The 56,362-nt window shown below is 40.9% G+C and carries 57 protein-coding genes and 7 tRNA genes (2 of these 64 running past the window's edge); 19 read left to right on the forward strand and 45 right to left on the reverse strand.

Annotated elements, in window-relative coordinates; all coding sequences use genetic code 11:
• The 3 genes from murB to rpoH form a co-directional block, all read left to right on the forward strand.
• Positions 1-454 carry the 3' end of a UDP-N-acetylmuramate dehydrogenase gene (murB, locus tag ELZ61_RS01130; protein WP_126370852.1) on the forward strand. 581 nt of this gene lie to the left of the window's left edge, so the window shows 454 of its 1,035 coding nt (coding positions 582-1,035); its start codon lies beyond the left edge, outside the window; it ends in the stop codon at positions 452-454.
• A gap of 31 nt (positions 455-485) precedes the next feature.
• Positions 486-800, forward strand: coding sequence for a DUF2322 family protein (locus tag ELZ61_RS01135; protein ID WP_126370853.1), 315 nt, complete (start codon positions 486-488; stop codon positions 798-800).
• Positions 801-1,010: 210 nt separating this feature from the next.
• On the forward strand, positions 1,011-1,856 hold the full coding sequence (gene rpoH / locus ELZ61_RS01140) for an RNA polymerase sigma factor RpoH (RefSeq protein ID WP_126373530.1): 846 nt from the start codon (positions 1,011-1,013) through the stop codon (positions 1,854-1,856).
• 169 nt (positions 1,857-2,025) lie between these two features.
• Here rpoH and asnA read toward each other — a convergent pair whose 3' ends face one another.
• Entirely contained in the window at positions 2,026-3,018 is a 993-nt protein-coding gene (asnA, locus tag ELZ61_RS01145; protein ID WP_103853522.1) for an aspartate--ammonia ligase, read from the reverse strand.
• 160 nt (positions 3,019-3,178) lie between these two features.
• Here asnA and asnC point away from each other — a divergent pair, with 160 nt between their 5' ends.
• From asnC to ELZ61_RS01170, 5 genes are all read left to right on the forward strand, one after another.
• Positions 3,179-3,631 (forward strand): transcriptional regulator AsnC, encoded by a 453-nt coding sequence (asnC, locus tag ELZ61_RS01150; protein ID WP_126370855.1) that lies wholly within the window; start codon positions 3,179-3,181, stop codon positions 3,629-3,631.
• 35 nt (positions 3,632-3,666) lie between these two features.
• Positions 3,667-4,425 carry a uridine phosphorylase gene (gene udp / locus ELZ61_RS01155; protein ID WP_126370856.1) on the forward strand — a complete coding sequence of 253 codons (759 nt, stop codon included), beginning with the start codon at positions 3,667-3,669 and terminating at the stop codon, positions 4,423-4,425.
• A 425-nt stretch (positions 4,426-4,850) separates the two neighbouring features.
• Entirely contained in the window at positions 4,851-5,969 is a 1,119-nt protein-coding gene (locus ELZ61_RS01160; protein WP_126370858.1) for a transglutaminase-like domain-containing protein, read from the forward strand.
• Entirely contained in the window at positions 5,944-6,321 is a 378-nt protein-coding gene (locus ELZ61_RS01165; protein ID WP_126370859.1) for a mercuric transporter MerT family protein, read from the forward strand. The genes ELZ61_RS01160 and ELZ61_RS01165 overlap by 26 nt, the downstream gene beginning before the upstream one ends.
• A complete protein-coding gene (locus ELZ61_RS01170; RefSeq protein WP_126370861.1) occupies positions 6,318-6,590 on the forward strand; it encodes a heavy-metal-associated domain-containing protein in 273 nt (90 codons plus the stop codon). Before ELZ61_RS01165 ends, ELZ61_RS01170 begins: the two co-directional genes overlap by 4 nt.
• Positions 6,591-6,677: 87 nt before the next feature.
• Here ELZ61_RS01170 and ELZ61_RS01175 read toward each other — a convergent pair whose 3' ends face one another.
• Entirely contained in the window at positions 6,678-8,177 is a 1,500-nt protein-coding gene (locus ELZ61_RS01175; protein ID WP_126370862.1) for a helicase HerA-like C-terminal domain-containing protein, read from the reverse strand.
• Positions 8,178-8,232: 55 nt separating this feature from the next.
• A complete protein-coding gene (locus ELZ61_RS01180; RefSeq protein ID WP_126370864.1) occupies positions 8,233-9,732 on the reverse strand; it encodes a helicase HerA-like C-terminal domain-containing protein in 1,500 nt (499 codons plus the stop codon).
• A gap of 174 nt (positions 9,733-9,906) precedes the next feature.
• On the opposite strand from ELZ61_RS01180, the gene ELZ61_RS01185 reads away from it, so the two are divergent.
• The 3 genes from ELZ61_RS01185 to dtd are packed head-to-tail and all read left to right on the forward strand — an operon-like array spanning position 9,907 to position 11,677.
• Positions 9,907-10,404, forward strand: coding sequence for a YchJ family protein (locus ELZ61_RS01185; RefSeq protein WP_126370866.1), 498 nt, complete (start codon positions 9,907-9,909; stop codon positions 10,402-10,404).
• Entirely contained in the window at positions 10,380-11,243 is an 864-nt protein-coding gene (locus ELZ61_RS01190) for a virulence factor BrkB family protein (protein ID WP_126370868.1), read from the forward strand. The genes ELZ61_RS01185 and ELZ61_RS01190 overlap by 25 nt, the downstream gene beginning before the upstream one ends.
• The gene (gene dtd / locus ELZ61_RS01195; protein WP_126370870.1) at positions 11,243-11,677 is read left to right on the forward strand and encodes a D-aminoacyl-tRNA deacylase; all 435 of its coding nucleotides are present in this window, start codon (positions 11,243-11,245) and stop codon (positions 11,675-11,677) included. Before ELZ61_RS01190 ends, dtd begins: the two co-directional genes overlap by 1 nt.
• A 340-nt stretch (positions 11,678-12,017) precedes the next feature.
• Here the strand turns inward: dtd and tuf are convergent, their stop codons facing one another.
• The 5 genes from tuf to ELZ61_RS01220 form a co-directional block, all read right to left on the reverse strand.
• Positions 12,018-13,202, reverse strand: coding sequence for an elongation factor Tu (gene tuf / locus ELZ61_RS01200; RefSeq protein ID WP_115248696.1), 1,185 nt, complete (start codon positions 13,200-13,202; stop codon positions 12,018-12,020).
• Between the two features lie 103 nt (positions 13,203-13,305).
• A tRNA-Thr gene (locus ELZ61_RS01205) sits at positions 13,306-13,381 on the reverse strand.
• Between the two features lie 4 nt (positions 13,382-13,385).
• Positions 13,386-13,460: transfer RNA gene (locus ELZ61_RS01210), tRNA-Gly, on the reverse strand.
• A 41-nt stretch (positions 13,461-13,501) separates the two neighbouring features.
• A tRNA-Tyr gene (locus ELZ61_RS01215) sits at positions 13,502-13,586 on the reverse strand.
• 34 nt (positions 13,587-13,620) lie between these two features.
• Positions 13,621-13,696 (reverse strand) — tRNA-Thr (locus ELZ61_RS01220).
• Positions 13,697-13,910: 214 nt separating this feature from the next.
• Between ELZ61_RS01220 and coaA the strand changes: the two genes are divergently transcribed.
• Positions 13,911-14,864, forward strand: a complete 954-nt coding sequence (gene coaA, locus ELZ61_RS01225; protein ID WP_126370872.1) for a type I pantothenate kinase — start codon at positions 13,911-13,913, stop codon at positions 14,862-14,864.
• Between the two features lie 65 nt (positions 14,865-14,929).
• On the opposite strand, the gene gltS is transcribed toward coaA, so the two are convergent.
• Positions 14,930-16,138: a sodium/glutamate symporter gene (gltS, locus tag ELZ61_RS01230; RefSeq protein WP_103854405.1), complete on the reverse strand. Its 1,209-nt coding sequence runs from the start codon at positions 16,136-16,138 to the stop codon at positions 14,930-14,932.
• 274 nt (positions 16,139-16,412) lie between these two features.
• Between gltS and ELZ61_RS01235 the strand changes: the two genes are divergently transcribed.
• Positions 16,413-19,439, forward strand: a complete 3,027-nt coding sequence (locus ELZ61_RS01235; protein ID WP_126370874.1) for a glycoside hydrolase family 2 TIM barrel-domain containing protein — start codon at positions 16,413-16,415, stop codon at positions 19,437-19,439.
• Between the two features lie 62 nt (positions 19,440-19,501).
• On the opposite strand, the gene coaD is transcribed toward ELZ61_RS01235, so the two are convergent.
• The 12 genes from coaD to ELZ61_RS01295 all read right to left on the reverse strand — a co-directional run bounded on the left by coaD (position 19,502) and on the right by ELZ61_RS01295 (position 30,508).
• Complete coding sequence (gene coaD / locus ELZ61_RS01240; RefSeq protein ID WP_126370876.1) at positions 19,502-19,996, reverse strand: pantetheine-phosphate adenylyltransferase; 495 nt, start codon at positions 19,994-19,996, stop codon at positions 19,502-19,504.
• 47 nt (positions 19,997-20,043) lie between these two features.
• Positions 20,044-21,327, reverse strand: coding sequence for a lipid IV(A) 3-deoxy-D-manno-octulosonic acid transferase (gene waaA, locus ELZ61_RS01245; protein ID WP_126370878.1), 1,284 nt, complete (start codon positions 21,325-21,327; stop codon positions 20,044-20,046).
• A gap of 99 nt (positions 21,328-21,426) precedes the next feature.
• Positions 21,427-22,578, reverse strand: coding sequence for a tRNA 2-thiouridine(34) synthase MnmA (mnmA, locus tag ELZ61_RS01250; protein ID WP_115250133.1), 1,152 nt, complete (start codon positions 22,576-22,578; stop codon positions 21,427-21,429).
• A 44-nt stretch (positions 22,579-22,622) separates the two neighbouring features.
• The gene (gene nqrM, locus ELZ61_RS01255) at positions 22,623-22,871 is read right to left on the reverse strand and encodes a (Na+)-NQR maturation NqrM (protein WP_103854402.1); all 249 of its coding nucleotides are present in this window, start codon (positions 22,869-22,871) and stop codon (positions 22,623-22,625) included.
• Positions 22,872-22,881: 10 nt separating this feature from the next.
• Positions 22,882-23,925, reverse strand: a complete 1,044-nt coding sequence (locus tag ELZ61_RS01260) for an FAD:protein FMN transferase (protein WP_126370880.1) — start codon at positions 23,923-23,925, stop codon at positions 22,882-22,884.
• Between the two features lie 85 nt (positions 23,926-24,010).
• Positions 24,011-25,234, reverse strand: coding sequence for an NADH:ubiquinone reductase (Na(+)-transporting) subunit F (gene nqrF / locus ELZ61_RS01265; RefSeq protein ID WP_126370881.1), 1,224 nt, complete (start codon positions 25,232-25,234; stop codon positions 24,011-24,013).
• A 14-nt stretch (positions 25,235-25,248) separates the two neighbouring features.
• Complete coding sequence (gene nqrE / locus ELZ61_RS01270; protein ID WP_126370883.1) at positions 25,249-25,845, reverse strand: NADH:ubiquinone reductase (Na(+)-transporting) subunit E; 597 nt, start codon at positions 25,843-25,845, stop codon at positions 25,249-25,251.
• Between the two features lies 1 nt (position 25,846).
• Positions 25,847-26,470, reverse strand: coding sequence for an NADH:ubiquinone reductase (Na(+)-transporting) subunit D (locus ELZ61_RS01275; RefSeq protein ID WP_103854399.1), 624 nt, complete (start codon positions 26,468-26,470; stop codon positions 25,847-25,849).
• On the reverse strand, positions 26,470-27,246 hold the full coding sequence (locus tag ELZ61_RS01280) for a Na(+)-translocating NADH-quinone reductase subunit C (protein ID WP_103854398.1): 777 nt from the start codon (positions 27,244-27,246) through the stop codon (positions 26,470-26,472). Before ELZ61_RS01280 ends, ELZ61_RS01275 begins: the two co-directional genes overlap by 1 nt.
• On the reverse strand, positions 27,239-28,477 hold the full coding sequence (locus ELZ61_RS01285; protein ID WP_126370885.1) for an NADH:ubiquinone reductase (Na(+)-transporting) subunit B: 1,239 nt from the start codon (positions 28,475-28,477) through the stop codon (positions 27,239-27,241). Before ELZ61_RS01285 ends, ELZ61_RS01280 begins: the two co-directional genes overlap by 8 nt.
• Positions 28,478-28,479: 2 nt before the next feature.
• A complete protein-coding gene (locus tag ELZ61_RS01290; protein WP_126370887.1) occupies positions 28,480-29,820 on the reverse strand; it encodes a Na(+)-translocating NADH-quinone reductase subunit A in 1,341 nt (446 codons plus the stop codon).
• Between the two features lie 376 nt (positions 29,821-30,196).
• Complete coding sequence (locus ELZ61_RS01295) at positions 30,197-30,508, reverse strand: BolA family protein (protein WP_126370889.1); 312 nt, start codon at positions 30,506-30,508, stop codon at positions 30,197-30,199.
• A gap of 112 nt (positions 30,509-30,620) precedes the next feature.
• On the opposite strand from ELZ61_RS01295, the gene ELZ61_RS01300 reads away from it, so the two are divergent.
• Complete coding sequence (locus tag ELZ61_RS01300; protein ID WP_422386249.1) at positions 30,621-31,223, forward strand: YajG family lipoprotein; 603 nt, start codon at positions 30,621-30,623, stop codon at positions 31,221-31,223.
• A 712-nt stretch (positions 31,224-31,935) separates the two neighbouring features.
• Here ELZ61_RS01300 and ELZ61_RS01305 read toward each other — a convergent pair.
• From ELZ61_RS01305 to ELZ61_RS01360, 12 genes are all read right to left on the reverse strand, one after another.
• A complete protein-coding gene (locus tag ELZ61_RS01305) occupies positions 31,936-34,125 on the reverse strand; it encodes a DUF927 domain-containing protein (protein ID WP_126370893.1) in 2,190 nt (729 codons plus the stop codon).
• Positions 34,122-34,373: a hypothetical protein gene (locus tag ELZ61_RS01310; RefSeq protein WP_126370895.1), complete on the reverse strand. Its 252-nt coding sequence runs from the start codon at positions 34,371-34,373 to the stop codon at positions 34,122-34,124. The genes ELZ61_RS01305 and ELZ61_RS01310 overlap by 4 nt, the downstream gene beginning before the upstream one ends.
• Complete coding sequence (locus ELZ61_RS01315; RefSeq protein ID WP_126370897.1) at positions 34,370-34,726, reverse strand: hypothetical protein; 357 nt, start codon at positions 34,724-34,726, stop codon at positions 34,370-34,372. Before ELZ61_RS01315 ends, ELZ61_RS01310 begins: the two co-directional genes overlap by 4 nt.
• Positions 34,719-35,270 carry an ash family protein gene (locus tag ELZ61_RS01320; protein WP_126370899.1) on the reverse strand — a complete coding sequence of 184 codons (552 nt, stop codon included), beginning with the start codon at positions 35,268-35,270 and terminating at the stop codon, positions 34,719-34,721. The genes ELZ61_RS01315 and ELZ61_RS01320 overlap by 8 nt, the downstream gene beginning before the upstream one ends.
• Before the next feature lie 92 nt (positions 35,271-35,362).
• Positions 35,363-35,572 carry a transposase gene (locus tag ELZ61_RS01325; protein WP_103854391.1) on the reverse strand — a complete coding sequence of 70 codons (210 nt, stop codon included), beginning with the start codon at positions 35,570-35,572 and terminating at the stop codon, positions 35,363-35,365.
• Entirely contained in the window at positions 35,569-35,793 is a 225-nt protein-coding gene (locus ELZ61_RS01330; RefSeq protein WP_103854390.1) for a hypothetical protein, read from the reverse strand. Before ELZ61_RS01330 ends, ELZ61_RS01325 begins: the two co-directional genes overlap by 4 nt.
• Positions 35,790-35,975 (reverse strand): helix-turn-helix transcriptional regulator, encoded by a 186-nt coding sequence (locus tag ELZ61_RS01335; RefSeq protein WP_103854389.1) that lies wholly within the window; start codon positions 35,973-35,975, stop codon positions 35,790-35,792. The genes ELZ61_RS01330 and ELZ61_RS01335 overlap by 4 nt, the downstream gene beginning before the upstream one ends.
• 52 nt (positions 35,976-36,027) lie before the next feature.
• Positions 36,028-37,017: a phage major capsid protein, P2 family gene (locus ELZ61_RS01340; protein ID WP_126370901.1), complete on the reverse strand. Its 990-nt coding sequence runs from the start codon at positions 37,015-37,017 to the stop codon at positions 36,028-36,030.
• A 178-nt stretch (positions 37,018-37,195) separates the two neighbouring features.
• Positions 37,196-38,374 (reverse strand): hypothetical protein, encoded by a 1,179-nt coding sequence (locus tag ELZ61_RS01345; protein WP_126370904.1) that lies wholly within the window; start codon positions 38,372-38,374, stop codon positions 37,196-37,198.
• Between the two features lie 142 nt (positions 38,375-38,516).
• Positions 38,517-39,197 carry a hypothetical protein gene (locus ELZ61_RS01350; protein WP_126370907.1) on the reverse strand — a complete coding sequence of 227 codons (681 nt, stop codon included), beginning with the start codon at positions 39,195-39,197 and terminating at the stop codon, positions 38,517-38,519.
• Between the two features lie 18 nt (positions 39,198-39,215).
• Positions 39,216-39,881: a baseplate complex protein gene (locus ELZ61_RS01355; RefSeq protein WP_126370910.1), complete on the reverse strand. Its 666-nt coding sequence runs from the start codon at positions 39,879-39,881 to the stop codon at positions 39,216-39,218.
• A gap of 172 nt (positions 39,882-40,053) precedes the next feature.
• Positions 40,054-40,251 carry a helix-turn-helix transcriptional regulator gene (locus ELZ61_RS01360; protein ID WP_126370912.1) on the reverse strand — a complete coding sequence of 66 codons (198 nt, stop codon included), beginning with the start codon at positions 40,249-40,251 and terminating at the stop codon, positions 40,054-40,056.
• A 475-nt stretch (positions 40,252-40,726) separates the two neighbouring features.
• Here ELZ61_RS01360 and ELZ61_RS01365 point away from each other — a divergent pair, with 475 nt between their 5' ends.
• Positions 40,727-41,005 carry an ogr/Delta-like zinc finger family protein gene (locus ELZ61_RS01365; protein ID WP_126370914.1) on the forward strand — a complete coding sequence of 93 codons (279 nt, stop codon included), beginning with the start codon at positions 40,727-40,729 and terminating at the stop codon, positions 41,003-41,005.
• Positions 41,006-41,015: 10 nt separating this feature from the next.
• Here the strand turns inward: ELZ61_RS01365 and ELZ61_RS01370 are convergent, their stop codons facing one another.
• The 12 genes from ELZ61_RS01370 to ELZ61_RS01425 all read right to left on the reverse strand — a co-directional run bounded on the left by ELZ61_RS01370 (position 41,016) and on the right by ELZ61_RS01425 (position 51,264).
• Positions 41,016-42,224 carry a tyrosine-type recombinase/integrase gene (locus ELZ61_RS01370; protein ID WP_103854383.1) on the reverse strand — a complete coding sequence of 403 codons (1,209 nt, stop codon included), beginning with the start codon at positions 42,222-42,224 and terminating at the stop codon, positions 41,016-41,018.
• A gap of 212 nt (positions 42,225-42,436) precedes the next feature.
• Positions 42,437-42,513, reverse strand: a tRNA-Arg gene (locus ELZ61_RS01375).
• Between the two features lie 164 nt (positions 42,514-42,677).
• A tRNA-Asn gene (locus ELZ61_RS01380) sits at positions 42,678-42,753 on the reverse strand.
• 4 nt (positions 42,754-42,757) lie between these two features.
• A tRNA-Phe gene (locus ELZ61_RS01385) sits at positions 42,758-42,833 on the reverse strand.
• Between the two features lie 156 nt (positions 42,834-42,989).
• On the reverse strand, positions 42,990-44,063 hold the full coding sequence (gene mltC / locus ELZ61_RS01390) for a membrane-bound lytic murein transglycosylase MltC (protein WP_126373532.1): 1,074 nt from the start codon (positions 44,061-44,063) through the stop codon (positions 42,990-42,992).
• Positions 44,063-44,341 carry an oxidative damage protection protein gene (locus ELZ61_RS01395; RefSeq protein ID WP_126370916.1) on the reverse strand — a complete coding sequence of 93 codons (279 nt, stop codon included), beginning with the start codon at positions 44,339-44,341 and terminating at the stop codon, positions 44,063-44,065. The genes mltC and ELZ61_RS01395 overlap by 1 nt, the downstream gene beginning before the upstream one ends.
• Positions 44,341-45,459, reverse strand: coding sequence for an A/G-specific adenine glycosylase (mutY, locus tag ELZ61_RS01400; RefSeq protein WP_126370918.1), 1,119 nt, complete (start codon positions 45,457-45,459; stop codon positions 44,341-44,343). Before mutY ends, ELZ61_RS01395 begins: the two co-directional genes overlap by 1 nt.
• Before the next feature lie 148 nt (positions 45,460-45,607).
• A complete protein-coding gene (gene purB, locus ELZ61_RS01405; RefSeq protein WP_126370920.1) occupies positions 45,608-46,975 on the reverse strand; it encodes an adenylosuccinate lyase in 1,368 nt (455 codons plus the stop codon).
• A 12-nt stretch (positions 46,976-46,987) separates the two neighbouring features.
• Positions 46,988-47,599, reverse strand: a complete 612-nt coding sequence (gene hflD, locus ELZ61_RS01410) for a high frequency lysogenization protein HflD (protein ID WP_126370923.1) — start codon at positions 47,597-47,599, stop codon at positions 46,988-46,990.
• 150 nt (positions 47,600-47,749) lie between these two features.
• Positions 47,750-48,595: a DUF817 domain-containing protein gene (locus ELZ61_RS01415; protein ID WP_126370925.1), complete on the reverse strand. Its 846-nt coding sequence runs from the start codon at positions 48,593-48,595 to the stop codon at positions 47,750-47,752.
• A 54-nt stretch (positions 48,596-48,649) separates the two neighbouring features.
• Complete coding sequence (locus ELZ61_RS01420) at positions 48,650-49,303, reverse strand: IS1595 family transposase (protein ID WP_039153406.1); 654 nt, start codon at positions 49,301-49,303, stop codon at positions 48,650-48,652.
• Between the two features lie 89 nt (positions 49,304-49,392).
• A complete protein-coding gene (locus ELZ61_RS01425) occupies positions 49,393-51,264 on the reverse strand; it encodes a monovalent cation:proton antiporter-2 (CPA2) family protein (RefSeq protein ID WP_126370928.1) in 1,872 nt (623 codons plus the stop codon).
• Between the two features lie 276 nt (positions 51,265-51,540).
• Between ELZ61_RS01425 and cpdB the strand changes: the two genes are divergently transcribed.
• From cpdB to ELZ61_RS10650, 4 genes are all read left to right on the forward strand, one after another.
• On the forward strand, positions 51,541-53,514 hold the full coding sequence (cpdB, locus tag ELZ61_RS01430; protein ID WP_126370930.1) for a 2',3'-cyclic-nucleotide 2'-phosphodiesterase: 1,974 nt from the start codon (positions 51,541-51,543) through the stop codon (positions 53,512-53,514).
• Between the two features lie 77 nt (positions 53,515-53,591).
• Entirely contained in the window at positions 53,592-54,680 is a 1,089-nt protein-coding gene (locus tag ELZ61_RS01435) for a 5-methyltetrahydropteroyltriglutamate--homocysteine S-methyltransferase (protein WP_126370932.1), read from the forward strand.
• A 181-nt stretch (positions 54,681-54,861) separates the two neighbouring features.
• Positions 54,862-56,325: a sodium:solute symporter family protein gene (locus ELZ61_RS01440; protein ID WP_126370934.1), complete on the forward strand. Its 1,464-nt coding sequence runs from the start codon at positions 54,862-54,864 to the stop codon at positions 56,323-56,325.
• 9 nt (positions 56,326-56,334) lie between these two features.
• Positions 56,335-56,362, forward strand: the beginning of a protein-coding gene (locus ELZ61_RS10650) for a hypothetical protein (RefSeq protein ID WP_017806322.1). It continues 116 nt past the right edge of the window; only the first 28 of its 144 coding nucleotides appear in the window; it begins with the start codon at positions 56,335-56,337; its stop codon lies beyond the right edge, outside the window.

The following is a 56,362-nucleotide window of genomic DNA, read 5'->3' on the forward strand; positions in this document are numbered from 1 at the left end:
TTTTGATCCTGCCACGGTAACAGCGGAGGAAATTTTCGCTGAAGTTTGTGCAGTACGCAGCGCAAAATTGCCAAATCCACAAGAATTGGGCAACGCGGGGAGCTTTTTCAAAAATCCTGTGATTTCCACCGCACTTTTTGAACAATTAAAAAGCCAATATCCAGAAATGCCAAGCTATCTGCAGCCAGATGGCACCGTGAAGCTAGCCGCAGGTTGGTTGATTGATCAATGTGGCCTAAAAGGCCATCAACTTGGTGGTGCGGCGGTGCATCAAAACCAAGCCTTAGTGCTAGTGAATAAAGCAAACGCGAGCGGTAAAGAGGTGGCGAATCTTGCCCATCATATTCGCCAAAAGGTAGCGGAAAAATTTGCTGTGTATTTGCATCCAGAAGTGCGTTTTATCGGCGCGCAAGGCGAAATTGACAGCGAACAATTTATTTCATCACAACATTAATCATTATTCTTACTTAAACAAAGGAAGCAAAATGGATTTCAAAACAATTTTAGAAACCTTACCAACTATCGATCACCTTGCAGGCTTAAGCGTATTTGACGGTGAAACGCAAATTCATCACATTCCTGCCATTGCAGGCAAACTTGGCTCATTACGTCTGTATAACGCTCTTGCACAAGAATTTAACGGAAAATTAGACCGCACTTGCGCAGAAAAAGGCTTGCAACTTTTTGCTGAACACACGCAAGATGCCAAACAGTTCCCTGGCAAGCACCCGAATATTGACCTGTTATTTACGGTGATTGAACAGGGCAAGGACTATCGCTTAGTACCAGAAGAAAAATAAGCGTTAAGTCTTGTAGAACAGGGGCTGAGCGAGATTTTTTGAAGATTTATTTTATTTAGTAAAAAATTTATCAACAGTAACGAACTTTCTTAAAAGTCCATAGTCTAAACCTAAAAGAAAAGGATAGATTAATCGTTATAATCGATTGACCTTATTATAGATTATGTTATAAATAGCCCTAGAGTTGGGCGTAAAATAAGAAGGAATATGATGAACAAAGATACACAAACCCTAATGTTAGTTCCTCAAGGCAGCTTAGAAGGCTATATCCGTGCTGCGAACGAATATCCTATGCTAAGCGCAGAGGAAGAAAAGGAATTAGCGGAACGTTTGTATTATAAAGAAGATCTTGAGGCAGCGAAAAAACTGATTTTGTCCCATCTTCGCTTTGTGATCCACGTTGCGCGTGGCTATTCCGGTTATGGATTACCACAGGCTGATTTGATTCAAGAAGGCAATATCGGCTTAATGAAAGCGGTAAAACGCTTTAATCCCGAAGTGGGCGTACGCCTTGTTTCCTTTGCAGTGCATTGGATCAAAGCAGAAATTCACGAATATGTGCTACGCAACTGGCGTATCGTAAAAGTGGCAACCACAAAAGCACAACGTAAATTATTCTTCAACCTACGCAAAACCAAACAACGCCTAGGTTGGTTCAATGATAATGAAGTAGATATGGTGGCACAAGAGCTTGGCGTATCTAAACAAGATGTGATTGAAATGGAAAGCCGTATGACTGGAGCAGATGTTGGCTTTGATCTTTCTAATGAAGATGATGACGAAAGCTTTGCACCAGCGCTTTATCTTGAAGATAAAAGCTCAAACTTTGCCGCAGAACTTGAAAATGAAAATTATGAAACTCAAGCGGCAGATCAAGTTGCCACCGCGCTTGAAGGCTTAGACGAACGTAGCCAAGACATTATCAAAGCACGTTGGTTAGATGAAAACAAAGCCACCTTGCAAGATTTAGCAGCGAAATATAATATTTCCGCTGAGCGTGTTCGCCAACTTGAAACTAACGCATTGAAAAAACTTAAAAGTGCGGTAACGTTCTAAAGGAAAATAACAAAAAGAAGCACTGATTAATTCAGTGCTTTTTTATTAGCCAAATTTAGACTTATCCACACGATAACGTTGTAAAAATAAAGTGCGGTGCAAATTTTCTAAATTTTATTGCAATAAAAAAGTCTAGGTATTTTCCTAGGCTTTTATGCTTCTAAGGAAATTAAAGAATGTTGGCAAACTCTTCCATCACAGATTTAGGCCATACGCTTGATTGCACTTCACCGATATGCTTTTTGTGCAACAATAACATCGCTAAACGTGATTGACCGATACCACCGCCGATAGAAAGGGGTAAGCGACCGTTTACTAAATCTTGGTGCCAGTCAAATTGTAAACGATCTTCATCACCCGTGATGGCAAGCTGTTTGCGTAAAGCGGTTTCATCAACACGAATACCCATTGAAGAAAGCTCAAATGCACGTTCTAAGGTTGGGTTCCAAACTAAAATATCACCGTTTAAGCCTTTGTATTCGCCCTCAGAAACGGTTGTCCAGTCATCATAATCTGGCGCACGTTTGTCGTGTGGTTTACCGTCTGATAATTCGCCACCGATACCAATTAAGAACACTGCACCATATTCTTTACAAATGGCGTTTTCACGTTCTTTGTCGTTCATTCCTGGGTAGCGTTTCACTAAATCTTCACTGTGAATGAAAGTGATTTCTTGCGGTAAGAAACGTGTTAAACCAAATTTTTCACTCACTGCCGCTTCTGTTTCCAAAATCGCTTGATAAATTTCACGCACGGTTTCTTTTAAATAATCTAGGTTACGGCGACCTGCGGGGATCACTTTTTCCCAATCCCATTGATCCACATAAACAGAGTGGGTTTGATCTAGGCTGTCTTCATCTGGACGCAAGGCTTTCATATGCACAAATAAGCCTTCACCTTCCGCAAAACCGAAGCGTGCAAGGGTGTGGCGTTTCCATTTGGCTAAAGAATGAACCACTTCAAAGGTGGCATCTGTGATCTGTTTCACATTTACTTGCACTGCCTTCTCTGTTCCTGAAAGATTATCTTGAATACCATTGCCTACTTGGCTTAGGATAGGGCCCTGAACTTCTACAAGACCTAAATGTTCCAAAAGTTTTTGGGTAAAGGTGTTTTTAGCAAAGCTAATTTCTTGTTGTTGTAAAATAAATGATTTTTCCATTGTATGAACCTTGTTTATTACTGGTTTTGATTTTCGTTGCATATTATTTAATGATATGAGAGCAAAATTCAACACCCACAAACAAAAATAAGATCGAAAATGGTTTTTCCATAAAAAAGTGGCTATAATTTTAAATCAAATTTAATTTTGGAAAGAGAAAATGCACAATATTGATAACTTAGATAAACAAATCCTGCGTGTGTTGATTAAAGATGCACGCACCCCTTACGCAGAAATGGCGAAAAATTTTGGCGTAAGCCCTGGGACAATTCACGTTCGTGTAGAAAAAATGCGTCAAGCGGGTATTATTCAAGGCACAAAGATCCGCATCGATCAGCGTAAACTAGGCTATGATGTCTGTTGTTTCATTGGCATTATTCTCAAAAGCGCGAAAGATTACGATAAGGTGATCGCGAAATTAGAAAAATTTGATGAAGTGGTTGAGGCGTATTACACTACGGGAAATTATTCTATTTTTATTAAGGTGATGACCCACACTATTGCGGAGCTTCACGCGGTGTTAGCCACCAAAATTCAGTTGATTGATGAAATTCAATCTACCGAAACCTTGATTTCAATGCAAAATCCTATTTTGCGTGATATTACTCCCTAATCTTTTCATTTATAACAACAAAAATAGGAGTCGTTATGTCTGATGTTTTTCATTTAGGTTTAACTAAATCGATGTTAGAAGGGGCTGAACTTGCTATTGTGCCGGGCGCACCAGAGCGTGTTGAGCGTATTGCTCGTTTATTGGACAATCCAAAATTTTTAGCCGCGACCAGAGAATTTACTTCTTGGCTTGGCTATCTTAATGGCAAGGCTGTAGTGGTTTGTTCCACAGGGATTGGTGGGCCTTCGGTTTCCATTGCTGTAGAAGAATTGGCGCAATTAGGAGTGCGCACTTTCCTACGCATTGGTACAACAGGGGCAATTCAGCCGCATATTAATGTGGGCGATATTTTGATCACTACAGGAGCAGTGCGTTTAGATGGGGCAAGCCGTCATTTCGCGCCATTAGAATATCCAGCGGTAGCGGACTTTACTTGTACTTCAATGCTTCACAAAGCAGCATTAGAAAATGATAAAGCGAAAGTGCATATTGGTATCACCGCATCATCAGATACGTTCTACCCAGGGCAAGAGCGCTACGACACTTACACTGGCAAAATTTACCGCCACTATCAAGGTTCATTAAAACAATGGCAAGAGCTAAATGTAATGAACTACGAAATGGAAAGTGCCACCTTATTTACAATGTGTTCAGCTCTAGGCTTGCGTGCTGGTATGGTGGCTGGTGCGATTGTAAACCGCACACAGCAAGAAATCCCAAATGAAGAAACCATTCATCAAACCGAGCAAAACGCCATTGATATTGTGGTGAAAGCGGCGGCATTATTGGTTTAATGTTAGAAAAATAGTTAGAAAAAGAAAGTGCGGTGGAATTTTTACGAATTTTTTACCGCACTTTTACTTAACGCTCTAAAATCAAACATAACAATCATTATGGATTTTATGCCTTTTTATCCGATTATTTCACCCCGCCAATCAACAAAAGATTGCAATTTCACCCATAAATCGTAAAATCCCTTTGTTCGTTGAACAGCTATATCGCAAGTATTGTGTATAGGAAATGATCAAACTGTTTTCAATTCTGGTTTTCATCGTTATACCATTCTTGCCGTTTTCAATTTCTCTTAAGGATTTAAGGAAGGTTAGAAATTTGGCAATTATTGACGCAACGCGTTTTCTCTCGCCTGATTCCTATAAGGTAGCCCATTTTTTACTGAATGGCATAACCTTGCAATCCCTTTTGTAAACAGGAGTTTTCTATGAAAAAAACGATTTTTACCACCACACTTTTTACCAGCTCACTTTTCGCTGCGGCAACGTTAGCCAATGCGCAAACGGTGGCGAATCCTAACACCACTACGCACACTTACGAATTTACACAAACCTATGATTTACAAGTGCCAAAAGGCTCATCAGGAACGACAAATTTGTGGGTGCCATTGCCTTTTAGTAACGATTATCAAACGGTGAAATCCATCACATTTGACGGCAATTATCAACAGGCTTACATCACAGAAAATAATCAATATAGTGCCAGTACATTATTTGCCACTTGGACACCAGAAGCACAAAAACGCAATTTAACCGTTACGCTGGTTGTGGAAACCCAAGATCGCGAACCGAAGAAACAAGGCTTATTGAAAGATTATCAAGCGCCAGAAAAAATAGAATATGGCGTTGATGTACAACCTTATTTACAGCCAACAGCACATATTAAAATTGACGGAATCGTGAAAGAATACGCCGATAAAATTGTAGGCAATGAAACAAATCCGCTCAAAAAAGCAGAACGTATTCATCAATGGATTGTGGCAAATATGGAGCGTGATAATTCCGTATTAGGCTGTGGCGATGGTGATGTGGAAAAAATCCTAACAACAGGCGTGTTAAAAGGAAAATGCACGGATATTAATTCTGTATTTGTTGCTTTAGCGCGTGCTTCTGGTATTCCCGCTCGTGAAGTGTTCGGCATTCGTTTAGGGGAAGCGGTGAAAATGGGCAAATATTCTAAATCCGCGTTTGGTAGCGCCAAAAACAAAATCGCCAATGAAAATGGCGGACAACATTGTCGTGCAGAATTTTATCTGGCAGGTTTTGGCTGGGTTCCCGTGGATTCCGCGGACGTGGCAAAATATCGCCTAACAGAGAAAAAAGCAGTGGCAGATAGCGATACCCAAGCGGTTTCAGATTATTTATTCGGAAATTGGGAGGGTAACTGGATTGGCTTTAATCACGCACGCGATTTCACCCTTTACCCAACGCCTGAACGCGCGCCAATCAATAATTTTGGTTATCCTTATGCAGAAGTGGGTGGCGATCCATTAAATTCCTTTGATGCAAAAGAATTTGGTTATGAATTTATCTCGCAGCAACGCTAATCCGAAAGGCGGAAATGCCAAATTTTGGGCGATATGTACCACCGCAGTGAGTGCTGCGGTGGCATCGACACTTTGCTGTATTGCGCCATTGTTATATCTGTTATTTGGCATTTCTAGCACTTGGCTAGTGAGCTTAAATCAGCTGGCCTTTTTGCAAATTCCAATGCTCGTGATTTCCCTCATCGCATTTGGTTATGGCTTTTGGCTGCTGAATTTCTCAGGAAAAGTGATTTGTAGCCAATATCTCTCACGCCGTACATTGCAAATTTTATATTGGCTAATGGCGCTGATTATTCTCTTTTTCTTAACTTATCCCTATGTTTTACCTTATGTTTTGGATTATTTAGAATGAAAAAAATTTTACTTTTTTTGACCGCACTTAGCTTTTCATTGCCAAGCCTTGCCGCAGAACGCAAGGTTACGTTGCATATTGAAGAAATGAATTGCCAGCTTTGCGTTTATTTAGTCAATAAAGAATTGCGCAACATTGACGGCGTGCAATCGACTAAAGCGAATTTTAATTCACGTTTGGTCAATGTGGTGGCAGATGAGAAAGTGAGTGATGAAATGCTCATTCAAGCTATTGATAAGTTGCATTATCACGCAGTGGTACAACAATAAATATAACTCCCGCAATTCTCACAATATAGAAAAAAGGCTTAAAACCTTATCACGGGTTTTAAGCCTTTTACTATGTAAGTTAAAATCTTATTTCTTCAACGCTCCTAAAATCCCGCGCATAATTTGCTTGGTGATTTGGTTGCGAATGTTGCGTCCGACTGATTTCGCCACGCTGCTCACCACTTGTTCGGTAACGCTCAGTTGTTCGCCGCGTTTTTTCTTGCCAAACAACATTCGGCTAAGGCTTCCCATAAAGCCGTTTTCTTCTTCCTCTTGGGCTTGTTCCGCTTGTTTTTGTGCGACAGCAGCCAGATCTGCCTGCTCTTGTAACATTTCAAAGGCGGAAACATTATCCACATAATTATTGTAATAAGGGTAAAGATCATCATCTTTCACCCATTGGTTGCGCTGTTCAGCAGAAATCGGTTTAAGCTGACTTTTTGGTGGATAAATATAAGCAATTTCCACTGGCATTGGCATACCTTTTTCATCAAGGAAAGACACCAAAGCCTGTCCCACCCCCAAGGTTGAAATGGTTTCCACCACATTCACTTTTGGATTGGTACGGAATGTTTCGGCGGCAGATTTCACGGCTTTTTGATCGCGTGGCGTAAAGGCGCGCAAAGCGTGTTGCACGCGGTTTCCTAGCTGCCCTAACACTGTATCAGGCAAATCTAATGGGTTTTGTGTAACGAAATAAATCCCCACCCCTTTAGAACGAATCAAGCGCACCACTTGCTCCACTTTATCCACCAACGCGGCTGGCGCGCCGTCAAATAATAAGTGCGCTTCATCAAAGAACATCACAAATTTTGGTTTATCAGGATCACCCACTTCAGGCAGTTGCTCAAATAATTCCGCCATTAACCAAAGCAAAAATGCACTATACATTTTTGGCGAATTAATTAATTTTTCTGAATTTAATACGTTGATCACGCCACGTCCATCACGGGTTTGTAACCAATCATCAAGGTTTAAAGCAGGTTCGCCAAACAATTTGCTTGCGCCCTCGTTTTCTAAGGCAAGCAAGGCACGCTGAATTGCGCCCACACTAGCGGCGGACACATTGCCATATTCCAATTGGAACGTTTTGGCATTTTCTGCCACATATTTCAGCATTGCACGCAGATCTTTCAGATCGATCAGCAACAAGCCTTTATCGTCCGCTACGCGGAATACCAAATTGAGCAAGCCCTCTTGCGTGGCGTTGAGATTCAATAAGCGAGAAAGCAACAATGGCCCCATTTCAGAAATGGTGGTACGCAATGGAATACCGGTTTCACCAAACACGTCCCAGAAAGAAACAGGATAACCTTGCAAATAGCTTTCGCCGCCTAGGTGAAATTGTTCGATGCGCTCTGCCACTTTGCCTTGGAATTCCCCAGCTTTTATCAAGCCCGACAAATCCCCTTTCACGTCCACCAAAAACACTGGCACACCATCATCGCTGAACGCTTCCGCCATTTTGCGTAAAGTAACGGTTTTCCCTGTCCCTGTTGCCCCTGCGATTAAACCGTGGCGGTTTGCCATTTTAGCGGTTAATCCTAAAACTTCGCCTTGTTCTGTTTGTGCTAATGAATATTGCATATAAGCCTCTGAAATCGATCAAAATGTGGGTGCATAATAAGAAAAAATAGTGTCGTTATTTCTTCAACGCCCCTAAAATCCCGCGCATAATTTGCTTGGTGATTTGGTTGCGAATGTTGCGTCCGACCGATTTCGCTACGCTGCTCACCACTTGTTCGGTAACGCTCAGTTGTTCGCCGCGTTTTTTCTTGCCAAACAACATTCGGCTTAAGCTTCCCATAAAGCCGTTTTCTTCTTCCTCTTGGGCTTGTTCCGCTTGTTTTTGTGCGACGGCAGCCAGATCCGCCTGCTCTTGTAACATTTCAAAGGCAGAAACGTTATCCACATAATTATTGTAATAAGGGTAAAGATCGTCATCTTTCACCCATTGGTTGCGCTGCTCAATAGAAATCGGTTTAAGCTGACTTTTTGGTGGGTAAATATAAGCAATTTCCACTGGTGCTGGCATACCTTTTTCGTCAAGGAAAGACACCAAAGCCTGCCCCACACCCAAGGTCGAAATGGTTTCAACCACATTCACTTTTGGATTGGTGCGGAACGTTTCAGCCGCCGATTTCACGGCTTTTTGATCGCGTGGCGTAAAAGCGCGCAAAGCGTGTTGCACACGGTTTCCTAGCTGCCCTAACACCGTATCGGGCAAATCTAGTGGGTTTTGTGTAACGAAATAAATCCCAACGCCTTTAGAACGAATCAAGCGCACCACTTGTTCCACTTTATCCACCAACGCGGCTGGTGCGCCATCAAATAATAAGTGCGCTTCATCAAAGAACATCACAAATTTTGGTTTATCAGGATCACCCACTTCAGGCAGTTGTTCAAATAATTCTGCCATTAACCAAAGCAAAAACGCACTATACATTTTTGGTGAATTAATTAATTTTTCTGAATTTAATACGTTGATCACGCCACGTCCATCACGGGTTTGTAGCCAATCATCAAGATTTAAAGCAGGCTCGCCAAACAATTTGCTTGCCCCTTCATTTTCTAAGGCAAGTAAGGCACGCTGAATTGCGCCCACACTAGCGGCGGACACATTGCCATATTCCAATTGGAAGGTTTTGGCATTTTCTGCCACATATTTCAGCATTGCACGCAGATCTTTCAGATCGATGAGCAATAAGCCTTTATCGTCCGCCACGCGGAATACCAAATTGAGCAAGCCCTCTTGCGTGGCGTTGAGATTCAATAAACGAGAAAGCAACAATGGCCCCATTTCAGAAATGGTGGTACGCAATGGAATCCCTGTTTCGCCAAACACGTCCCAGAAAGAAACGGGATAACCTTGTAAATAGCTTTCGCCGCCTAGGTGAAATTGTTCAATGCGCTCTGCCACTTTACCTTGGAATTCCCCAGCTTTTACCAAGCCCGACAAATCCCCTTTCACGTCCACCAAAAACACTGGCACCCCATCATCGCTGAACGCTTCCGCCATTTTGCGTAAAGTAACGGTTTTTCCTGTCCCTGTTGCTCCTGCGATTAAACCGTGGCGATTTGCCATTTTGGCGGTTAATCCTAAAACTTCGCCCTGTTCTGTTTGTGCTAATGAATATTGCATATAAGCCTCTGAAATCGATCAAAATGTGGGTGCATAATAAGAAAAAAATAAAGTGCGGTCAAAAATTATCACAAATTCTGCACGCCCTATTTTCTTTTTGGCAAATGAAATCATCAACTTGATGTGATATGCTTAGGCGAATTTACCAACTACTTGAAGGATCATTGTTGAAAAATGGACGAAAAAACCACCGCACTTTGTCCTTGCCAATCGGGTAACGCATATCAAGATTGTTGCCAGCCCTTACATCAAAAGCAAAAAATTGCCCAAAACGCCGAACAATTAATGCGTTCGCGCTACGCTGCGTTTGTATTGCAAGATATTGATTATATTGTAGAAACCACCGTACCAAGCCAGCAAACACTGTTGGATTATGACGCCTTAAAACAATGGGCGGCGCAAACCCAGTGGCTGGGCTTAGAGGTGCTAAAACACGATGCTAAATTAGATAAAACCCATAGTGCGGTGGAATTTAAGGCGAAATTTTTAAGCGCTGAGGGCGAGCAGATTCATCACGAAAAATCTTTATTTGTAAACGTGGGGGAACGCTGGTATTTTGCCGATCCCACTGTTACCCTGCCTGCAATGAAGCAGCCTTGTATTTGCGGCTCAGGGAAGAAATTTAAACATTGTTGTGGAGTAATGCTATGTCAGTTTTATGGCGAAAACTAAGCCTCTTTCTCAAAGTGTTTTGGTTGCGTTTCAATCAAAATAAACTCACCCAAGCAGCGGGCTATCTCACTTACAGCACAATGCTGGCGCTTGTGCCGCTGATTATGGTGATTTTTTCCATTTTCTCCGCCTTTCCTGTTTTTAATGAAGTAACAGGCGAGCTCAAACAATTCATCTTTGACAATTTCGCCCCAAACGCCAGCAATATGGTGGGAGAATATATTGATCAGTTTGTGAATAATTCCAAACAGATGAGTGCGGTTGGGATCATCAGTTTAATTGTGGTTGCTTTAATGCTCATCAATACCATTGACCGTACGCTCAACTCCATTTGGCAGGACAGTAGCATTCGCCCAACCCTTTTTTCTTTTGCCATTTACTGGCTGATTTTAACCCTTGGGCCGATTATTATCGCCACCAGCATTGGGGTTAGCACCTATGTTACTAGCCTTGCTGGTGATTTGTTGCAATCGGATCTGAGTTTGCCTTTTGGCTTAAAATTACTTCGCTTTATCCCCTTTATGCTCACTTGGTTTATTTTCACTTTAATTTATAAAATTGTGCCGAATAAACCTGTCAGCATTAAACATTCTGCCGCTGGGGCATTGGTCGCTGCGGTGTTCTTCACCTTAGGCAAACAGGCCTTTGCCTGGTACATCACCAATTTTCCCTCTTATCAGCTGATTTATGGCGCAATGGCAACATTGCCAATTATGTTACTGTGGATTCAGCTCAGCTGGATTGCCATTTTGCTCGGCGCGCAACTGGCTGCGGTGCTGGGCGATATGCGTTTATTAAAAAATGGTGAGATTGAATTACAACAAATTGAGGAACAATAATGATCGCATTAATTCAACGAGTTACCCAAGCTAAAGTGGAAGTCGATGGCAACATCACAGGGCAAATTCAGCAAGGTTTATTAGTGTTGCTTGGCGTGCAAAAAGAAGATGATGAAAGCAAAGCGGATCGTTTACTGGAAAAAGTGCTGCACTACCGCGTTTTCAGCGATGAACAAGGCAAAATGAATTTAAACGTCCAACAAGTAAAGGGTGAATTGCTGGTAGTTTCCCAATTCACCCTCGCCGCCGACACTCAAAAAGGCCTACGCCCTAGCTTTTCCAACGGTGCAGCGCCACAAAAAGCCGAACAGCTTTACGATTACTTCGTACAAAAAAGCCAACAATGCGTTACCACCGCCACCGGCAAATTCGCCTCTGATATGCAAGTGAGTTTAACCAATGACGGGCCAGTTACGTTTTGGTTGGAGGTGTAAGGATTACAAACAGAAAATAGATAAAACTAAAGTGCGGTGCTTTTTCGCTAAGTTTTTTATTATCTGTTTAATGTATTTTGTGTATCTAACCCAATTCTCTTTATTGAAACACTAAACTAATAGAAGGTAATTCATTGTCAAATGAAAATAGATTTGACGTGAGAGAATAAAATATAGAAAAGAAAAAATCCCTAAAATTTACACCGCACTTTATTTATTCTTTTACAACAAAAGTGCGGGCATTTTTTCCAGATTTTTCATCGCAAAATCCAAGCAAAAGGGCATCTTTCGATGCCCTCTCTTAGCTTTTAGCTTTTCTAGTGTTACCTAGCAATCATCATTATTTGATGATTTTTGCTACCACACCCGCACCTACTGTACGTCCACCTTCACGAATCGCAAAGCGTAAACCTTGGTCCATCGCGATTGGGTGAATTAAGCTTACTGTCATTTTGATGTTATCGCCTGGCATTACCATTTCCACGCCTTCTGGTAACTCAATTGTACCTGTTACGTCAGTTGTACGGAAATAGAATTGTGGACGGTAACCTTTGAAGAATGGAGTATGACGACCACCTTCTTCTTTTGATAATACGTAAACTTCTGATTCGAAGTCTGTGTGTGGCGTAATTGAACCTGGTTTCGCTAATACTTGACCACGTTCGATTTCTTCACGTTTTGTACCACGTAATAATGCACCGATGTTTTCACCCGCACGACCTTCATCAAGTAATTTACGGAACATTTCTACACCTGTTACGGTAGTTTTCGCAGTTTCTTTGATACCTACGATTTCTACTTCATCACCAGTGCGGATAATACCACGCTCTACACGGCCTGTTACTACGGTACCACGACCTGAGATTGAGAATACGTCTTCGATTGGTAATAAGAATGGTTGGTCAATCGCACGCTCTGGCTCTGGAATGTATGTGTCTAAGTGGTTTGCTAACTCAAGGATTTTTTCTTCCCATGCCGCATCGCCTTCTAACGCTTTTAACGCTGAACCACGTACGATTGGTGTGTCATCACCTGGGAAATCATATTGAGAAAGAAGCTCACGCACTTCCATTTCTACTAATTCTAATAACTCTTCGTCATCTACCATATCGCATTTGTTTAAGAATACGATGATGTATGGTACACCTACTTGGCGTCCTAATAAGATGTGCTCACGAGTTTGTGGCATTGGGCCGTCTGTCGCTGCTACTACTAAGATTGCACCGTCCATTTGCGCCGCACCAGTAATCATGTTTTTAACATAGTCCGCGTGTCCCGGGCAGTCAACGTGTGCGTAGTGACGAGTTGGGGTATCGTATTCAACGTGTGAAGTGTTGATGGTGATACCACGCGCTTTTTCTTCTGGCGCGTTATCGATTTGGTCAAATGCACGTGCCGCACCACCGTAGTGTTTCGCTAATACGCTGGTGATTGCTGCTGTTAAAGTTGTTTTACCATGGTCAACGTGGCCGATTGTACCCACGTTTACGTGCGGTTTTGTACGTTCAAATTTTTCTTTAGACATTAAGAGTCCCTCTAGATAAACACGGTTATCGATGGTTCAAAATACCACATTAACCAATTGAATTAAGTTTAAACTATTAATAAGAGAAAGGTGAAGTTAAGGCTGGTGCTGATAGGCGGATTTGAACCGCCGACCTCACCCTTACCAAGGGTGCGCTCTACCAACTGAGCTATATCAGCGCTTTGGAGCGGGCAGCGGGAATCGAACCCGCATCATCAGCTTGGAAGGCTGAGGTAATAGCCATTATACGATGCCCGCAGTCCTAAATTCATCTGTCCCATCAGAATTCATCTAAAAAATGGTGGAGGGAGAAGGATTCGAACCTTCGAAGGCTGAGCCGGCAGATTTACAGTCTGCTCCCTTTGGCCGCTCGGGAATCCCTCCGCACTAAATGAATGAACTTGACTACGATTGGTTATGGTGCCGACTACCGGAATCGAACTGGTGACCTACTGATTACAAGTCAGTTGCTCTACCTACTGAGCTAAGTCGGCATCGTAAGCAAGTGAGGCGTATTATAGGGAAATTTTTATCACTGACAAGCGTTTTTTTGAAAAAAAATAGATTTTTTTTATTGTTCGGCTATTTCTCAGTCAAAATGCACAAAATTTATAAAAAAAGTGCCAATTTATTCTAAATTTCACTAATCATAAGCAAATTTATAGGGTATATTTCTATTCATCATTCTATAAATATGAAGACAACATTGTGGCATTTTCTGATTCAACTTTATTAAATGAGCAATTAACGCCCTTTCTTTCTTTTGATCGCCAGCAATGGGCAGAATTACGCAAATCCGTTCCATTAAAACTCACCGAGCAAGATCTCAAGCCTTTGCTAGGAATTAACGAAGATCTGTCATTAGATGAAGTTAGCACCATTTATCTACCGTTGGCGCGTTTAATTAACTACTATATTGAAGAAAATCTGCGCCGTCAGACCGTTTTAACCCGTTTTCTTGGTGGGGATAAGCAGAAAACTCCTTATATTATCAGCATTGCAGGCAGTGTTGCGGTAGGGAAAAGCACTTCCGCGCGGATTTTACAATCACTCTTATCTAACTGGCCACAAGTGCGTAAAGTGGATCTCATCACCACCGATGGCTTTTTATATCCTTTAGAAAAACTCAAAAAAGACAATCTGTTACAAAAGAAAGGCTTTCCCGTTTCTTATGATACGCAACGCCTGATCCATTTCTTGGCTGATATAAAATCAGGCAAACGCAATGTGAGTGCGCCGATTTATTCTCATTTAACTTACGACATTGTGCCTGATCAGTTTGATTATGTTGATCAGCCCGATATTCTTATTTTAGAAGGATTGAATGTGCTACAACGTGGAAATAGCAATACAAATCAAGTTTTTGTTTCTGATTTTGTCGATTTTTCTATTTATGTTGATGCGGAAGAAAGTCTATTAAAAGAATGGTACATTCGCCGTTTCCTTAAGTTTCGCCAAAGTGCCTTTAATAATCCTGATTCTTACTTTAAGCACTATGCCAGCCTTTCTGAGCAAGAGGCCGTTGCCACAGCGAGCAAAATTTGGGAAGACATCAACGGCAAAAACCTACGAGAAAATATTCTACCGACCCGTGAGCGCGCCAATTTAATTTTAACCAAGGGCGCAAATCACGCAGTGGAAAAAGTTAAATTAAAAAGATAGTGATAAAAAAATCGTTGTTAAGTTTCATTAACAACGATTTTTTATTTATACCTAATTTTCCTTGCTTAATGGAATATCGCCACTACTTCCACGAAGAGTTTCAACAAACTCGCATTAAGAATATCAATGAAGAATGCCCCAACCATTGGCACAATCAAGAAGGCTTTATGGGAAGGCCCATAGTGGGAAGTTACGGCTTGCATATTCGCGACCGCTGTTGGTGTTGCCCCTAAACCAAAGCCGCAATGACCCGCACTTAACACCACGGCATCATAGTCTTTCCCCATCACACGGAAAGTAACAAAAATCGCATATAACGCCATTACCGCCACTTGAATGAGCAAAATCACCAAAATTGGCAAGGCTAAGCCGACTAATTCCCACAATTTTAGCGACATCAACGCGATCGCCAAGAAAATGGAAAGCCCGACACTACCCAAAATATCAATGGCTTCTTCCGCCACTTTAAATTTAAAGATATGAGATAAAGAATTGCGCACAATCACCCCAGTAAATAAGCACCACACGAAGGTCGGAAGTTGGAATGCCGTGCCTTTCGCCAATAAATCTAACTGCTGCCCAATGAATAAACAAATAGACAACATCGTGATTGTTTCAATAATTGAGCGAGTATTTACTTTACGGCGATACACCGGTTTTTCAAAAGCTTCTTCCACATCATCTAAATTTTCATCTTCTGGAATTTCTTTACGATGTAAGCGTTTAAGCAAAAAGCTCGCCACAGGCCCACCGATGACACCACCAAAAATCAAGCCAAAGGTGGCGCAAGCCATCGCTAATTCTGTGGCACTTTGAATACCAAAACGTGCCGCCAACGCATCAGCCCAAGCCGCGCCTGTGCCGTGTCCTCCTGTTAGAGTAACGGAGCTTGCTAACAATCCATAAGCGGGATCTAACCCTAATGCCATAGCACTGAAAATGCCCACGGTGTTTTGTAACGCAATCAATCCAGCTGCAACAAAAAGGAAAATCACCAATGGCATTCCGCCTTTAATTAAACGAGAAAAATTTGCACTCAAGCCGATAGAGGTAAAGAATGTCAGCATCATTGTACGTTGTAAATCCGTATCAAAGCTGAAACTTAATCCCCAAAACTGATGAACCACCGTCAAAATGATTGCGACAACAAAACCGCCCACCACAGGCTCAGGAATATTATAGTGATTTAATAAACGAACACGCTTTACTAAAAAATACCCCAATAATAAAACTAAACAGGCTAACGCCAATGTTTCATAAGTATCAAAAACCATATACTCCTCTTTTTATTTCTTTTGTATCCTACTCCTTTAGGAGTAAACGAATATGATATGGAAAATCAAAGTGGCTTAATATAGCAAAAAAACCCTTTTTATTGTAGGCTTACGCCGATCTTTCCCTGCTTTTCTGATTTTATCCACTTGTAATAGATTGATTTTAAAGCATTAATTTTATTCCGTGATCGTTCTCACAAATTTTCTCTTTCGTCCACACTTTCGCTAAGAATTGGCGTATATTTTTTGCATCACAACTTATTTAGGCTGCCTTATGTTTTTACCTAATTACTTTCAAGATCCAAAGGTGCTACACCTAAACACCACGCCCCATCACGCCTATTTTATTCCACACCCTAATATGCAAAGTGCGGTGCAAAATTCGCGAGAATTTTCTCCCTATTTCATTGATCTCAATGGAAATTGGGATTTTCATTATTTTAAGAGTTATTGGGATTTGCCGGAAAACTTCCTCCATTTCAACTTTCAACAGCACATTCCCGTGCCCTCCACTTGGCAAACTCAAGGCTACGATCAACATCAATACACCAATGTGAATTATCCTTTTCCTTTTGATCCGCCTTATGTTCCACAGGAAAATCCTTGCGGACTTTATCACCGCACTTTCAATTTTCAACCCAACGCCAACAAACGCTACTTGATTAACTTTGAAGGGGTGGACAGCTGCCTTTTCCTTTATGTGAATCAACAATTTATAGGCTATAGCCAAGTCAGCCACTGCACTGCAGAATTTGATCTCACCGATTATTTACAGCAAGGGGAAAATCACCTTACTGCCTTAGTATTAAAGTGGTGTGATGGCAGTTATTTAGAAGATCAAGATAAATTCCGAATGTCCGGCATTTTCCGAGATGTGTATATATTGGAACGCGAGCAAAATTATCTGCAAGATTTTTTCATCAAGACCACCCTTTCTGAGGATTTAAAAAGTGCGGTGGTAAATTTGAATATTTTTTTCCGCCAGCCTGAAAATGCCCCAACAATTACTTATCATCTTTTTGATCCACAAGGAAAAAAACTTTTCCATACCGAACAGAACCAATTCTGCGTAGAAAACATTCAATTATGGAATGCCGAAACGCCGCAGTGTTACGATTTATTGATTTGCTATGGCGAAGAAGTGATTTGCCAAAAAATTGGCTTTCGCCAGATTGAAGTAAAAAATGGCGTTTTATTACTCAACCAGCAGCCCATAAAATTTAAAGGGGTAAACCGCCACGACAGCGATCCACAAAGCGGCTACACGATCAGTGAAAAGCAGGCAATGGCAGATTTACGCCTAATGAAGCAACACAATTTCAACGCCATTCGTACCGCTCATTATCCTAACGCTCCGTGGTTTGCTGAATTGTGCGATCGCTACGGTTTTTATTTGATCGCCGAGGCAGATATTGAAAGCCACGGCACCAATGCCGTCTATGTGCCAAGCCCCGAAAAAAGCATTTTACTTGGCGTAGAAACGGTGTCTGATCAGGCTGCCATTCGCCAGCAAGTTATTGATAATTATTGTTATATGGCACGAAGCCCAGATTTCACACAAGCGATTTTAGATCGTGTACAAGCCAATGTGCAGCGAGATAAAAATCGCCCTAGTGTGCTGATTTGGTCGCTCGGCAATGAAAGTGGCTACGGTGAAAATTTCGAGCTTGCTGCTCGCTGGGTGAAGGCTTTTGATCCCGCTCGTTTAGTGCATTATGAAAATGCGATTTTCCAACATTCCGATCACCAAAATGATACCACGCACTTAGATTTACACAGCGAAATGTATCGCAGCACAGAAGATATAGAAGCCTATTTCGCCACTGAGCGTAACACGAAACCTTATTTACTCTGTGAGTACCTACACGCAATGGGTAACTCTTGCGGCGATGCGGAAGATTATTTCCAAGCGATAGAACAGCACGCAGGTGCTTGCGGTGGTTTTGTGTGGGAATGGTGCGATCACAGCCCTTATTTGCCACAATCTAAAAAAATGGGCTACGGTGGCGATTTTGGTGATTTCCCTAACGATAGCAATTTCTGTGCAGACGGTTTAGTGCGAGCAGATCGCCACATTCAAAGCAATTTGCTTGAACTCAAAAACGTGCAACGTCCTTTACGCGCCAAATACCACAATGGACAGATTGAACTGACCAATTATCTTGATTTTACCCACGCAGAAGATGCCGTGAGCATTCACTATCAACTATTAGAAAATGCGGTTCTCGTGCAGCAAGGACAAATTGCCACGCCAAAAATCCCACCAAAACACACCGCACTTTTACCTTTCACCTTGCCACCAAATAATGGCAGTTTATGGCTGTTAAATTTAGAATATCGCACCAAACACGCCACGCCTTTAGTGGAAAAAAATCATTTACTCGGCGCGGATCAGCTTTGTTTATTTGGCGACAAACAGCTGTCTAGTTTTTACTCCCCACGTCTGCCAGAGCAAGCCCATATCCAGCACAGCTCACGGGAAATCCACATTACCTTTGGCAACACGAAATATGTTTTTGATAAACAAAAAGGCATTCTCTCTCAACTGCTTTCTGCACAACATCCGATTATTCACCGTCCGCTGGATTTTAATATTTGGCGCGCGCCATTGGATAACGATAGCTTAATCAAAGCACATTGGTTTGCAGCAGGCTATCATCAGGCTTATAGCCGAGCCTACACAATGCAAGTGGAACAACGGCAAGATCGCGTAGTCGTACAAGCTCACTGCGCTTTGCTAGCGGTTTCGCAAAGCAAAATTCTAGATCTTAATGTGGAATATCATTTGTTTGATCACGCCTATTTTGAGATCAAAATTCACGCCAAAAAAGCACCGCACTTACCTTTTTTGCCACGCTTTGGACTACGTTTTTACTTAGCTAAACAACAATGGCAAGCCCGTTATTTTGCCTATGGCAACGGCGAAAGCTATATTGATAAACACCACGCCACTCAGCTTGGGCTTTATCAAACAACCCCACGGCAAAATCACGTTGATTATTTAAAACCGCAGGAAAATGGCAGCCACTACCATTGCTCTTTTGTTAAATTAACCGGTGCGGAAGGTGGTTTGTACATCACTGCCCAGCAACCCTTCAGCTTTAACCTTTCTCCTTATAGCCAAGAAGAATTGGCAAGCAAAAAGCATCATTATGATTTACAAGAAAGCCCTTACTGCGTGCTGTGTGTGGATTATAAAATGAGTGGCATTGGCTCAAACTCTTGTGGGCCAGTGCTCAAGGAGGCTTATCGTTTGAACGAAACCCAATGGGATTGCACCTTTAAAGTGAGTTTGCTGTAAGGTGTATGGGGAAAATAATAGGTAAAACTTGGGGCGAAAGTTCGCCCCATTTTTATATCCTGTTATTTTTCAATAGGATCTTTCATTGCTTGCAACACGGCTTGCGGCACAAGTTCACTGACATCTCCGCCGTGTAGATGAATTTCTCGCACGATGGTGGAAGAAACAAAGGCCCATTTTTCGCTAGGTGGGAAAAATAAACTTTCCACGCCTTGCCCATTTTCATTTTTGGTTAATAAGCGATTTAGGCTGGCGAGCTGTAGTTCGTATTCAAAATCGGTGGTGGTTCGCACGCCGCGGATAATAGCGTGAATATGTTTTTCTTGCACCACCTTAGCCAGCAAATCAGCAAAGCCAAACACTTCCACATTGGGTAAGTGAGCGACCGCTTGCTGTGCAATTTTCACTCTGGTATCTAAATCGAATAAGGGCTTTTTGCTTGGGCTGGCAGCAATGGCAACAAAAACTTTGGAAAAAAGCACCGCACTTCGTTCAATAATATCTAAATGCCCGTTGGTGATGGGATCAAAGGTGCCGGGGTAAATTACGGTTGTCATTTTTTCTCCTTTAAGTTCTGCTATGGTGTTCAGGCAAAATTCTGTGTTTATGGGGCTTCTAAATAAGGTTGAAGTAAATCAAGCAAGCGTTGTAAAGCACCGCGATTTTCTAATAATACGCCATAGCCCGCTTTCCCTGTGCGCTCACGCAAGGCTGATGAATTTAGCAAAATTTCCACCGCTCTTGCGATGGCTGCAGCATTATTATTCACTTCAACAAAGCCCTGAACTTCCATTAAATTGCGGTAAACTTCGGGGAAATTGAAGGTATATTTACCACTCACCACAGGAATTTGGAAAGCGAGCGGTTCAAGGGGATTATGTCCGCCTCGTTTCACTAAACTGCCCCCTACAAAGGCGACATCAGCCAAGGCGTACATCAACATTAACTCGCCCATTGTATCACCTAGCACCACTTGGGTATTGGCTTGTGGCGCACGATTTTCACTGCGGCGCACAAAGGTGAAATGCTGTTTTTCAATTTGCTCCGCCACTTCGTTAAAACGTTCTGGGTGGCGTGGCACGAGAATCAGCAATAAATCGGGAAAGGTTTGCAATAATAAACGGTGGCTTTCTAAAATCAGGCTTTCTTCGCCTTCGTGGGTGCTGGCGGCAACCCACACTGGGCGTTGTTGTTTCCATTGGGCTTTTAGCTTTTCGGCTTCAGTGAGTAAGCTCTCACTTAGCACTAAATCATATTTAATATTTCCTGTGAGCTTGAGCTTTTCTGGATCGTAGCCCAGTTTGAGATAACGCTGTCCGCTGATGTTATCCTGCGGCGCAATCAGGCTGATTTTGCTTAAAATGGCTTGGATATAGCTTTCCAGCCAGCCATAACGTTTTGCTGATCGGGCAGATAAACGGGCGTTGGCGATAATAAACGGAATGTGCTGTTTGTGTAGCTGATAAATTAAATTTGGCCAAATCTCAGTTTCGATCACAATACAGACTTTCGGTTGAATGAAACGAACAAAACGTTTAATCGCCCCTGGTAAGTCGTAAGGCAAATAAAAATGGCTGACTTGATCACCAAAAGCAGCTTTAACACGCTCAGAGCCTGTTGGCGTAACAGTGGTCAAGGTAATGGATAATTCAGGGTAATGGCGTTGAATCGCTTTGACCAACGGGGTGGCTGCAATCACTTCCCCAACGGACGCCGCGTGGATTAGCACACCATTCGGCTTTGGCGGAGTTTGTGTGGCGCGATAAATGCCATAACGCTCCAAAATCCGCTGACGATAAGCTGGCGCTTTTAGGCTACGCAACAAAATAAAGAGCCAAATCAGCGGTTGAACAAGATACATTATGCAAGTGTAAATTCTGTGCCACATAGCCGTTTCTTCACTAAGCCGAAAAAAATTGAGAAATTTGCCCCGCACTTTATTCATACAACTTGGCAAGATAAAGTGCGGTGGAATTTCGCGAAATTTTTATTTGATTGATTGTTCAATAATGCCGCCGCCAAGGCAAATTTCCCCTTGGTAGAACACGGCAGATTGCCCTGGGGTTACTGCAATTTGCGGTTCATCAAAACGCACTTCAATGCTGTCATCATTAAGGGGAATGATTTGGCAAGGAATATCTGTTTGACGGTAACGAGTTTTCACCGTGCAACGCAGGGGTTCGCGAATCGGTTGGCGATCCACCCAGTGCAGCTGTTGCGCGATTAATCCACTGGAAAGCAAGGCAGAATTATCCAAGCCCTGAGCGACCACTAACACATTGTTAGTGAGATCTTTTTCCACTACATACCACGCATTTTCCGCTTTACCTTTCACGCCACCAATGCCTAAGCCTTTGCGTTGCCCTAAGGTGTGATACATCAAACCTTGGTGGCGACCGATGACTTCGCCCTCAGTGGTTTTGATGTCCCCTGGTTGAGCTGGCAAATAACGCGCCAAGAAATCTTTGAATTTACGTTCGCCGATAAAACAAATGCCGGTGGAATCTTTTTTCTTCGCGGTAACCAAGCCTAAATCTTCTGCGATGGCACGCACCACGGGCTTTTCAATATCGCCCACAGGAAACAGACTTTGCGCCACTTGGCTTTCGCTTAAGGTGTAAAGGAAATAGCTTTGGTCTTTGTTAGGATCTAAACCACGCAATAATTGCGCTTTGCCATTGTGATCTCGGCGGCGCACATAATGCCCTGTAGCGATATAATCCGCCCCCAGATCTTCCGCGGCATATTCCAAAAAGGCTTTAAACTTGATTTCTTTGTTGCACAGAATATCAGGGTTTGGCGTGCGGCCAGCTTTGTATTCCGCTAAAAAATGTTCAAAAACATTGTCCCAATATTCAGCAGCAAAATTAATTTTGTGTAATTTGATGCCGAGCTTATCGCATACCGCTTGTGCGTCCGCTAAATCTGCGGCTGCGGTGCAGTAATCGGTGTCATCGTCTTCTTCCCAGTTTTTCATAAACAAGCCTTCCACTTGGTAGCCTTGTTGCTGAAGAATAAAGGCGGAAACGGAAGAATCCACGCCGCCAGACATTCCACAAATCACTTTAATTTTGCTGTTTTCTGCACGTTGGCTTTCGCTTAATGCAGGGAAATATTGTTCATAAGTTTTTGATTTCATCATAATTTTTTCAAATTTTTGACCGCACTTTGTTTATTCGGAAATTATTTTACTTCGTAGAAATTCGTTTCGCTTTTGTTGAAGCGATCTAATTCTGATGCGTCCACTTCGCCTTTTTCCACTTTGGCTTTTAAGTTATCGCAAGGCTCATCGCAATCGCATACTTTCTTTAAGCCAAGGGAAGAAATCCCCCCGCAGCTGCCTGCAATGGATTTGCGTTTGATGATATAGCCGATGGACATCGCTAAAATCACCGCAAGGAAAAAGCCGAAAGTAATAAAAAACAGTTCCATTTTTTCACCTTTATGGATTGATTAATTGTTTAAATGCGGAAGACATTTTTACCTCAAAACCACTTTCTGTTTTGATGATTAAATATACCGCTAATTGTTGCTGCTCCGCTACTTTGAGGGCTTCATCTTCACCAAGCACAAACAAGCCTGTGGATAAGCCATCTGCCGTCATTGATGAGGGATCAAGCACGGTGATTGACGCCAAATGATGCTGAATTGGACGCCCTGTTTGCGGATTAATTTCGTGGGAATAACGCACGCCGTTTTCTTCAAAATAAATGCGATAATCGCCAGAAGTGGCCATCGCCAAATTATGTAAGCCGACCACTTGTTCCACGCTTCTAGAACCGTCCGTAGTAGGTTTTTCAATAGCAATTTGCCAAGGCTTGTTTTCGCTGTTGTTGCCCTTGGCTCGGATTTCGCCGCCAATTTCCACCATATAGTTGCCAACGTGCAAACTTTCAAGATAGTCCGCTACTTGATCAACACCAAAGCCTTTGGCGATGGACGATAAATCTACATAAAGTTCTGGTACGGCTTTTTCTAAGTAAAATTTACCCGCACTTTCGCTCAGTTTTAATTTTTCAATGCCTACCCACGCACGGCGTTCATCAAGCTGTTGTTGAGTTGGGGCTTTTTCTACGCGTTTTTCTGGGCCGAATCCCCATAGGTTCACCAATGGGCCTACGGTAACATCTAATGCGCCTTGTGTAACCTTATTTAAGCGAATGGCTTCACCTATCACTTTGGCTAGATCCGCTGAAATTTCAATCGGAGTATTCACCGCGCGGTTTTGGTTAAAACGGCTTAATTCAGAGGTAGGAATATAGGTGGACATTTTGTCATTCACGTCTTTTAAGATTTTTTCCACCCCTTCGTGGGTATCCGCTGCCGATTGGCTTGCTTCTGCGGTGATGTATTTAATGTGGTAAGTAGTCCCCATTGTTTTACCGCTTAAGGTAACAATTTCGGGATCTTTTTGGCAGGCAGTTAGGCTACTCACCAAGAGTAAGGCGATGCCCCAGCCGTAAACCGTTTTGACTTTTCTTAACATAAATCTATCGCTAATTTTTCTGTGGCTAAAAATGGCTAAAGCGGTCAGAAATCTGACCGCTCTTTTTCTTTATTTAACAGCGTTATCAACCGCCAAAGTCATCTAATAAGATGTTTTCGTCTTCAACACCTAAGTCTTTGAGCATTTTGATTACTGCTGCGTTCATCACTGGAGGCCCACACATATAGTATTCACAGTCTTCTGGTGCTTCGTGATTTTTCAGATAGTTTTCATAAAGCACATTGTGGATAAAGCCTGTGTAGCCGTCCCAATTATCTTCTGGCAATGGATCAGAAAGTGCCACGTGCCATTGGAAGTTGTCGTTTTCTGCTTGTAGGGTATCGAAATCTTCTACATAGAACATTTCACGTTTTGAACGCGCCCCGTACCAGAATGACATTTTACGTTTTGATTTCAAACGTTTTAGTTGGTCAAAGATATGTGAACGCATTGGTGCCATACCTGCACCCCCACCGATAAATACCATTTCTGCATCAGTATCTTTCGCGAAGAATTCACCGAATGGACCAGAAATTGTCACTTTATCACCCGGTTTTAATGACCAAATATAAGAAGACATTTGTCCTGGTGGAGCATCAGGCATACGTGGTGGTGGTGTAGCAATACGCACGTTTAGCATAATGATGCCTTTCTCTTCTGGGTATGAAGCCATTGAGTAAGCACGCACAATTGGCTCGTCCACTTTTGACACATAACGCCATAAATCAAATTTATCCCAATCTTCGTGATATTCTTTTGGAATATCGAAGTCTTTGTAATAAACCGTATGTGGATCTGCTTCAATTTGGATATAACCACCCGCACGGAATGGTACTTCTTCCCCTTCAGGAATTTGTAATTTAAGCTCTTTGATGAAGGTTGCTTTGTTATCGTTAGAAATAACGGTACATTCCCATTTTTTCACACCGAATACTTCTTCAGGTAATTCAATTTGCATATTGGTTTTAACATTTACCTGACAAGCTAGACGATAACCTTCTTTCGCTTCACGTTTTGAAATGTGAGAAAGTTCTGTTGGTAGAATATCACCACCGCCCTCAGTTACTTTCACCACACATTGACCACAAGAGCCACCGCCCCCACAAGCTGAAGAAACGAAAATCCCTTTGCTTGCTAATGCGCCTAATAATTTTCCACCTGCTGGCAAGTGAATGGCTTTGCTTGGATCGTGATTGATTTCAATAGTAATGTCCCCTGAGTTTACGAGTTTAGATTTAGCAAACAAGATAATTGCTGCTAACGCTAAAACCACCACAGTGAACATTGCAATACCTAAAATAATTTCCATTTAGTATCCCCTTCTTATAACTGAATACCTGAAAATGACATAAAGCCAAGCGCCATTAGACCTACGGTGATAAAGGTGATCCCTAAACCACGCAAGCCTGCTGGAATATCAGCATATTTCATTTTTTCAGTTAAACCGGCAAGTGCTACGATAGCAAGCATCCAACCTGTTCCTGCACCGATACCATAAACTACCGATTCAGCAAGGTTGTATTCACGTTGCACCATAAAAGATACCCCACCGAAAATCGCACAGTTTACGGTGATTAACGGTAAGAAGATCCCTAATGCGTTATAAAGTGCGGGGAAAAATTTATCCAAAACCATTTCTAGGATTTGTGCTAATGCCGCAATCACACCGATGAAGGTGATAAAGCGTAAGAAACTTAAATCTACGCCTTCTACTAACGCACCATCTTTTAAGATGTGAGTATAAACAATTTGGTTTGCTGGCACGGCGATACCTAATACCACGATTACCGCGATCCCTAAACCAAAGGCTGTTGAAACTTTCTTTGAAACCGCAAGGAATGTACACATACCAAGGAAGAAAGAAAGTGCCATATTTTCAATAAAAATGGACTTAACAAATAGACTTAAATAGTGTTCCATCTTATTTCTCCACTTGCTCTGGTTTCCAAGTTCTTAAGCCCCAAATCAAGAAGCCGATGATAAAGAACGCACTTGGCGCAAGTAAGGCTAAACCATTTGCTTGATACCAACCACCGTCTTGGATAGTTTGTAACACGGTAATGCCAAATACTTTACCTGAACCAATTAATTCGCGTAAAAATGCGACAATGATTAGGATCACACCATAACCGATACCGTTACCTAAACCATCAACAAAACTTGCCAATGGTGGCTCTTTCATTGCAAATGCTTCTGCGCGACCCATTACGATACAGTTGGTAATGATTAAGCCAACGAATACCGAAAGCTGTTTAGATAACTCATAAGCATAGGCTTGCAACACTTGGTCCACAAGGGTTACTAATGATGCAATGATCGCCATTTGCACGATAATACGGATACTATTTGGAATATAGTTACGGATACAAGAAATAAAGAAACTTGAAAATGCCGTTACTAAACTTACTGCGATTGCCATTACCACCGCAGTTTCTAATTTTGTCGTTACCGCAAGTGCTGAACAGATCCCCAAAATTTGCAATGCAATTGGGTTGTTGTTCACGATTGGAGATAACAATAATTTTTTCATATTTGCATTAGCCATTAGTTAGCCTCCGCTCTAAGTTTGTCTAAATACGGGCCAAAACCATCGCGACCAAACCAGTAATCAAAAGAACCTTGTACCCCTTTTGTGGTTAAGGTTGCACCAGATAAACCATCGATACCGTGTTCTTTATCTGCTGAAGCACCTTTGCCAATTTTAATCGCTACTTGATCTTGAGCATTAAAGAGTTTTTTACCCACAAAGTATTTCTGCCAGTTTGGATTAGCGATTTCGCCCCCTAAACCTGCGGTTTCACCTTGTTCATAGTAAGTAATCCCTTTAATGGTATTTGCATCTGGCGCAACAGACACAAAGCCATACATCACAGACCACAATCCTGTACCATAAATTGGTAACACGATTTGTGAAGTTTTGCCTTGTGCATCTTTCACTAAATAAACCTCAGCATATTTCGCCCGCACTTTAATGCCAGCTTTATCTTCTTCAGGTTTAATTGCTACGCTTTCTGCAGGATCTTTTACCGCAACACGCGCATCAAAGTTTTTGATGTCGCTTACATAATCACCCGTTGCAAGATCCACAATTTTCGGCTCAATGTTTTCTGCATAAAGGGCTTTAATTTCCGCACCTTTTGCTTTAGCGGGTAATAATCCTGCTACACTGAGAATGTTTTTCTGTTTATCTAATAATTTTTGCTCATTTTGCGTCGGTTTTAAACCTACTGCCGCACTTGCTACGATAATTGAGCAAACTAAGCTGACTAAAACAACAACAAGGATTGTTCCGCCAACACTATCTTTATTAAACTTAGCCATTGCGCGCTCTCCGACGTTTGATATTTGCTTGAACAACCAGATAGTCAAAAATTGGGGCAAATAAGTTAGCTAATAAGATGGCTAACATCATTCCTTCTGGATAAGCTGGATTAACCACACGAATAATCACCGCCATTGCACCAATTAATGCACCGTACCACCATTTACCTTTGTTGGTGAATGAGGCTGATACTGGGTCAGTTGCCATAAATAACATACCTAAAGCAAAACCACCCAATACTAAGTGCCAATGCCAAGGCATTGAGAATAATGGGTTAGTGTCTGAACCAATCACATTAAATAGGGTAGAAGTGGCAATCATACCGATCATCACACCGGCGATAATACGCCAAGAAGCAATACGTGCGAACACAATTACCGCTGCACCAATTAATAATGCAAGGGTAGAAACTTCACCGATTGAACCTGGAATATTTCCTAAGAATGCGTCCATCCATTGAATTGGCTGACCTGTGGTTACTTGTTTTAATGCACCTTGACCGCCTGTTGCCCATTGTGAAAGTGCGGTTGCGCCAGAGAAACCATCAGCCGCGATCCATACAGAATCCCCTGAAATTTGTGCTGGATAAGCAAAGAATAAAAACGCACGCCCTGCTAATGCTGGGTTCATAAAGTTTTTACCTACACCACCAAACACTTCTTTGGCCACCACAACCCCAAACGTTGTCGCTAACGCCGCTTGCCATAATGGCAATGTTGGCGGAACGATAAGGGCTAATAAAATAGAGGTTACGAAGAAACCTTCGTTGATTTCGTGTTTACGCACTGTGGCAAATAACACTTCCCAGAAACCGCCCACAAGGAATACGGTTAAATAAATTGGAAGGAAGAAAATTGCACCTAATGCCATTTTTGCTAGCACGCCAGCATCGGGTGAAACCAACCCCAATGCATTGGCTAAAGCAAAATGCCAGTCATTCGCCACATTTTGTGCCAAGTTCTGTGCAAAATCGCCCACTTTTAATGCAAGAATAGATTGCTCACCCACATTAAACATACCGTAGAACATTGCTGGGAATAATGCCAACCACACTAATACCATCATACGTTTAGAATCTAACGCATCACGGACGTGAGAAGCTTTCGCCGTTACCGTACCTGGCGTGTATAAGAAAGTTGCCGTTGCTTCATAAAGGGCATACCATTTCTCATATTTACCACCCGGTAAAAAAGCAGGTTCCATTTTCTCTAAAAGATGTTTTAAACCCATTTTTAACCTTCCTTCTCGATCTTATCTAAGGCTGCACGCAGCATTGGACCGTAATCATTTTTACCTGGGCAAACGAACGTACAAAGTGCTAAATCTTCTTCGTCTAACTCTAAACAACCTAATGCTTGAGCGCTGTCCGTATCGCCTGCACTTAAATCACGCAATAATAACGTCGGGATAATATCTAATGGCATTACACGCTCATAAGCGCCAATTGGCACCATTGCACGGTGTCCACCATTAAGTGCGGTGGTAAAATTGAATAATTTGTGTCCGAAATGACCTAACACAGTACGGGTGATAGAATATTTGTTCGCCCCTGGCATAATCCAACCTAGGAACTCTTTCTCACGACCTTCTGCAATCACAGAAACCTGTAACGCATAACGTCCTAAATAATCTACCGCACCTTCCGCTTTATGACCGCTTAACACGGAACCTGAGATAATACGGTTTTCACCTTCTTTTAACTCGTCTTTAGTTAATTGGGCTAAGTTAGCACCAAGTTGGGTGCGAATTAAACGCGGATTTTTCACCTGTGGGCCAGCCAATGAGATCACACGGTCATTATAAAGTTCACCCGTGGTAAATAAGCGACCAAATGCGATCACATCTTGATAATTCAAATACCAAACCGTTTTCGTTGCACTAACCGGATCGATAAAGTGAATATGCGTACCGCTTAAGCCCGCTGGGTGTGGGCCGCCAAAATCGTGTACGGCTAAATTTGGTAAATCCACCGTTGGGATATTGCTATCGCCCGCTTTACATAAATGCAATTTGCCTTCGTGTAAACGGCTTAACACGGTTAAACCATTGGTAAAATCGTCCCAATGTGCTTTTAATACCACTTCAGGATCAGCGGCTAATGGATTGGTATCCATTGCATTAACAAAAATAGAAGATGGCACAGCATCAACAGCAGGCACTTTACTGAATGGACGAGTACGAAGTGCTGTCCAAAGCCCTGACGCTTGTAGGTTTTGACGAACTTGCTCGGAAGTTAAACTTTTAAGCTCATCGGCGGAATATTTGTTAAAGGTAACCTGATCATCACCTTCGATTTGAATCACTACTGATTGCAACACACGCTTAGCACCGCGATTAATCGCAGTTACAGTACCACTTGCAGGGGCAGTGAATAATACGCCGGGGTTCTTTTTATCTTCAAAAAGCACCTGACCTTTTTTCACCACATCACCTTCACGTACCTTCATTGAAGGACGCATTCCCACATACTCTTCGCCAAGCAAGGCAACTTCAGTAACGGCATTGCCGTTATGGATTACTTGTTCTGGCTTCCCAGCGATAGGAAGATCCAAGCCTTTTTTAATCGTAATCATATTGTATGCACCACTTTTCGTTAGATTAAAAATATAGCTATCGCAAGATAAAACTCAATGCGATAACCTCGTCTTGAGTAATGATTTTTGCTTAATTATCAACGATGAATGCAAACACATCGCAACAATGTCCACTCCAACCACATAAATTTAAAACTCAAATTCTGTTTAGATTTTATACCGTTTACTAAACCCAATAAGCGATATAAGTTAAAATTTTGATACAAGTCAGCTAGTTATTTTAACCAATTAATAACGTTCGTGCTACTTTGAAGGGCGGTTTTTCCAATATTTTAGAAAAAAAGACCGCTGTTTTTGTGGAAAATCAATTTTTGCTGAATATTATGAATTTATACTACCTTTTATTAGGTATAAATTATTGTCCAACCCCTAAACAATTTGGTGATTTCGGAAACTGCTGCTCCAACGCTTGCCATTCATCTAAGGTATAAGTATGCAACGCCAAGGCGTGAATGCCATTTTTCAATTCTTCCGCCAATAATTGATACAGCATTTGATGACGCGCAACCTTTCTCACCCCATTAAACGCATCACTCACTAGCACCACTTTAAAATGCGAATCTACACCACGCCCTGAGCTGTGCATATGGCTTTCATTTTCAATATGCAAAAAGTGCGGTGCAAATTTTTGCGAAATTTTTTGTTCTAAAACTTGTTGAACACCCATTATCCTTTCCTTTTTTTTTATAAACTAACACAATAAAAATTTGCTTTTGCAAAGACTATACATTCATACTGAAGTTTGCAAGAATAGCCGTATCTTTTTTGTTAGCGAGGAAATGACTATGCGTTTTGCTAAACTCTCTCTTATCACCTTATTTTCAAGTGCCGTATTATTATCCGCGTGCCAATCTCAGCCAAGTAACACAATCACTTTTACGCCACCTAGCCCAAGCGTGCAATTCAATGCGGCAAATCAACACGCGATACTCAATATCCTCACGCGTGATGCGCGCCAACAGCCTGAAGTATCAAGCTATGTGTATGACGAAAAAATCTTTAAACTTTTTGCCGAACCAAAACCAGCTCAGATTTTCGATCAAGTGATCAAACAAGATCTAAATGGCAAAGGATTTCGCATTGCCGCAACGCCAGCTCAATCTAACACCAATGTGATTGTGAATATCAACAAATTCTATGCCGATGTAGAACAAGGCAATTTACGCTATAAAATCACCGCGAATGTACAAATCAACGTTCAAGTACAGGGTGCGAAAGGGCAATTCAACAAAAATATCGGCTCAACACGTAGCCAAGAGGGCGCACTGCGTGCCAATAATGCCAATATTCAAAAAGTGCTAGGACAGGCATTAAACGAAACGGTTCAGAATATCTATAAAGATCAAGAAATCGCCAATGCGATTAATCAATATTCCAACTAATTTCTAGATAAAACAAAACCTTGCGCGCTTGCAAGGTTTTTTATTATCCGAAAAATGGCGAACGTGGGCAACTCCATTTTTTAACGCCAATTCTTTGAATTTTATATCTATTTTATTTTTTCTTGTTTGCTGCAGGGATCTAAAATCCCTGCTTGAGTATAAAGCAGGAATCGAAAAGGCGGCAAGGCTGGGGATTTTTACAGCGGTGAAAATGTTTTTTAGGTAAATTGGTAGAATACTTTTTCTAGCAGCGTAAAAAAAATTTTTTTTGTCTGAGTGTAGAAAACAATTGGGAAAGTGGGAAATTGGGAAAAATCGCCGTTTTTCTGTGATTATTCAATGAGTTATAGCAAAAATCAATTTGGGATTTTCAAGGGAAATTTTGGGATTTTTTGCCCAAAAATTTGGGATTTTGATAAAATTGGCTATTTTTTATTCGTTTTTATGTGAATGTGCTACTTTTTCAAAATTGGGAAGAAAAACGCCATTTTTGGGAATATTTTTAGCATTTTGGGAAAGAGTGGGAAAATTATTTTTCTATAACTTGTTGATTTATATTTAATAATATATGTATTAAATACTGTTTTCCCACTTTCCCAATTTATTTTATCTATCCTAGTAAAATTGTATTTTATAGCTTGCTTGGTGTTGTAAGATTTTGAGCAAAAAAAAGCCAACTTGTAAAAGCTGGCTTATTGAGTAAGTGCGGTGATTATTCTTCGGGTTTTTCGGTTTCTTCGATCAATGCGGGATAGACGATAAAAAAGCGTTTTCCCTTGCTGTTGATATACCGTTCTAATTGTGTAGGCACTTTGTGCTGATAGGGTCTTTGTTTTTGTTCCGTGCCAGTTTTTAGCATTTGGTGCTTTTCCATTGCTTCATAAACTAACTTGCGGGGAAATTCGCTTTCTTTAATCACGTCTTTAAAGGCTTTAGGGTGAATATAAAAATGCTCAATTTCACCGCAAAAGCCATCTAGAATGCGATAGCCCAAGATTTTTTGAATAATCCGCTGCGTGGCGGGTTCAGGAACTTGAATAAAGCCGCTTTCTGCGTTTTCGTCAAGCCAGCCATTAAAGAATTCTATGATTTTTTCTTCTTCCCGTTCGCCTGTGCCGTAATCGATGTGCCAATCATTGAACGATTGAATTAAGCATTCCCGATTATCCGCTTCCGCCCATAAGGTTAAATGCCGTGCGGTCTGTAAAGCGGTTTCTAATATGGCAAAATTGCTTGCTACCCGTTGCACCTGTGCGGCGGTGTTATTGGCTAGGCGTTCCGCCCATTCGGTTTTATAGCGTTGATATTCTGCTTTGATAAAGGCTTTATTTTCAGCAATGTATTTGATCCATTCACGCCCCACTACGCCATAATGATTTAGGCTGGCTTCGTTCAGGTGGTCGGCGTGGGCTTTATTGTTGGCAAAGCCGTGTAGGTGATTGGCTTCAATTAAAGGAATATTCAAAAGCCGCACTAATTGGCCTGCATTAATGTTTACCCCTTTGGATTGCAAAAAGCCTTCTACGTCTTTTTCACCCGTTGAAAGTGCGGTGATTTTCCAGCGTGAAAGCTCATCATTGCCGCCTTCTTTCATTCCTTTGGCCCGCCCTTTTTCATTGAAAAGTGAATAGGCGATATTTTCCACGTCATAAATCTTTTTGGCTTGCCCTAATTCATCAAGGGTAATAAAGCCGTCATTTCTGGCTGCCGCTTCGTTATTTAGGGCGGTGGCTGTGGTGTTCCAGCTTAAATCAATTAAATCAGGGTTGCCATAAAGACTATTGGCAATGTTAAGCGTGGTTGTTTTCCCCTTACTTGAAGAATTAAATAAATGAACGCCAAAACTTTTTGCATTAATCAGGCGTAAAAGCGGGCTAGCTAAGGCGGTAGCAATGCCTAACATCATAGACGTGTTTTTGTTGGCATAGCGGGCAATTTCTTGCTGCCAGCTTTCAAGCGTGCCTTTGGTGTCATAGCCGCCCGCATTGGCGCTTTTGTTTTTGAAGATAATAGGTTGGCTAGGTTCGCCCAAAATCTCACCGCTAGGCAATAAATACGCCCCATTATGCCAACCTGTGGAATGTGTAACCGCCCAAGATTGCACATTTAGCCCCAAGGCGTGAAAATGCTCAACAAGGTTTTGTGCAATCCCTGTTTTCGGTGTCATTTTAAAGCCTTGGTTTTTGAGCAATCGCCAAGCGGTATCAGTACCAAAATCACCGCAATTTATGGCTTCAATGCGGGGTTCTTTTTCGTCTGGGTTGTGCCATTGGAAAATATAGAAATAATCGCCGTTTTCATTTTTACCTTTGCCGACTAATTCCAGTTTATCGCAGATCCATTTCAAATCTTCCCGCAGCACTTCGCCCGTATCTTTGTCTAGCTTTGGCACAACATAGAAAAGCCCTTCAAGTAGCCCGTTTTCTCTGTAATCAATGTAAGGCGATGTTTTCGGGGCGTTTTGGTCAATGCTGGCTTGTGCGATGATCTTTGCCGTTTCCGCTTCGCCTTTGCGTATGCGCTCAATATAGGGGCTAAAGTTTTCGATTAATTCCCCAGTTGCAACATTATGCAAAGAAACCACTTTTGCGGCGGTTTTGGTGGCTAAATTATGGCAAATTGCTGTGCGTTGGGGTTCGCTTAATTGCCCGCATTCAAACAGTTTAATGTATTCTTGCGTTTTTGGCGCAAGGGTTTGTGCGGGGATATTTTTAAGCGGATTTTCGCCAAAAATATAAGGCTTGAAATCGCAGCCTAATTTAAGCAAGTTTTCATTGAGCATTTGCCATAATGTGCCGTTTCCGTTATCCCACGCTTGCCACGCTTCATCACCAATTAGAATGATTTGATCTTCTTGCGGTTTTGGTTTGGTTGGCTTGTATTTTCTCTTTCCGTTCATCATAACTTAACCTCTGATGTAACCAATTCACTTAATTGAGAATGTATTTCCTCTTGCAGGCTTTCTAAGCGTTTTAGGTAAACTTGTTCTATCTGCGCCATTGCATTTACTCGCTCTAATTTTTCACTAGCGTCTTCACCTAAATTGAATGCCGCTAAAGTTTCATAAAAATAAGGAAATGTTGCTAAGTTTCCTAATTCAGCGCTAAATTGCTCATTCAGTGCTTGAATGTGTTGTAATTTATTTTTCATTCTAGCCCCCTATTTTGGCTAATTTGAGTGGGTAAGCCGTTGATAATGGCTTGCAATGAATGTGTTACGCCACGCAAATTTCCATTATGTAAATACACTTTAGCGGCATTGAAGAAGTGTTCTACAAAGTGAACGCCTAGTTGAGCTTGCTCATCTGTTAATATCTCATCGATATAAAACCTTGCTTCTGTATTTTGTGCATAAGTTGGAATATATGCCGTTAATTCCACGCTTTTTAAGCAATGTTTTGCCTCTTCTAACTGGTTAGCTTTTAGCGCTTTCTTTGTTTCTGCGAGAAAGTGCTCAATGATTTTTACTTTTTCTGTAAGGTTTTCTGGTGTGAGATTACGCATAGCGCACCCCCTTAATGCGGGCAAAGCAAATCGCCTCTTGTGGGGTGAGGTTTAGGAATTGGCGCGCGTGCGCTTCGCTTTTGGCATAGGTTGAAACGTGTAGGCGAGAGCCGACTAATTGGAATTTGTAGATCATTGCTGATAGTCCTTTGGTTGATTGATTAAAGGCTATCGCGAAACTTCTCACGGTTTGGCGATAGCGTGTAGCAGGGTGAGAAACTAGTACCAAAGGAAAACTAGCCAATCGCAAGGATTGCCCACTACACGCCATCATAGAGAGAATTACCGCTGGGCGGTTTTTTTTGGGTGTGTGAAATCTACGAACAAAAAAAGCACGGGTTGGCGTGCTGTTCGCCTTTGGTATATTCAGCTTCTCACGGCTGGCTTTCGATTTTGCGAAAGCGGGGAAAGCATAATTTGAAGCTTGGGCATTTGTCAATAAATATGCGTGAATAATTGAAAATAAGTTGTTATTTTTTCTTATTAGTGTAATATTACTCATTGATTTATGGTTATTTTTAATCATAATGAAACAATCCTTCATAAATCCTTACCTTGTTGGTTATTAAGGGGAACTTAAAGCGCACGATTGGCAGATCACAGGTGCGCTTTTTCTTTGCCTGAATTTTGCCCCGTTCATTTGGGATCTTGTTGCCATTTATGGCTGGGTGTAACCGGTTTAAATACGCCTTTTTTAATGTCGCTTAATTGGGCGGTGATTGTGCCTTTAATATCGCATTCCACGCAGTAAACAAGGGCTTGTGTTACGCACGCGCTGGGGCGTTCTGATGTGCGGATATTTAATGCTTTTCCACATTCTGGGCATTGAATTTTTAAACCTTTCATTTTTTTCCTGCCATTTCTTGCTTGCACATTTCAATTAATTGCTTTTTCTGTGCCGTGGTGAAGCCATTCATTAATTTGAAAAGGTGGGCTCTGAAAGATGCTGGATTTTTTAGCGTATCCTCTCTTTGAATATCCATATAAAGAAAAAACATTACAATTAATTGTTCTTCCATTCCCAAATGAATAAATGCGCGAATAAATTCGATTTGTTCTTTTTTCATTGCGGTGTTTCCTTGTTTGGGTTGTTGTGATCTAACCACGCTTGCACGTCTTCTAATTGCCATAAGCTACGTTTGCCAATTTTGATCGGCTTTGGAAAATCGCCTGATTTGACGAGATGATAGATTTTTGTTCTGCCGCCGATTTTCATTGCTTGTAATTCTTTTAAGGTTAAAAGCGTCATTGTGTTTACTCCTTTAAAATTGGCGTAACCTTGGGCGGTTACGCCGCGAAAATTAGCCTAAAATCACCATTGCGGGATCTATGGCCGCCATTAAGCCCAAATCTTCAACTACATAGCATTCAAAGCGCCAATAGCTCACAACTTCCCGCTTTCTTTCGTCATCTTGTCGGATTGAATAGCGCCCGCTGCGGTTATGCGTGTAAAGGCTTAAATTCTGTAATGTCGTGACTACTGCGCCATAAAGTGGAAATTGTGGCGGGATGAGGGTTTTCATTCCGCCGAATTGGTTAGTGATATAGTGATTTTGCAAACCTGCTTTATCCTGCTCTGCTGGGGTTGCGCTGGTGATCGGCTGCTCTTCCCGTGCCAATAACCCAGCCCCGACTAAAAAGACAAGATCGTTGCGGTTTCTGTGGTGTTCATCTAATTGATTTCTTAGGGCAATGGCTAAGGCATCTAAATTGGCATAATCAGCATTTTCACCAAAGATTTTTAGTTTGCCGTTTTTGCCCGTGGCTTTCACATTTTCAGGCTTTTGCTCGGCAAGCAAAGCTAGCCAGCCTTTATTTACGTCAGAAAGATCAACGGCTGCCGTATTTTGCGCAACGCTTTTACCCGCCCAGCCGATTTGCATAATATTGGCCGCGATTTGGTCTAAAACAAATTCATCAATCAACTGATCAAATTTTTCTGGGTAAAGGTTGAAAACATCTACCATTCCCCATTTCAATGTAATGCCGCTATCTGTTTCATACACTTGATAGCCGTCTTCGTGATCAGATTGTTCAATGATATGGCGTTCTAGGTATTGTCGCCCTGTGATATTGGGCTTGAGAGGCCCGAAAATTTTCCGCCCTTGCTCGTTATGAACGGGGATTGCGTTAATTGCTTTGAGGAAATCAGAACGCTGGGTAATTTTTTCAAGCATTGCTTGAACTTCGTATTTCTCTAGCGAGAAAGCGTCTTTATTGTACTGATCTTCAGCATTAAACTGCTTTGCCTTGTTTTTTCTGTATTGGTGAAGTGCGGTTAAAAAATCCATTGTTTTTCTCCTATCTGTGGTTAGTGTCAAAAAATCAAAAAAGTGTTTTTTCTACGCTCGCCAAAGCCGAAAACTGCTTTTTTTGTTTGCGGGGGGAATGGTAGGAAGAAATGGAAATATTGAATATAAAAAAACCTAGTTTAGAATATTCTAAACTAGGTTTAGATAATTGAAAGGTTTATAGAAATTGTTCAAGATTTCTAATTGGATTCGATTTTCCTCTATATTTTCCTATATTATTTTCCTTTAGATATTTTCTTACAGTAACAAGCGATATCTCAAAATTTTCTTTCAGATAGTTCTTGTTATTTATAAGCTCAACAACGGCTTCAGCAATTCTATCTCTATTTCTACTTGGATAACGTTCAAATATTTTTCTTGCAAGTTCTATTATCTTGTCTTTATTTTTACTTGGTCGCCCTCCTTTGTTTTTATTAGATTGAATTTCTTCAAATTCCTCATTCTGTGCTTCAGCTTGCAAATAATAAGGGACTTCATTTAGTTCAAATATTTTTACCGTGCCTGTATCTAATAAAACGTTTTCTTTTCTAATTAAAGTGGGGTTTATTATTCTTGTAGGATTTTTCCATTCTTCAATAAAATTCTCAAAGCTATTTAGGTTTCTAATTGGTTTCCCACCTTTAATAAATAATTCTAATTCTTCTGGGACGATGAAGATAGAATCTTTATTTAGGGTTATGAGCTGCTTATTATTGAAATTTCTCCCATCAACCACAAAACCGAATCCATTTTCTATATTATCAGCCCTTGAGGGGCGAAAAGTTACCGCTTCAAGGTTTATTATTGGATCTTGCTCATCAATAAGTATTTCTTCAAAATCATTAAAATCAATTGCAAAAAAACCGTTTAATTTTTCAATGTTAGTTCTGATATCAACGTTATATTCATTATTTACCAGCCCATCATAAGTAGGAATTTCATTAACTTTGGAGAAGACTTCTTCTGAATCACTTAAACCATCTTCAGAAATTAAACAATCTTCTTTCATTTGCTCAAAAAACTTTTCAAAATCGAATTCATCCCTTAATATCGCCTTGAATCTTTCTGTTTTTAAAAAGTCGGTTTTACCTTTGTATCCTTGCCAGCAATGAATATCTATATTATATAAATCGTCTAATACATTATTTAGATTTGAATTGTGAATATTTAATTTGAATTCTTTATTGTTAATATTTTCAAAATCAATTCTTACAGAAAGTTCTAATAGCCCCTGATTTGCATAATGTAACAAATCCCCACTTGTTATTATTTGATTTGTTTCTTGGCTTAATTTATCTGCACCTTGTTGCAAACTATACCATTTCCTAGGCGGTAAATTTATTTTTTGCTGTGTCATTTCTACCCTCTCTTGACTATGGTTTTATTTCCATAATTATACTGTTTATTATTACAGTTGTGAAGTGCTATATCGTGCTAGGCGGTGTAAATTGGAATGAGTAAAGAGAGAAAAGCCGCACAAGGCGGCTTAATGGCGTGAATTATTGTTTTTCTTTGAGTTCTTGCAAGCGGCGGCGGGCAAAGAAGCCTGTGCCTAGAGTCTGATATAGAATTTTAGGCTTATCTATTCCTAAAGGGGGTTTTTCGGGATTCTTAATAAATGGTGCCACCTTTTTGCCAAAATATTTTAAAAATCCTTGTTCTACAGTGATATGGATTTGTTTTAGTGTGTTTATCTCTCTCATATCTAAACATTCTACATAAAGACCGCATAGGAAGTTTAGTTTTTTGATAAATTCTTCATCTTTAATAAGTTCCTGTGTAAGCTCAAAAGCATACCTATTTAACTGATTATATATGGATTGCGCTGCTGAAGCTGCTTCGCTGTATTCTTCAAGTTTGAAAATTTCAATTTTATTTTCTGTTTCCTTATTCAGTTTTTCTAATAAGGTGATTTTTCTTGTATTTGAATTAAGTTGATCTGAAAGTTTGTCAAATTCAGCAAAGTCTAGATTTGTGCTTTCTACGTCTAATGAGCCATCTAATTTCTTTTCAAGATCAATATTTTCAGCTTGCAATGCTTGAATAATTGCATTATTGCGATTAATAATTTCTTGTTTCTTTGCGATTTCATCATTCGCTTTTTTTAATGCTTCTAGCGCCTCTTCGTATTCTGCTTTTTTCTGAATAAAGGTTTCGTTTTGGGTTATGGTATTTAGCATAGTTTTTTCTCCGTAGTATTATTTTTCTGGGGATGGTTGGCTTTTATCACTTGAGAAAATAGAAGATATTTTCTCTAATCCTTTTTTGGCTGCTCCTTTAAAATCGCCTTGATTTAAACGGCCTGAAAGGCTAGGATCTTTTTCTGTGCCATCAATTTTTTCTTCAGCTTTATTTGGTTTAGCCTGTGTAGGCTGTGCTTTAGGGTGATTTTCTTTTTGTACTATTTTCTTTGGTTTTGGTTTGCGTTTTTCTTTTTTCTCGCTAACACTATTAGCTTCTTTTAAAATAAAACTTACATTCCAAGCCATAAAGTCATCTTGTTCTACAATATCAACCTCACCGCTGAATTTTACTTCTCTAATGTTCATTGCTTGCGCAGTTCTTGATGAAACTCTATATTTAATTTGTCCACCTGTTCCATCAGTGCCTTCAGCTAAATTAATTAGATCAGTTAGCCATTTTTCCTCTCTATATGGAATCATTCCTTTAACGTGGAGTTCTTTCGCCTTTATCCCTTTATCTGCTTTTTTTGTGCTAGATTTACGGCCACTCATATCCGCTTCTTCTCGTCTAAAAGTACCAGTGATACTTAAATTATGCATAAGAATGGGTTTGCCATTTAATGCAATTAGAATAGCAGGAGATTTTCTTTTTGTTTCAGTTTTTTCAGTTGTTTCAGACATTTTATTTTTCCTTTTTTGTTGGTATAATATTTGCGTTTAATTTAAAACTTTAGATTAAACAAGGGTTCTTGAAATATTCTTATACTTCAAGAAAATAACTATATTAAACTATATCTCGTTTTTTGTTTTCGTGAGCACATAGCCCTAGGTAATAAAATTTATCTAGGGCTATTTATTTAGCTCTTCTTCTTAACTTTTCTTCAATCCAGCTATCCACTTCACTTTCTAACCATACAACACGATTACTTGCAATCATAATACTTTTAGGGAATTTCCCCCCGCGCATATAGTTATAAATGGTAGATTTGCTAAGGCTTGTTCTTGTAATAACTTCATCTAGTGAAATAAAGCGTTCTTTTTTCTCTTTCATTTATACTCCTATAATTTGAACGGCTATAAATGCTATAGCACTTAATTACATAGATAAATATTAGAGGATTTAATAGAGGGATTAAATGAATTTGCCTTGTGATATTAATTATCACAATAACAAGATGAACAAATTAATTAAAATAGCTAGAAAGTTTCCATTGTGCGGGTAAAATCCTACGTCACGTCATACGGCACGAAAAATCCACTCTCCCACCCGCGTTTTTTGTGTCAAAAATTGCCATTTTTTCAGTTAATTTTCAGTATGATTTTTATGTAATTTATTGAAAATAAAGGAAATGTACTCAATTTTTTCCATTTCCTTAACTGAAAAAATTACAGTTAATTTCAGTGAATTTCAGTTAAGAAAAAGCACTAAATAGAACATTAAACAGTTAATTAATTGAAATTAAAGGGAATTTTTGATTTTACGTGAGAGATATGCCAAGAATTTTTTACAGTTAAGAGATTGAACAATGCCAAGAGCCTTTAAAATTTATTGCACAGCTTGCAAAAGCCGAGCAACAATTACAAGAACAGAAAGACCACTTCAAGGCTTTAGCCGTCTTTATTGTTCTTGCAATAATCCAGAATGCTTGCATCGTTTTGTAATGAATTTAGAATTTAGCCATACCACAAGACCAAGCCTACTAGATAAAGACGTTTTTATTAACACACTTATAAGCCAATTTTCGCCAGAAGATAAGGCTAAAATGCTTGCTGCATTACAAAAAGAAACTAGCCCCAATAAATAGGGGCTAAAAATTAGGCTTTAATGGCTTCTATTTTACATTTCTCCACATAATCCCCCCACGTTTGCATAATCTCAATTCTTGATTTCCACTTTTTCGATTTATCATAAGCTGCCCGAACCTTGCCTTTATTTTCGTGTGAAAGACATAGTTCAATAGCTTCAGAAGAAAATACATCAAGATCGTGAAGATAGGTACTAGCAATAGAGCGCAAACCGTGGGCGACTAAAAGCCCTTTAAATCCCATTCGCTTTAGCGCCACATTTGCCGCCTGTGTACTCATATGATTAGTATAAGGTGCGGTGTAGGTTGAGAATACATATTTCCTATTTCCATTATATCGCCGCATTTGCTCTAAAATATATAAGGCTTGAGTAGATAAAGGAACGCTATGCGGCCGTTTTCCTCCTTTCATTTTTTCAGCAGGAATATGTAGCACTTTATTTTTAAAATCAATTTCTGACCATTCAACCCGTACCGCTTCCGCAGAACGCAACATTGTTAATAGCTGCCATTCTATTAAAAGTGCAGTGGGGCGCTGAATATTCGCATTTTGCAATACTTTAAATAAATAAGGTAATTCGCTTGGGGGAATTGTTGGCTGATGCACCGCCTGAATGTAATTAAATTCATTATGAATTCCCCTTAATGGATTTTTAATAATTAATTCCTCATCTTCCGCAAGTTGAAATATCTGATTTAAAGAAACATTAATTTTATAAAGTGTATTAGAATGCTTAAGCGGACTAAGTGCAGAAAAAATAGATTTTAAGCTCACTTCTTTAATGTTCATCTCTCCAACAACGGGGAATATATAAACTTCAAGCCGCCGAAAAGCCTCTTTAATGGTTTGCTCTTTTACCTTTCCTTGTTGCAATCGCCGATCTCGCCATTTAATCGCCAACTCCCTTAAAGTCATCATATCATTCTCCAAGCGCTCAAATTGTGCATTTTTATAACCTAGCGGATCAATATTCTGCACAAGTAGCGTACGATATTCCTGCGCAATTTCTCTAGCTTTTGCCAAAGATAAATCAGGGAATGCCCCTAAACTAACTTTCTTATGCTTCTTAAAGTATTTATAGGCGAAATACCAAATCTTAGCGCCATTAGGCTTTACTCTAATGTAAAGCCCCTGCCCATCAGATTTAATGTATTCTTTCGCCATAGGCTTTAGATTTTGAAGGGTAGTATTGGTTAAAGGTTTAACAATTTTGCTCATATCTCATAACCTTATGAAAAATAAAGGATAATTAACCTTTTAGATCCCTCGTAAAAATCCCTTTAAGGTGAGGGATCTAAACAGGGATCTAAAAAGCACGGATGCAAGCAAACAAAGAAAAACACAAACGAACAAACACGAACAGCAAGCTCTTGTTTTTGTTACATTTTCTATAAATTTTGAACATTGGCGAACGTAAAAGAACAATAGAATGGCGAACGTGGGCGGAGTCGAACCGCCGACCTGTCCCTTAGGAGGGGACTGCTCTATCCTGCTAAGCTACACGTTCTTTTGCGTTTCAGTTTGACACAAATATGTAATGATGAAAAGCACGGGATAAAAAATAAAGTGCGGTGCGAATTTGGTTAATTTTTTAGTAAAAAAAGAATAAAAAAAGAAATAGTATGAGATATGAAAAAAGCCGCTAATTTTCATTAGCGACTCTTAGGAATTTGGCTCCTCCTGCTGGACTTGAACCAGCGACATATGGATTAACAGTCCACCGTTCTACCGACTGAACTAAGGAGGAATAGTGGTGCCTCGAGGCGGAATCGAACCACCGACACGGGGATTTTCAATCCCCTGCTCTACCGACTGAGCTATCGAGGCAACGCATCAGTGGTGCGTATTAAACGATTTTTACCGCGTTAAGTCAATCATTAATTTTAACTTTTTTACGTTTTTTTGTTTGTTTGAATATTTAACAAGCGAAACGCATAGAAATACGGCAAAAATCGCATAAAAAACCAAAGCTACTTCTAATTTTTACCGTCTAACGCGATAACTTTTTTGAGCCTTATCCACCTTAATTAAATAATTTCTTGCTTGTGAAGATGGGTGTGCCGTGGTCAAAATTCGGTACACTTGCTCAGGATATAAGCGGTTGATTTGTTCAATCGCCATATCTTTATCTTCGTGGAACACGCGCAACACCGCACCTGCCCCGCTGTTATACGCAGAAATCATCGCAAAACGCTTAGACGTTGGGTTAGTAATGCCATCTAAATATTTATTTTGTAATAGCCATAAATACGATGCGCCTGCATCAATATTTTTTTCAGGGTCAAACAAATAGCTTTTTGACGGCTGACCACCACGCCCTTTCATTTGGAACACATCTCGCCCTGCCGTATGCGGTACCACTTGCATTAAGCCAATGGCATTAGCATAGCTAATCGCATAAGGGTTAAAGCTAGATTCCGTTTGCATAATGCCTAAAATCAAACTTTCATCAAGGTTGTAGCATCTAGCGGCGCGGCGCACCATTGGTAGGTATTTTTGCGCACGCACGGCAACGTGATTAGCAATCATTGGGATCACCACAAACTGCACCATTCTGCCGTTACTCAAGCGGCGTGTTTGCAATTTATTTTGCACCAGATAATCGGCAAAATTGCCCGCGATAAACTCGTTGGTAATTTGCTGCCCCGCATTATCCACCACTTGCCCTACTAAGAAAGGACGAGAACTTATCGGCACATCACCAGAGGCAAATAAATCAATGCCTTTCGCATCTGATCCCATTAATAACGTATGCACGATAGCATTATGCAGGCGGTTCAAATCTTGCTGTGTTTCAACCGTGATAACCCCTTCATCAAAGCTCACGTGGCTACGAGTGTAATAACTATCGGTGTATTTCACATAGTCTTTACGGCTTGCCACCAACAGCTCATTCACACCCCAAATTTGATCGATATTATGGGAAAATTGCCCCGTCAAAATATCTAACCCCTGCGTATCTTTCGCAAAGGCTTCATCATAATTTATTCCTTTATGGCTTGATCCACTACAAGCAAACAAAAAAGGAATAATTAAAGCAACAACATATTTCTTCATCATTCTTTTTCCGCTGGCGGAACATAGCCTTCAATATGGACATCTTTACCTTCAAATAAGAAATTCACCATTTCTTGCTCTAATAATTGGCGATGTTCGGCATTCATCATATTTAATTTTTTCTCATTAACGAGCATTGTTTGTTTTTTCATCCACTCGCCCCAAGCCTGTTTGCTGATATTATCAAAAATACGTTTGCCTAATTCGCCTGGGTAAAGTTGAAAATCTAGCCCGTCCGCCTCTTGTTTTAAATAGGCACAAAATACCGTTCTTGCCATTATTCTTTTCCTTTTGCTAACTGTAATAAAAGATTTTTGACTGGCATTGCCAGCCCGATTTGATCAGGATTTTGCGGATCATACCAATATTTGACCGCACTTTGTATAGAAGATTCATACTTGCCGTGATTTTCACCCACCTTTTTCCAATCTGAGCGATTAGCGTCCTCGCCGTGATATTCCTGTTTCACATAAATCGGGTGAATCATTAAGTGAAAATGGCTAAAGGTATGGCGAAAAGCTGGCCATTCCTGATAAAAATCCACGTTTTGACGAGCCAAATAAGCCAGTAAATCCTGCTTGCTGTCAAATTGTGGAAAACAATACAAACCGCCCCATAAGCCCGCATTTTCACGCTGTTCTAAGGCCACTTTACCTTGTTGCTGCCAAATTAAGAAATAACTTTGTCGCTCGGGTAAGGTTTTCTTTGGTTTCTTCGCAGGATAATCTTGCCAATTTTGTTGCAAATTTGCACCGCACTTTGCAGATAAGGGACAAAGGGCACATTTCGGTTTCGTGCGTGTACACACCATCGCACCAATATCCATCATCGCTTGATTAAAATCTGCCACACGCTGTGTTGGCGTAACTTCTGTACTTAACTGCCAAAGTTGATTTTCCACTTTTTTCTCACCAGCCCAGCCTTCAACCGTAAAATAACGGGACAGCACACGTTTCACATTGCCATCTAAAATAGGATAAGGGGCATTTAAGCAAGAAGATAAGATTGCCCCCGCCGTGCTTCGACCAATGCCTTTTAACGCCTGTACTTGTTCAAATTCAGTGGGGAAATTGCCCTGATACTGATCGCGAATAATTTGTGCTGATTGGTGCAGATTTCTTGCCCGTGCGTAATAGCCCAAGCCCGTCCACAAATGCAGCACTTCATCAAGGGGCGCATCGGCAAGATCAATGATGGTAGGAAACCGTTGCATAAAGCGTTCAAAATAAGGAATCACCGTGGCAACTTGAGTTTGTTGTAACATTACCTCGGACAGCCAAACGCCATAAAGGGTTTTATTTTGCTGCCAAGGCAAATGCTTACGTCCAAATTGATCGTACCAAGCTAGAACAGATTTTGCGAAAGGCGCAGTGGCGGAAGATTGAGCTAATAGCATAAATACAATAGATAAAAGAATGAAAAAGCGCAGTGTATCATAGGCAAAATTTATCTTGCAAAAGAATTGCGAACGGAAATGCCATAAGGGCAAAACAAAAGTGCGGTGAAAAATGTCGAGATTTTTCACCGCACTTATTTTTAGCCCATTAAAGTTTTTCCACTAACTCCACTGCTGCGCCAATATAAGTGGCAGGGGTGAGTTGTTGTAAGCGCTGTTTTTCGTGCGCTGGAATGGCTAACTTCTCAATGAACTCACGCATTGCTTGCTCATCAACGCGTTTTCCGCGCGTCAGTTCTTTCAATTTTTCGTATGGCTTTTCAATGCCATAACGGCGCATTACGGTTTGAATTGGCTCAGCCAGCACTTCCCAGTTTTGGTTGAGTTCATCACGCAAATGCTGCTCGTTCACTTCAAGTTTGCTAATGCCTTTTCTGGTGGCAGCATAGGCGATTAAACAATAGCCCAAGCCCACGCCCAAATTACGCAATACGGTGGAATCCGTTAAATCACGCTGCCAGCGAGAAATTGGTAATTTCGCTCCTAAATGCCCCATTACTGCGTTTGCAATGCCCAAATTGCCTTCTGAGTTTTCAAAATCAATTGGGTTCACTTTGTGTGGCATTGTTGATGAGCCAATTTCCCCAGCAATAGTACGTTGTTTGAAGTGATTTAAGGCAATATAGCCCCATAAATCGCGATCAAAATCAATAATAATGGTGTTGAAACGCGCAACGTTATCAAACAATTCGGCAATGTAATCGTGCGGCTCAATTTGCGTAGTGTAAGGGTTCCATTTAATGCCGAGCGAAGTAACAAATTCTTCGCTAAATTGATGCCAATCTACATCAGGATAGGCGGATAAATGGGCATTGTAGTTTCCTACTGCACCGTTGATTTTGCCAAGAATTTCAATCTCTTGCAGTTGTTTGAACTGACGTTTTAAGCGATATACCACATTCGCCATTTCTTTCCCAACGGTGGACGGAGAAGCAGGCTGTCCGTGGGTGCGAGAAAGTAATGGGATCGCTTTGTATTCGTGCGCTAGGCGCTCAATTTCAGCAATCAATTTCTGCCATTCAGGCAAAATCACTTCTTCGCGCGCTGTTTTCAGCATTAAGGCGTGGGAAAGGTTGTTAATATCTTCAGAAGTACAAGCAAAATGGATAAACTCACTCACTGCGGCTAATTCTTCAAGAGCTGTGGTTTTTTCTTTCAAAAAATATTCCACCGCTTTCACATCGTGGTTGGTGGTTTTTTCAATTTCTTTGATACGCTGCGCGTCCGCTAAACTGAAATTCGCCACAATTTCATCAAGGTAATCGTTTGCTTTTTGCGACAAAGAAGGCACTTCTTGAATTTGTGCAGTCGCCGCCAATTTTTGTAGCCAACAAACTTCGACCGTAACACGGAATTTGAGCAAACCAAATTCGCTAAAAATAGCACGCAAAGCCGTTGTTTTGTCTTGATAACGACCATCAATCGGGGAAATCGCGGTAAGTGCGTTTAATTCCATAAGAAAGAACTCCTAAAGGGTTGAGTAAATTTGTTGTGCCGTTGTGGCGATTTTGCCACGGGAAAAAAGAAACTGGTATTTTTTGCCGCCCACTTGACGCCATAGCACCGCCGAGCGAATGCCTGCCAATAGACTTGCGCGAATACGGTGCTGAATGCCTTGTTGTTGCAAATAATCTGGCGCGCCAAGCACCTGAATACGGCTACCGAGCGGGCTGATGACGTCCACATAAATGCTGGCAAGATTGCTTATCATCTGCTCATCAAGTAAATCATAAAAATTGAGCTGTGAAGGCAAATAGGCGATGCGTTGTGCCAATTCCGCCTTTGCTTTTGGCGATTTACTCAGCTTGCCCTCCAACGCCAGCAAGCTCACCCAGTAGCGCGTTAGCTCTGCATCTCTACCATTGAGCTGTTCCATTAAGGTTTCTAAACCTAACTTTAAATTTCGTGCATCACCGCCATACACGGCAAGCACATTTTCTGGTGCTGTTTGCAAAAGGCTTTGTAAACTATGTTTGAAGGCTTGTGAGTCAGCATCGCCATTATGAGCGAATTGTTGAACCAATTTCGTTGCTTGACATACCCCTGATAAAGCTAAAGTAATTTCGTAATAATCTGCCATATTTGTAAAGAAAAAATCTCATAAAAAAGTCATCTGCAATATAGCATTTTTCCCTTTTCTTTGAAAGGCAAACAAATAAATGACAAGCTACCAAAATGGTATTCTGCGCAATGAAATGTCTAATTCAAATGAAGAAATGACTATTTAATTTTAATCTCTCGAAACCCTAATTGTATACTTAATATGTTTTAAATTTGTCACAATAGTAAATGTCATAATAACTAATAATGCCCAAGCACTCCACTTACTAATATGAACCATAGACCAAGCCCCTATTTGATGTGGATACAACCAAATACCTGCGAAAGTACTAATATTTTCAGCCAACCAGATGAAAAAACCAATTAAGCCAAAAGCGACTAATAATGGCATTTTTCGAGGCACATCATAAGGGGTAAATAGAACAGTGGTTCGTACATATAACCCCAATACAAAAGCGGCAAGATACCAACGATAATCACCAATATAATGATGAGTAAAAAAATTTAAATAAATCGCCAATGCAGATAATGTTGCCAACCAATAAGGAGGATGGCTTTTTATGCGTAAATCAAAAAGTCGCCATGCTTGAATAATATAACTCCCCACTGCGGCATACATAAACCCAGTGAAAAGAGGCACACCCATTACTTTTGTGTAAGCAAAATCTGGGTAAGACCAAGATTGGATATGACTAGAGGTTTTAAATACTTCTAATATAAAACCAACTAAATGAAATAGCGTGATAGATTTTACTTCATCCCAAGTTTCTAACCTAAAATAGAGCATTATGGCTTGAACAAAAATCGCAAAAATGAGAAGTAAATCATAACGAGGAATACCAAATGCCCCCTCTCTTGGAATACTAAACATTGCAATAAAAAATAACCCTGCAAATAAACAGGCTCTCGCCTCTTTTAAACCAAAAAAGAAAAACTCTATCCCAAATCGCTTAATACCATGGATAGAAGTATTTTTTGCGTGATGACATAGCCAAAGATCAATTTTATTTAACATTTATAAAAATTTCTTTTCTTCTACCTTAAAATTAGGGGCTGTAGTAGATTAGCCCTAAATTTCACACCATTTTCGCAATATTTTTAACTGCTCTTTTGGTGTCCCAAAGTTAAACCGAAATTCACATTCCTTCAAGAATAAAGGAAAGTTTTTTCGGTTAATTCCATTATATTTTCGCAGTATCCGCTTCGCCTGATTCCAAAAATTTTCAATGCCATTAATATGATTTTGTTTCACCGCAAATAGCTCGGAATGATTGATTCGTTCGTGGTGAAATTCACTCACATCAAGCGCATCATAACTGCGATAAGTGTCCGTATAAACCCAGCTATCAGGCTTGATTTTTCTTTTAATAACAGGGAGTAATGTTTCACTCTTGGTGTTTTCAACCATAACAGTAAATACCTTTCCTTGTCGTTTTAGTAACCCAAAAACAGCAACTTTTCCAGCTGCTCCTCGTCCTCGTTTTCCCTTTCGATGACCACCAAAATAGCTTTCGTCTAGTTCAATTTCCCCCTCAAAAATCTCGTTAACTTCAAGGGATAAATGATAGCCAATCACAAGCCTGATTTTATGGTAGAACAAAGCGGCTGTATTCGGTTGAATATCTAGCAAATTTGCTGCTGTTCTTGCAGTAACTTCTGCGACAAAAAACTCAAGCAGTTTTTTCTGTATGGATTTCTTTAATTTACAATATGTTATCTTCATTTTTGTAGTATAGCATTGTTGCTAATCTACTACAGCCCCTAACCTTTTTATTATAAATAAAGCCGCCAAGCAATATTGACGGCTTTAACTTACTCCCCCGATCGATTCTCTTCCCCTGGTTGCCAATCAACCTTGCCGCCTGCGAGCAGGGTGAGCATCATTGATTTGGTTTCTTGTTCGAGCTCTTTGGCGCGGGCGATCATTCGTTCGTTGCTAAATACGGAAATTTCAGGATCGTAAAGACTTGCCATTTCCGCTAAGCCGTGGCGATCGCGGTGGTAGTAAAATTCTGCGATTTGTTTGGCTTTTTCTTTGTCCATACCAAGCTGTTCTAAGGCTAAACGGCCGCTGCGGATCGCGGAGTCGAAAGTTTCTCGCACAATATTTCTTGCCCCAGCACGGTATAAATCATAAACATGGCGGCGATCATAAGCACGGGTGATAATCGGTAAATTTGGGTAAAAGTGATGTGCGAAGTGGGCGATTTGTATAGCTTGTTCTTTGTCATCAAGGGCAATAACCAATAATTTGGCTTTCGCAATGCCCGCAGTTTCCAACAAGTCAGAACGAGAGCCATCGCCAAAATAGGTTTTTAAACCAAAACGTGATAAGCCTTCCACCAAGGTAGCATCGTAGTCAATTACCGTAGGCTTGTAGCCACAACTCATTAACATTCCGCTGATAATTTGACCGTAACGTCCGTGGCCGATAATAAGGACGTCATTTCGATCTTCAATGGTGTCGTTTTCGCGCTGTTGTTGGTGGCTTGCGCGCGGTACGATCAGTTTATCGTAAGCAATAAATAAGAAAGGCGTGAGCAACATTGAAATGGCCACGGCAAGCAAGAGTTTGTCGGTGATTTCTCTTGGTAGAATGCCATTTTGTTGGCTGAAAGAAAGTAGCACAAAACCAAATTCTCCCGCTGGTGCTAGGCTTAGGGCGAATAAATTACGGTTAAGGCGATCCAAACGGAATATTAACCCCAGCCCCCATAAGACAATGGCTTTGATGAGAATAAATAATAGCGTGATGCCTAAAATCACCGTGAAGTCATTGAATAATAAGCTGAAATTAATATCTGCGCCTACGGTGATGAAAAACAAACCAAGCAATAAGCCTTTGAATGGTTCAAGATTGCTTTCTAGTTCGTGGCGATATTCACTATTTGCCAATACCACGCCTGCTAAGAATGTGCCTAAGGCTGGCGAAAGGCCGATAGCCGACATCATCGCTGCAATGCCGATCATCAATGCTAAGGCAAATGCGGTGAAAATTTCACGGGTTCTTGATGCGGCAATATAGCGGAAAATCGGACGCGCGAGAAAATAGCCGCCAAAGATAATCGAACCAATCACGCTAAAGGTGATCAGGGTTTTGACATAATTATTCACCCCGTCTAATAAATTGTCTGAATGTTGCTTCGCGCTATGCAGACTATCAATCAATTCAGGCGAAGCAAGCATTGGCAAGAACGCTAAAATCGGAATGATGGCAATATCTTGGAATAACAGCACGGAAAAACTGCTTTGCCCCCCGGGACTATTCAGCAAATGCTTTTCCCCCAAGGTTTGCAACACAATCGCGGTGGACGATACTGCCAACACACAGCCAATGGCAATGCTCATTTCCCAGCTAAAATTAAGCAAATGGGCAACACCTGCAATCGCGCCAATAGATAGAATGACCTGCAAGCCCCCCAAGCCGAGCAATTTAGTGCGTAGCGCCCATAGCATTTTAGGATCAAGCTCTAAACCGATTAAAAATAACATCATCACCACGCCAAATTCAGCAACGTGTTGCACGCGTTCGGTTTCCTGTCCGACTAAGCCTAAAATTGGCCCAATCGCCACCCCTGCCAACAAATAGCCTAGCACTGAGCCTAATCCCAAACGTTTGGAAACTGGCACAGCCACCACGGCGGCAAAGAGATAGATAAACGCGGAAGTCAGTAATGATGTCATAAGCAAACCTATTGTCTATGGATAGTCTTGATATTGTACTTGATCTAGCGAGAAATCCTAAACGCAAGTGCGGTGCTTTTTCCGAAAAAAATAAAGGCTGTCTTGCTGCTCGCTTTTTTAACTTATTGATTATGCCAAGAAAATTAACCTGCAAAAAATTTCATAAAAAAACACCGCACTTGATTTTTATCATAAATATTGACTAGAGCCCTGTACAAAAACAACGTAAAATCATCGTGTCTTTGTCATCATTTATAGAACCTAAAAGGAGAAAATATGGATAGAAGAAAATTCCTGCGTCTTGGCGCATTAAGTTTATTCAGTGTAAACAGCTTATCGCTCAATGCGGCGGAGCAAAATACTGCGGTAGCGTTACGCATTATTGCCACCACGGATATTCACGGTTTTTTGACGGATTTTGATTATTACAAAGATGCGCCTACGGATAAATTTGGTTTTACCCGTGCAGCAAGCCTGATTGCAAGCGCACGTCAAGAAGTGAAAAACTCGGTGTTAGTGGATAATGGCGATTTAATTCAAGGCAACCCGATTGCCGATTATCAAGCCGCCAAAGGGGATAAAGAAGGCAAGCCAAATCCGTCTATTTTAGCCCTAAATGCAATGCACTATGATGTGGGAACGATCGGCAACCACGAGTTCAACTATGGTTTAGATTATTTAGATCGTGCCATTAAGCAAGCCGACTTCCCTATTATCAACGCCAATGTGGTGAAAGCCAGCGATGACCAACCTTATTTCCAACCTTATTTTATTCAAGAAAAAAGCGTAACAGATAATGCGGGCAACAAGCATCAAATCAAAATTGGTTATATTGGTTTTGTACCACCACAAGTGATGGTTTGGGATAAGGCTAATTTAGAAGGCAAAGTGAGAGCCTACGATATTAAGAAAACCGCAGAAAAATATGTGCCAATTGTGAAAGCACAGGGTGCTGACATTATTGTTGCACTGGCGCACACCGGCCCTTCCGATGAACCTTATAAAGAAGGTGAAGAAAATGCCGCTTTCCATTTAGCCGATGTAAAAGGCATTGATGCTGTAATCTTCGGCCATTCGCACCGCTTGTTCCCAAATAAAGAATTTGCTAACAGCAAAGGGGCGGATATTGAAAAAGGCACAATGAACGGCGTGCCAGAAAGTATGGCGGGCTATTGGGCAAATAATATCAGCGTGGTGGATCTCACCTTAAATCAACATAATGGTAAATGGTTTGTTACTGACGGCCGTGCAGCCTTGCGTCCGATTTATGATGCCGATAAGAAAAAAGCCCTTGTGGGCAATCACCCTGAAGTTGCGGCATTACTTGCGCCAATCCACGAAGCCACTCGTGCCTTTGTAGCACAGCCGATTGGAAAAGCCTCTGACAATATGTATAGCTTCCTTGCCTTGTTCCAAGATGATCCAACGGTACAAATCGTAAACCAAGCGCAACAAGCTTACGCTGAAAACGTGGTGAAAAATCTGCCTGAGCTAGCAGGTATTCCAGTGTTGAGTGCCGCTGCGCCATTTAAAGTCGGTGGACGTAAAAACGATCCAAGCGCTTATGTAGAAGTGGATAAAGGCGATCTCACTTTCCGCAATGCGGCAGATCTCTATCTCTACCCAAATACCTTAGTGATTGTCAAAGTTAGCGGCGCAGAACTCAAACAATGGCTTGAGTGCAGTGCGGGAATGTTTAACCAAATCGATCCAAATAGCGACAAACCACAATCCTTGTTAAATTGGAACGGTTTCCGTACTTACAATTTCGATGTGATTGACGGAGTAAACTATGAAATTGATGTTACCCAACCTGCCCGTTATGACGGTGAGTGCAAGCTCATTAATGACAAGGCATCGCGTATTGTCAATCTCACCTATCAAGGCAAGCCAGTGCAAGATAGCGATCAATTCTTAATTGCGACCAATAATTATCGCGCTTATTCCGGCAAATTCCCTGGCACGGGTGATGCCCATATCGTCTTTGCTTCCCCTGATGAAAATCGTCAAATTTTGGCAAACTACATCAGCCAAACCACCAAAGAAAAAGGCGAAGTGATCCCTTCTGCGGATAATAACTGGAAACTTGCTCCAATCACCACTACTCAACCATTGAAAGTACAAGTGGAAACGTCCCCAAGCGACAAAGCAAAAGCCTTCATCAAAGAAAAAGCGCAATATCCAATGGATTACGTTGGGCAAGATGAACTAGGCTTTGCGGTTTACCAAATAAATTTAAACAAAAAATAGACCGCACTTTCATTTTTACACCATGGCGATGCTAACCCATCGCCATTTTTCACAATGATACTATTTAAGGAGTGAATATGACATTATCAACATTACCTTTGCACGCTGACACTGTGGGCAGTTATTTACGCAGTGCGGTGCTGAAACAAGCCCGTGAACAATTCAACGCTGGCGAAATTGATCGTGCCACCTTAACCCGTATTGAAGATCAAGAAATTGAAAAATTAGTCCAAGCACAGTTAGATGCCGGTTTAAAAGTGCTTACTGATGGCGAATATCGCCGCTCATTTTGGCACATTGATTTTCTTGAAAATTTAAACGGCATTGAAGGCTATGAGCCTGAACACGGTTATAAATTTAATGGCGTTGAAACCCGAGCTTATAACACACGCTGTTGTGGCAAAGTGTCGTGGAATCCTAATCACCCTTTTATTGAGCATTTCAAAAAGCTCAATGCTATTGTGGCTGGGCGTGGCATTGTGAAATACACCATTCCAAGCCCAAACCAGTTAATGTACCCCGTTCAGTGGGATCACGGTGTGTATGCCAGCCGCGCAGAATTTGCAAAAGACGTACAACAAGCCTATAAAGATGCCATTCAAGCCTTTTATCAAGCAGGTTGCCGTTATTTACAATTTGATGATGTTTATTGGGGCTCTTTGTGCAACAATCACGACAAACCTGAATTTGCCGCAGATAAAGCCCAAGCCTTGGAAAATATTCAAGTGGTACTTGCTGATAAACCCAAAGATATGATCATCACAACCCACGTTTGCCGTGGCAACTTCCGTTCAACTTATTTATTAAGTGGCGCTTATGATCCTGTTGCCCCTGAGCTATTCGGTCAAACACAATATGACGGCTATTTCCTTGAATATGATGATGAACGCTCTGGTGGATTTGAGCCCTTAAAATATTTCGCTGGCAATAAAGGACGTGTTGTACTTGGCTTAATCAGTTCTAAATTTCCAACCTTAGAAGACCCTGCCACAGTAAAAGCTCGCATTGCCGAAGCCGCTCAATATGTGCCACTTGAGCAACTCTGCCTTAGTCCACAATGCGGTTTTGCCTCCACCGAAGAAGGCAATATTATGACAGAGCAAGAACAATGGGCGAAAGTGCGTTTAGTTGAGCAAATTGCCGCTGACGTTTGGGGCGAAGACTAATCTTTACGATAAACGCTTCTTTTCAAAAGTGCGGTGAAAAAACACCGCACTTTTTCTTTTACCAATTTCTTAATCTGTGATCTTGCTCACGCGGGGTTTATGATTTTTGTCATATCTGCCTTTAACGCTCTCCTTTAAACTGTCAGTAACTATTTATTCATACCAATATTGGGAGGAAAATATGCAGTTTAACTGGAGCGTAGATGGCAGTATTGTCGGGCTTTATATTTTGTTAAGCCTTGTTGTCGGTATTATTGTGCGGAAATATGTAAAGAATGTGAATGATTTCTTGGTGGCAGGCAGAAATGTGGATTTACACGTTGGGATTGCATCTTTAGCCGCCACTGAGTTTGGCATTATAACCTGTATGGCGGCAGCACAGCTTGGCTATAAATACGGTTTTGCGGGAGCCACAGTGGGGTTAATTATGACCATTGTAATGTTCACCGTAGGGAAAACAGGATTCTGTATTGAACCTTTACGCAAAGCTGGTGTGGTAACCATTCCAGAGTTTTTTGAACATAAGTTTGGAAAAAAAGTTCGTTGGGCTGCCGGTGTGGTAATTGTGCTTGGTGGCTTGCTTAATATGGGCGTTTTTTTACGCACTGGTGGTGAATTTTTAGTTGCTGTGGCTGGGCTTAAACCAGAATATTTAGAAATCACGATGACAATTTTATTGCTTGTGGTAGCGTTATATACCATTTTAGGTGGAATGCTCTCCGTTCTGGTTACAGATTATATGCAGTTTATTTTAATGAGTGTTGGCTTGGTTCTAACCACTTGTACGATTTTCTATCAGGTGGGCTGGGATACGTTATTTGATACTGCAATTTCTAATTATGGTGCTGGTGGTATTAATCCTTTTGTTAATCCTAATCTTGGTTGGCAATATGTGCTTTACACTGCTTTAGTGCTTACTGCGACAGTACTTACTTGGCAAACAATGGTTTCTCGTGTGTTGTCAGCAAAAGATGCGAATGTTGCGAAAAAAATGTACACACGCACCAGTTTATTTTATATCGTACGTTCATTAATCCCTGTTATGTGGGGTGTTGCCGCGTTAGCTTTTGTGAGTTTAGAAAGTGTGGGCGGAAAACCAATCCAAGCAATGCCAACAATGCTTTCTATTGTGATTCCAACAGGGATCATTGGTTTGCTTGTCGCAGCTATGTTGGCGGCAGATATGTCCACAAATTCCTCTTATTTATTAGGTTGGGCAAGTGTTATTTACAATGACGTATTGATTATTTTCCATAAAAATAAATGGTCAGAACGTAAATCTATTGCTGTCAATCGCGTATTAGTGGCATTAATTGGGGTTTTCTTACTGTTCTATGGGTTGTGGTATCCATTAAAAAGCGACCTATGGGTATATATGACACTCACTGCAACTATTTATTCCGTTGCGGTTTCCACCCTGTTAATTTCAGCTTGTTATTTCAAAAAAGCCAATAACTGGGGGGCTTATGCAACCATCGTTGTGGGTGCTTTAACGCCACTTTCTTACTTAATCGCACAGCAGATTCCTGCACTTGAACCTATTGCGGCAAAAATTGGCCCTTATTATTCTGGTATTACTGCGTTTGTCTTTGCTTGGATTGCAATGATTGTTGGTTCATTATTAAAAAATGCGTTACGCAAATAAGGGGGAAATATGACAGATTTAATCATTCTCTTTTGGA

The sequence above is a fragment of the Avibacterium volantium genome (assembly GCF_900635775.1).
Lineage (GTDB): Bacteria > Pseudomonadota > Gammaproteobacteria > Enterobacterales > Pasteurellaceae > Avibacterium > Avibacterium volantium.

What these genes read in the sequence shown, in the direction of transcription:
- mutY (WP_126370918.1), bottom strand. Translation starts at nt 45,459, where the DNA reads ATGCTATTAGCTCAATCTTCCGCCACTGCGCCTTTCGCAAAATCTGTT.
- asnA (WP_103853522.1), bottom strand. Translation starts at nt 3,018, where the DNA reads ATGGAAAAATCATTTATTTTACAACAACAAGAAATTAGCTTTGCTAAA.
- ELZ61_RS01335 (WP_103854389.1), bottom strand. Translation starts at nt 35,975, where the DNA reads ATGACGCTTTTAACCTTAAAAGAATTACAAGCAATGAAAATCGGCGGC.
- ELZ61_RS01305 (WP_126370893.1), bottom strand. Translation starts at nt 34,125, where the DNA reads ATGATGAACGGAAAGAGAAAATACAAGCCAACCAAACCAAAACCGCAA.
- ELZ61_RS01425 (WP_126370928.1), bottom strand. Translation starts at nt 51,264, where the DNA reads ATGACATCATTACTGACTTCCGCGTTTATCTATCTCTTTGCCGCCGTG.
- ELZ61_RS01165 (WP_126370859.1), top strand. Translation starts at nt 5,944, where the DNA reads ATGAATTTATCTCGCAGCAACGCTAATCCGAAAGGCGGAAATGCCAAA.
- ELZ61_RS01325 (WP_103854391.1), bottom strand. Translation starts at nt 35,572, where the DNA reads ATGAAAGGTTTAAAAATTCAATGCCCAGAATGTGGAAAAGCATTAAAT.
- ELZ61_RS01395 (WP_126370916.1), bottom strand. Translation starts at nt 44,341, where the DNA reads ATGGCAAGAACGGTATTTTGTGCCTATTTAAAACAAGAGGCGGACGGG.
- ELZ61_RS01295 (WP_126370889.1), bottom strand. Translation starts at nt 30,508, where the DNA reads ATGGGTGTTCAACAAGTTTTAGAACAAAAAATTTCGCAAAAATTTGCA.
- tuf (WP_115248696.1), bottom strand. Translation starts at nt 13,202, where the DNA reads ATGTCTAAAGAAAAATTTGAACGTACAAAACCGCACGTAAACGTGGGT.
- ELZ61_RS01330 (WP_103854390.1), bottom strand. Translation starts at nt 35,793, where the DNA reads ATGAAAAAAGAACAAATCGAATTTATTCGCGCATTTATTCATTTGGGA.
- ELZ61_RS01420 (WP_039153406.1), bottom strand. Translation starts at nt 49,303, where the DNA reads ATGAAGATAACATATTGTAAATTAAAGAAATCCATACAGAAAAAACTG.
- ELZ61_RS01135 (WP_126370853.1), top strand. Translation starts at nt 486, where the DNA reads ATGGATTTCAAAACAATTTTAGAAACCTTACCAACTATCGATCACCTT.
- ELZ61_RS01285 (WP_126370885.1), bottom strand. Translation starts at nt 28,477, where the DNA reads ATGGGTTTAAAACATCTTTTAGAGAAAATGGAACCTGCTTTTTTACCG.
- gltS (WP_103854405.1), bottom strand. Translation starts at nt 16,138, where the DNA reads ATGGTTTTTGATACTTATGAAACATTGGCGTTAGCCTGTTTAGTTTTA.
- ELZ61_RS01170 (WP_126370861.1), top strand. Translation starts at nt 6,318, where the DNA reads ATGAAAAAAATTTTACTTTTTTTGACCGCACTTAGCTTTTCATTGCCA.
- nqrM (WP_103854402.1), bottom strand. Translation starts at nt 22,871, where the DNA reads ATGGAACTGTTTTTTATTACTTTCGGCTTTTTCCTTGCGGTGATTTTA.
- ELZ61_RS01310 (WP_126370895.1), bottom strand. Translation starts at nt 34,373, where the DNA reads ATGAAAAATAAATTACAACACATTCAAGCACTGAATGAGCAATTTAGC.
- coaD (WP_126370876.1), bottom strand. Translation starts at nt 19,996, where the DNA reads ATGACAACCGTAATTTACCCCGGCACCTTTGATCCCATCACCAACGGG.
- ELZ61_RS01160 (WP_126370858.1), top strand. Translation starts at nt 4,851, where the DNA reads ATGAAAAAAACGATTTTTACCACCACACTTTTTACCAGCTCACTTTTC.
- rpoH (WP_126373530.1), top strand. Translation starts at nt 1,011, where the DNA reads ATGAACAAAGATACACAAACCCTAATGTTAGTTCCTCAAGGCAGCTTA.
- ELZ61_RS01370 (WP_103854383.1), bottom strand. Translation starts at nt 42,224, where the DNA reads ATGAGCAAAATTGTTAAACCTTTAACCAATACTACCCTTCAAAATCTA.
- waaA (WP_126370878.1), bottom strand. Translation starts at nt 21,327, where the DNA reads ATGTGGCACAGAATTTACACTTGCATAATGTATCTTGTTCAACCGCTG.
- ELZ61_RS01435 (WP_126370932.1), top strand. Translation starts at nt 53,592, where the DNA reads ATGACATTATCAACATTACCTTTGCACGCTGACACTGTGGGCAGTTAT.
- ELZ61_RS01360 (WP_126370912.1), bottom strand. Translation starts at nt 40,251, where the DNA reads ATGAAAGAGAAAAAAGAACGCTTTATTTCACTAGATGAAGTTATTACA.
- cpdB (WP_126370930.1), top strand. Translation starts at nt 51,541, where the DNA reads ATGGATAGAAGAAAATTCCTGCGTCTTGGCGCATTAAGTTTATTCAGT.
- ELZ61_RS01275 (WP_103854399.1), bottom strand. Translation starts at nt 26,470, where the DNA reads ATGGCTAATGCAAATATGAAAAAATTATTGTTATCTCCAATCGTGAAC.
- udp (WP_126370856.1), top strand. Translation starts at nt 3,667, where the DNA reads ATGTCTGATGTTTTTCATTTAGGTTTAACTAAATCGATGTTAGAAGGG.
- ELZ61_RS01190 (WP_126370868.1), top strand. Translation starts at nt 10,380, where the DNA reads ATGTCAGTTTTATGGCGAAAACTAAGCCTCTTTCTCAAAGTGTTTTGG.
- purB (WP_126370920.1), bottom strand. Translation starts at nt 46,975, where the DNA reads ATGGAATTAAACGCACTTACCGCGATTTCCCCGATTGATGGTCGTTAT.
- mltC (WP_126373532.1), bottom strand. Translation starts at nt 44,063, where the DNA reads ATGAAGAAATATGTTGTTGCTTTAATTATTCCTTTTTTGTTTGCTTGT.
- ELZ61_RS01315 (WP_126370897.1), bottom strand. Translation starts at nt 34,726, where the DNA reads ATGCGTAATCTCACACCAGAAAACCTTACAGAAAAAGTAAAAATCATT.
- ELZ61_RS01365 (WP_126370914.1), top strand. Translation starts at nt 40,727, where the DNA reads ATGCCAAGAGCCTTTAAAATTTATTGCACAGCTTGCAAAAGCCGAGCA.
- ELZ61_RS01175 (WP_126370862.1), bottom strand. Translation starts at nt 8,177, where the DNA reads ATGCAATATTCATTAGCACAAACAGAACAAGGCGAAGTTTTAGGATTA.
- asnC (WP_126370855.1), top strand. Translation starts at nt 3,179, where the DNA reads ATGCACAATATTGATAACTTAGATAAACAAATCCTGCGTGTGTTGATT.
- ELZ61_RS01290 (WP_126370887.1), bottom strand. Translation starts at nt 29,820, where the DNA reads ATGATTACGATTAAAAAAGGCTTGGATCTTCCTATCGCTGGGAAGCCA.
- ELZ61_RS01180 (WP_126370864.1), bottom strand. Translation starts at nt 9,732, where the DNA reads ATGCAATATTCATTAGCACAAACAGAACAGGGCGAAGTTTTAGGATTA.
- ELZ61_RS01320 (WP_126370899.1), bottom strand. Translation starts at nt 35,270, where the DNA reads ATGAAGGATTGTTTCATTATGATTAAAAATAACCATAAATCAATGAGT.
- nqrF (WP_126370881.1), bottom strand. Translation starts at nt 25,234, where the DNA reads ATGGAAATTATTTTAGGTATTGCAATGTTCACTGTGGTGGTTTTAGCG.
- hflD (WP_126370923.1), bottom strand. Translation starts at nt 47,599, where the DNA reads ATGGCAGATTATTACGAAATTACTTTAGCTTTATCAGGGGTATGTCAA.
- ELZ61_RS01415 (WP_126370925.1), bottom strand. Translation starts at nt 48,595, where the DNA reads ATGTTAAATAAAATTGATCTTTGGCTATGTCATCACGCAAAAAATACT.
- nqrE (WP_126370883.1), bottom strand. Translation starts at nt 25,845, where the DNA reads ATGGAACACTATTTAAGTCTATTTGTTAAGTCCATTTTTATTGAAAAT.
- ELZ61_RS01185 (WP_126370866.1), top strand. Translation starts at nt 9,907, where the DNA reads ATGGACGAAAAAACCACCGCACTTTGTCCTTGCCAATCGGGTAACGCA.
- ELZ61_RS01235 (WP_126370874.1), top strand. Translation starts at nt 16,413, where the DNA reads ATGTTTTTACCTAATTACTTTCAAGATCCAAAGGTGCTACACCTAAAC.
- ELZ61_RS01350 (WP_126370907.1), bottom strand. Translation starts at nt 39,197, where the DNA reads ATGCTAAATACCATAACCCAAAACGAAACCTTTATTCAGAAAAAAGCA.
- ELZ61_RS01300 (WP_422386249.1), top strand. Translation starts at nt 30,621, where the DNA reads ATGACTATGCGTTTTGCTAAACTCTCTCTTATCACCTTATTTTCAAGT.
- ELZ61_RS01340 (WP_126370901.1), bottom strand. Translation starts at nt 37,017, where the DNA reads ATGGATTTTTTAACCGCACTTCACCAATACAGAAAAAACAAGGCAAAG.
- ELZ61_RS01440 (WP_126370934.1), top strand. Translation starts at nt 54,862, where the DNA reads ATGCAGTTTAACTGGAGCGTAGATGGCAGTATTGTCGGGCTTTATATT.
- ELZ61_RS01260 (WP_126370880.1), bottom strand. Translation starts at nt 23,925, where the DNA reads ATGTTAAGAAAAGTCAAAACGGTTTACGGCTGGGGCATCGCCTTACTC.
- dtd (WP_126370870.1), top strand. Translation starts at nt 11,243, where the DNA reads ATGATCGCATTAATTCAACGAGTTACCCAAGCTAAAGTGGAAGTCGAT.
- ELZ61_RS01355 (WP_126370910.1), bottom strand. Translation starts at nt 39,881, where the DNA reads ATGTCTGAAACAACTGAAAAAACTGAAACAAAAAGAAAATCTCCTGCT.
- mnmA (WP_115250133.1), bottom strand. Translation starts at nt 22,578, where the DNA reads ATGAAATCAAAAACTTATGAACAATATTTCCCTGCATTAAGCGAAAGC.
- ELZ61_RS01280 (WP_103854398.1), bottom strand. Translation starts at nt 27,246, where the DNA reads ATGGCTAAGTTTAATAAAGATAGTGTTGGCGGAACAATCCTTGTTGTT.
- ELZ61_RS01345 (WP_126370904.1), bottom strand. Translation starts at nt 38,374, where the DNA reads ATGACACAGCAAAAAATAAATTTACCGCCTAGGAAATGGTATAGTTTG.